This window comes from Exiguobacterium sp. EA-TM-5, assembly GCF_053878415.1.
Map to the genome: position 1 here is coordinate 2,214,854 of NZ_CM132670.1, position 55,625 is coordinate 2,270,478.

65 protein-coding genes, 1 pseudogene and 1 other annotated feature (2 of these 67 running past the window's edge) are annotated in these 55,625 nt (G+C 45.2%); of the genes and pseudogenes, 35 read left to right on the top strand and 31 right to left on the bottom strand.

Annotation, left to right across the window (positions count from 1 at the left end; all coding sequences use genetic code 11):
* The 4 genes from ACV3PA_RS11680 to ACV3PA_RS11695 all read left to right on the top strand — a co-directional run.
* A protein-coding gene (locus ACV3PA_RS11680) for a DUF7878 domain-containing protein (protein WP_456124851.1) crosses the window boundary here: on the top strand, nt 1-44 show its 3' end. 427 nt of this gene lie to the left of the window's left edge; the window shows 44 of its 471 coding nt (coding positions 428-471); the start codon falls outside the window, past its left edge; it ends in the stop codon at nt 42-44.
* Nucleotides 45-64: 20 nt separating this feature from the next.
* On the top strand, nt 65-595 hold the full coding sequence (locus ACV3PA_RS11685; protein WP_456124852.1) for a hypothetical protein: 531 nt from the start codon (nt 65-67) through the stop codon (nt 593-595).
* Between the two features lie 250 nt (nt 596-845).
* Complete coding sequence (locus ACV3PA_RS11690) at nt 846-1,184, top strand: hypothetical protein (RefSeq protein WP_456124853.1); 339 nt, start codon at nt 846-848, stop codon at nt 1,182-1,184.
* 37 nt (nt 1,185-1,221) lie between these two features.
* The gene (locus tag ACV3PA_RS11695) at nt 1,222-2,397 is read left to right on the top strand and encodes a hypothetical protein (RefSeq protein ID WP_456124854.1); all 1,176 of its coding nucleotides are present in this window, start codon (nt 1,222-1,224) and stop codon (nt 2,395-2,397) included.
* 598 nt (nt 2,398-2,995) lie between these two features.
* Here the strand turns inward: ACV3PA_RS11695 and ACV3PA_RS11700 are convergent.
* Complete coding sequence (locus ACV3PA_RS11700) at nt 2,996-4,093, bottom strand: oxidoreductase (protein ID WP_456124855.1); 1,098 nt, start codon at nt 4,091-4,093, stop codon at nt 2,996-2,998.
* A 120-nt stretch (nt 4,094-4,213) separates the two neighbouring features.
* Between ACV3PA_RS11700 and ACV3PA_RS11705 the strand changes: the two genes are divergently transcribed.
* From ACV3PA_RS11705 to ACV3PA_RS11730, 6 genes are all read left to right on the top strand, one after another.
* The gene (locus ACV3PA_RS11705; RefSeq protein WP_268025432.1) at nt 4,214-5,071 is read left to right on the top strand and encodes a LysR family transcriptional regulator; all 858 of its coding nucleotides are present in this window, start codon (nt 4,214-4,216) and stop codon (nt 5,069-5,071) included.
* A gap of 702 nt (nt 5,072-5,773) precedes the next feature.
* Nucleotides 5,774-6,652: an NmrA family NAD(P)-binding protein gene (locus tag ACV3PA_RS11710; RefSeq protein ID WP_456124856.1), complete on the top strand. Its 879-nt coding sequence runs from the start codon at nt 5,774-5,776 to the stop codon at nt 6,650-6,652.
* Nucleotides 6,639-6,932, top strand: a complete 294-nt coding sequence (locus ACV3PA_RS11715; protein WP_456124857.1) for a hypothetical protein — start codon at nt 6,639-6,641, stop codon at nt 6,930-6,932. The genes ACV3PA_RS11710 and ACV3PA_RS11715 overlap by 14 nt, the downstream gene beginning before the upstream one ends.
* 35 nt (nt 6,933-6,967) lie before the next feature.
* A complete protein-coding gene (locus tag ACV3PA_RS11720; protein WP_456124858.1) occupies nt 6,968-7,390 on the top strand; it encodes an RrF2 family transcriptional regulator in 423 nt (140 codons plus the stop codon).
* 66 nt (nt 7,391-7,456) lie between these two features.
* The gene (locus tag ACV3PA_RS11725; RefSeq protein WP_456124859.1) at nt 7,457-8,311 is read left to right on the top strand and encodes an NmrA family NAD(P)-binding protein; all 855 of its coding nucleotides are present in this window, start codon (nt 7,457-7,459) and stop codon (nt 8,309-8,311) included.
* Nucleotides 8,312-8,795: 484 nt separating this feature from the next.
* A complete protein-coding gene (locus ACV3PA_RS11730) occupies nt 8,796-9,920 on the top strand; it encodes a GGDEF domain-containing protein (RefSeq protein ID WP_456124860.1) in 1,125 nt (374 codons plus the stop codon).
* Between the two features lie 81 nt (nt 9,921-10,001).
* On the opposite strand, the gene ACV3PA_RS11735 is transcribed toward ACV3PA_RS11730, so the two are convergent.
* From ACV3PA_RS11735 to ACV3PA_RS11745, 3 genes are all read right to left on the bottom strand, one after another.
* Nucleotides 10,002-10,433, bottom strand: coding sequence for an RrF2 family transcriptional regulator (locus ACV3PA_RS11735; RefSeq protein ID WP_268025444.1), 432 nt, complete (start codon nt 10,431-10,433; stop codon nt 10,002-10,004).
* Between the two features lie 320 nt (nt 10,434-10,753).
* Nucleotides 10,754-13,345 carry a heavy metal translocating P-type ATPase gene (locus ACV3PA_RS11740; RefSeq protein ID WP_456124861.1) on the bottom strand — a complete coding sequence of 864 codons (2,592 nt, stop codon included), beginning with the start codon at nt 13,343-13,345 and terminating at the stop codon, nt 10,754-10,756.
* 3 nt (nt 13,346-13,348) lie between these two features.
* Nucleotides 13,349-13,681 (bottom strand): ArsR/SmtB family transcription factor, encoded by a 333-nt coding sequence (locus ACV3PA_RS11745; RefSeq protein WP_456124862.1) that lies wholly within the window; start codon nt 13,679-13,681, stop codon nt 13,349-13,351.
* A gap of 143 nt (nt 13,682-13,824) precedes the next feature.
* Between ACV3PA_RS11745 and ACV3PA_RS11750 the strand changes: the two genes are divergently transcribed.
* The gene (locus ACV3PA_RS11750; protein ID WP_456125969.1) at nt 13,825-14,277 is read left to right on the top strand and encodes a GNAT family N-acetyltransferase; all 453 of its coding nucleotides are present in this window, start codon (nt 13,825-13,827) and stop codon (nt 14,275-14,277) included.
* A gap of 176 nt (nt 14,278-14,453) precedes the next feature.
* A complete protein-coding gene (locus ACV3PA_RS11755) occupies nt 14,454-14,807 on the top strand; it encodes a hypothetical protein (protein ID WP_456124863.1) in 354 nt (117 codons plus the stop codon).
* 99 nt (nt 14,808-14,906) lie between these two features.
* Here ACV3PA_RS11755 and ACV3PA_RS11760 read toward each other — a convergent pair whose 3' ends face one another.
* Complete coding sequence (locus tag ACV3PA_RS11760) at nt 14,907-15,623, bottom strand: GntR family transcriptional regulator (RefSeq protein WP_456124864.1); 717 nt, start codon at nt 15,621-15,623, stop codon at nt 14,907-14,909.
* Nucleotides 15,624-15,796: 173 nt separating this feature from the next.
* On the opposite strand from ACV3PA_RS11760, the gene ACV3PA_RS11765 reads away from it, so the two are divergent.
* The 6 genes from ACV3PA_RS11765 to ACV3PA_RS11790 all read left to right on the top strand — a co-directional run bounded on the left by ACV3PA_RS11765 (nt 15,797) and on the right by ACV3PA_RS11790 (nt 20,565).
* Nucleotides 15,797-17,119, top strand: a complete 1,323-nt coding sequence (locus ACV3PA_RS11765; RefSeq protein ID WP_456124865.1) for a 6-phospho-beta-glucosidase — start codon at nt 15,797-15,799, stop codon at nt 17,117-17,119.
* Nucleotides 17,116-18,435 (top strand): PTS sugar transporter subunit IIC, encoded by a 1,320-nt coding sequence (locus ACV3PA_RS11770; protein WP_456124866.1) that lies wholly within the window; start codon nt 17,116-17,118, stop codon nt 18,433-18,435. Before ACV3PA_RS11765 ends, ACV3PA_RS11770 begins: the two co-directional genes overlap by 4 nt.
* Nucleotides 18,436-18,464: 29 nt before the next feature.
* Nucleotides 18,465-18,764: a PTS sugar transporter subunit IIA gene (locus tag ACV3PA_RS11775; RefSeq protein WP_456125970.1), complete on the top strand. Its 300-nt coding sequence runs from the start codon at nt 18,465-18,467 to the stop codon at nt 18,762-18,764.
* Nucleotides 18,761-19,063 (top strand): PTS sugar transporter subunit IIB, encoded by a 303-nt coding sequence (locus ACV3PA_RS11780; protein WP_456124867.1) that lies wholly within the window; start codon nt 18,761-18,763, stop codon nt 19,061-19,063. The genes ACV3PA_RS11775 and ACV3PA_RS11780 overlap by 4 nt, the downstream gene beginning before the upstream one ends.
* Nucleotides 19,056-19,748, top strand: a complete 693-nt coding sequence (gene chbG / locus ACV3PA_RS11785; protein ID WP_456124868.1) for a chitin disaccharide deacetylase — start codon at nt 19,056-19,058, stop codon at nt 19,746-19,748. The genes ACV3PA_RS11780 and chbG overlap by 8 nt, the downstream gene beginning before the upstream one ends.
* Nucleotides 19,749-20,238: 490 nt before the next feature.
* The gene (locus ACV3PA_RS11790; protein ID WP_456124869.1) at nt 20,239-20,565 is read left to right on the top strand and encodes a hypothetical protein; all 327 of its coding nucleotides are present in this window, start codon (nt 20,239-20,241) and stop codon (nt 20,563-20,565) included.
* 97 nt (nt 20,566-20,662) lie between these two features.
* Here the strand turns inward: ACV3PA_RS11790 and ACV3PA_RS11795 are convergent, their stop codons facing one another.
* From ACV3PA_RS11795 to ACV3PA_RS11805, 3 genes are all read right to left on the bottom strand, one after another.
* Entirely contained in the window at nt 20,663-20,923 is a 261-nt protein-coding gene (locus tag ACV3PA_RS11795; RefSeq protein WP_456124870.1) for a hypothetical protein, read from the bottom strand.
* Nucleotides 20,924-20,949: 26 nt separating this feature from the next.
* Entirely contained in the window at nt 20,950-21,711 is a 762-nt protein-coding gene (locus ACV3PA_RS11800; protein WP_456124871.1) for a hypothetical protein, read from the bottom strand.
* Between the two features lie 86 nt (nt 21,712-21,797).
* Nucleotides 21,798-22,715: an NAD(P)-dependent alcohol dehydrogenase gene (locus ACV3PA_RS11805; RefSeq protein ID WP_456124872.1), complete on the bottom strand. Its 918-nt coding sequence runs from the start codon at nt 22,713-22,715 to the stop codon at nt 21,798-21,800.
* Nucleotides 22,716-22,903: 188 nt separating this feature from the next.
* On the opposite strand from ACV3PA_RS11805, the gene ACV3PA_RS11810 reads away from it, so the two are divergent.
* From ACV3PA_RS11810 to ACV3PA_RS11820, 3 genes are all read left to right on the top strand, one after another.
* Nucleotides 22,904-23,203, top strand: coding sequence for a hypothetical protein (locus ACV3PA_RS11810; protein WP_456124873.1), 300 nt, complete (start codon nt 22,904-22,906; stop codon nt 23,201-23,203).
* A 240-nt stretch (nt 23,204-23,443) separates the two neighbouring features.
* Entirely contained in the window at nt 23,444-24,136 is a 693-nt protein-coding gene (locus ACV3PA_RS11815) for a hypothetical protein (RefSeq protein WP_456124874.1), read from the top strand.
* Nucleotides 24,137-24,254: 118 nt separating this feature from the next.
* Nucleotides 24,255-24,557 carry a hypothetical protein gene (locus ACV3PA_RS11820; RefSeq protein WP_456124875.1) on the top strand — a complete coding sequence of 101 codons (303 nt, stop codon included), beginning with the start codon at nt 24,255-24,257 and terminating at the stop codon, nt 24,555-24,557.
* A 58-nt stretch (nt 24,558-24,615) separates the two neighbouring features.
* On the opposite strand, the gene ACV3PA_RS11825 is transcribed toward ACV3PA_RS11820, so the two are convergent.
* Together ACV3PA_RS11825 and ACV3PA_RS11830 are read right to left on the bottom strand one after the other, a co-directional pair.
* Nucleotides 24,616-25,233 carry a hypothetical protein gene (locus ACV3PA_RS11825; RefSeq protein WP_456124876.1) on the bottom strand — a complete coding sequence of 206 codons (618 nt, stop codon included), beginning with the start codon at nt 25,231-25,233 and terminating at the stop codon, nt 24,616-24,618.
* A gap of 65 nt (nt 25,234-25,298) precedes the next feature.
* On the bottom strand, nt 25,299-25,628 hold the full coding sequence (locus ACV3PA_RS11830) for a winged helix-turn-helix transcriptional regulator (protein WP_023468096.1): 330 nt from the start codon (nt 25,626-25,628) through the stop codon (nt 25,299-25,301).
* A 312-nt stretch (nt 25,629-25,940) separates the two neighbouring features.
* Between ACV3PA_RS11830 and ACV3PA_RS11835 the strand changes: the two genes are divergently transcribed.
* The 4 genes and pseudogenes from ACV3PA_RS11835 to ACV3PA_RS11850 all read left to right on the top strand — a co-directional run bounded on the left by ACV3PA_RS11835 (nt 25,941) and on the right by ACV3PA_RS11850 (nt 30,709).
* Nucleotides 25,941-27,143, top strand: a complete 1,203-nt coding sequence (locus tag ACV3PA_RS11835) for an MFS transporter (protein WP_456124877.1) — start codon at nt 25,941-25,943, stop codon at nt 27,141-27,143.
* A gap of 5 nt (nt 27,144-27,148) precedes the next feature.
* The gene (locus ACV3PA_RS11840; protein WP_456125971.1) at nt 27,149-28,126 is read left to right on the top strand and encodes a TIGR03571 family LLM class oxidoreductase; all 978 of its coding nucleotides are present in this window, start codon (nt 27,149-27,151) and stop codon (nt 28,124-28,126) included.
* 207 nt (nt 28,127-28,333) lie between these two features.
* Nucleotides 28,334-29,239, top strand: coding sequence for a TerC family protein (locus ACV3PA_RS11845; protein WP_053453169.1), 906 nt, complete (start codon nt 28,334-28,336; stop codon nt 29,237-29,239).
* 143 nt (nt 29,240-29,382) lie between these two features.
* A pseudogene (locus ACV3PA_RS11850) lies at nt 29,383-30,709 on the top strand (IS3 family transposase).
* Nucleotides 30,710-30,783: 74 nt separating this feature from the next.
* On the opposite strand, the gene ACV3PA_RS11855 reads toward ACV3PA_RS11850, so the two are convergent.
* Together ACV3PA_RS11855 and ACV3PA_RS11860 are read right to left on the bottom strand one after the other, a co-directional pair.
* Nucleotides 30,784-31,263 carry a DUF4825 domain-containing protein gene (locus ACV3PA_RS11855; protein ID WP_456124878.1) on the bottom strand — a complete coding sequence of 160 codons (480 nt, stop codon included), beginning with the start codon at nt 31,261-31,263 and terminating at the stop codon, nt 30,784-30,786.
* Nucleotides 31,264-31,890: 627 nt separating this feature from the next.
* Complete coding sequence (locus tag ACV3PA_RS11860; protein ID WP_456124879.1) at nt 31,891-33,165, bottom strand: neutral/alkaline non-lysosomal ceramidase N-terminal domain-containing protein; 1,275 nt, start codon at nt 33,163-33,165, stop codon at nt 31,891-31,893.
* Between the two features lie 82 nt (nt 33,166-33,247).
* Here ACV3PA_RS11860 and ACV3PA_RS11865 point away from each other — a divergent pair, with 82 nt between their 5' ends.
* Entirely contained in the window at nt 33,248-33,511 is a 264-nt protein-coding gene (locus ACV3PA_RS11865) for a hypothetical protein (RefSeq protein WP_456125972.1), read from the top strand.
* Here the strand turns inward: ACV3PA_RS11865 and ACV3PA_RS11870 are convergent.
* Nucleotides 33,506-34,063, bottom strand: a complete 558-nt coding sequence (locus ACV3PA_RS11870; RefSeq protein WP_456124880.1) for a hypothetical protein — start codon at nt 34,061-34,063, stop codon at nt 33,506-33,508. The genes ACV3PA_RS11865 and ACV3PA_RS11870 overlap by 6 nt on opposite strands.
* Nucleotides 34,064-34,178: 115 nt before the next feature.
* Between ACV3PA_RS11870 and ACV3PA_RS11875 the strand changes: the two genes are divergently transcribed.
* The 3 genes from ACV3PA_RS11875 (at nt 34,179) to ACV3PA_RS11885 (ending at nt 36,025) form a co-directional block, all read left to right on the top strand.
* The gene (locus ACV3PA_RS11875; RefSeq protein WP_456124881.1) at nt 34,179-34,493 is read left to right on the top strand and encodes a DUF2834 domain-containing protein; all 315 of its coding nucleotides are present in this window, start codon (nt 34,179-34,181) and stop codon (nt 34,491-34,493) included.
* Nucleotides 34,494-34,620: 127 nt separating this feature from the next.
* Nucleotides 34,621-35,397 (top strand): phosphatidylserine decarboxylase, encoded by a 777-nt coding sequence (locus ACV3PA_RS11880; protein WP_456124882.1) that lies wholly within the window; start codon nt 34,621-34,623, stop codon nt 35,395-35,397.
* A 241-nt stretch (nt 35,398-35,638) separates the two neighbouring features.
* On the top strand, nt 35,639-36,025 hold the full coding sequence (locus ACV3PA_RS11885; protein WP_456124883.1) for a hypothetical protein: 387 nt from the start codon (nt 35,639-35,641) through the stop codon (nt 36,023-36,025).
* 72 nt (nt 36,026-36,097) lie between these two features.
* Here ACV3PA_RS11885 and sstT read toward each other — a convergent pair whose 3' ends face one another.
* From sstT to ACV3PA_RS11915, 6 genes are all read right to left on the bottom strand, one after another.
* A complete protein-coding gene (gene sstT / locus ACV3PA_RS11890) occupies nt 36,098-37,369 on the bottom strand; it encodes a serine/threonine transporter SstT (protein WP_456124884.1) in 1,272 nt (423 codons plus the stop codon).
* Between the two features lie 295 nt (nt 37,370-37,664).
* Nucleotides 37,665-38,909 carry an MFS transporter gene (locus tag ACV3PA_RS11895; protein ID WP_456124885.1) on the bottom strand — a complete coding sequence of 415 codons (1,245 nt, stop codon included), beginning with the start codon at nt 38,907-38,909 and terminating at the stop codon, nt 37,665-37,667.
* A gap of 337 nt (nt 38,910-39,246) precedes the next feature.
* Nucleotides 39,247-39,555 carry a hypothetical protein gene (locus tag ACV3PA_RS11900; RefSeq protein WP_456124886.1) on the bottom strand — a complete coding sequence of 103 codons (309 nt, stop codon included), beginning with the start codon at nt 39,553-39,555 and terminating at the stop codon, nt 39,247-39,249.
* 106 nt (nt 39,556-39,661) lie between these two features.
* Nucleotides 39,662-40,339 carry a hypothetical protein gene (locus ACV3PA_RS11905; RefSeq protein ID WP_456124887.1) on the bottom strand — a complete coding sequence of 226 codons (678 nt, stop codon included), beginning with the start codon at nt 40,337-40,339 and terminating at the stop codon, nt 39,662-39,664.
* Complete coding sequence (locus ACV3PA_RS11910) at nt 40,311-40,955, bottom strand: hypothetical protein (protein WP_456124888.1); 645 nt, start codon at nt 40,953-40,955, stop codon at nt 40,311-40,313. The genes ACV3PA_RS11905 and ACV3PA_RS11910 overlap by 29 nt, the downstream gene beginning before the upstream one ends.
* 44 nt (nt 40,956-40,999) lie before the next feature.
* Nucleotides 41,000-41,257, bottom strand: a complete 258-nt coding sequence (locus ACV3PA_RS11915) for a hypothetical protein (protein WP_456124889.1) — start codon at nt 41,255-41,257, stop codon at nt 41,000-41,002.
* Nucleotides 41,258-41,405: 148 nt separating this feature from the next.
* Here ACV3PA_RS11915 and ACV3PA_RS11920 point away from each other — a divergent pair, with 148 nt between their 5' ends.
* Nucleotides 41,406-41,687: a hypothetical protein gene (locus ACV3PA_RS11920; RefSeq protein WP_456124890.1), complete on the top strand. Its 282-nt coding sequence runs from the start codon at nt 41,406-41,408 to the stop codon at nt 41,685-41,687.
* A 140-nt stretch (nt 41,688-41,827) separates the two neighbouring features.
* Nucleotides 41,828-42,049: a hypothetical protein gene (locus tag ACV3PA_RS11925; RefSeq protein WP_456124891.1), complete on the top strand. Its 222-nt coding sequence runs from the start codon at nt 41,828-41,830 to the stop codon at nt 42,047-42,049.
* 44 nt (nt 42,050-42,093) lie between these two features.
* Here the strand turns inward: ACV3PA_RS11925 and ACV3PA_RS11930 are convergent, their stop codons facing one another.
* Nucleotides 42,094-42,765: a 5'-methylthioadenosine/S-adenosylhomocysteine nucleosidase family protein gene (locus tag ACV3PA_RS11930; protein ID WP_456124892.1), complete on the bottom strand. Its 672-nt coding sequence runs from the start codon at nt 42,763-42,765 to the stop codon at nt 42,094-42,096.
* 254 nt (nt 42,766-43,019) lie between these two features.
* Here ACV3PA_RS11930 and ACV3PA_RS11935 point away from each other — a divergent pair, with 254 nt between their 5' ends.
* Nucleotides 43,020-43,889 (top strand): helix-turn-helix transcriptional regulator, encoded by an 870-nt coding sequence (locus ACV3PA_RS11935; RefSeq protein ID WP_456124893.1) that lies wholly within the window; start codon nt 43,020-43,022, stop codon nt 43,887-43,889.
* Between the two features lie 63 nt (nt 43,890-43,952).
* On the opposite strand, the gene ACV3PA_RS11940 is transcribed toward ACV3PA_RS11935, so the two are convergent.
* The 8 genes from ACV3PA_RS11940 to ACV3PA_RS11975 all read right to left on the bottom strand — a co-directional run bounded on the left by ACV3PA_RS11940 (nt 43,953) and on the right by ACV3PA_RS11975 (nt 49,818).
* On the bottom strand, nt 43,953-44,756 hold the full coding sequence (locus tag ACV3PA_RS11940) for an ankyrin repeat domain-containing protein (RefSeq protein WP_456124894.1): 804 nt from the start codon (nt 44,754-44,756) through the stop codon (nt 43,953-43,955).
* A gap of 116 nt (nt 44,757-44,872) precedes the next feature.
* Entirely contained in the window at nt 44,873-45,454 is a 582-nt protein-coding gene (locus ACV3PA_RS11945; RefSeq protein ID WP_456124895.1) for an AAA family ATPase, read from the bottom strand.
* A 30-nt stretch (nt 45,455-45,484) separates the two neighbouring features.
* Nucleotides 45,485-46,267 carry an aminoglycoside phosphotransferase family protein gene (locus ACV3PA_RS11950; protein ID WP_456124896.1) on the bottom strand — a complete coding sequence of 261 codons (783 nt, stop codon included), beginning with the start codon at nt 46,265-46,267 and terminating at the stop codon, nt 45,485-45,487.
* 25 nt (nt 46,268-46,292) lie between these two features.
* A complete protein-coding gene (locus tag ACV3PA_RS11955) occupies nt 46,293-47,258 on the bottom strand; it encodes a LacI family DNA-binding transcriptional regulator (RefSeq protein ID WP_456124897.1) in 966 nt (321 codons plus the stop codon).
* Entirely contained in the window at nt 47,233-48,081 is an 849-nt protein-coding gene (locus ACV3PA_RS11960; RefSeq protein ID WP_456124898.1) for a Cof-type HAD-IIB family hydrolase, read from the bottom strand. Before ACV3PA_RS11960 ends, ACV3PA_RS11955 begins: the two co-directional genes overlap by 26 nt.
* A 113-nt stretch (nt 48,082-48,194) precedes the next feature.
* Nucleotides 48,195-48,671, bottom strand: a complete 477-nt coding sequence (locus ACV3PA_RS11965; protein WP_456124899.1) for an NUDIX hydrolase — start codon at nt 48,669-48,671, stop codon at nt 48,195-48,197.
* Nucleotides 48,672-48,690: 19 nt separating this feature from the next.
* Nucleotides 48,691-49,101, bottom strand: coding sequence for a hypothetical protein (locus ACV3PA_RS11970; protein WP_456124900.1), 411 nt, complete (start codon nt 49,099-49,101; stop codon nt 48,691-48,693).
* A gap of 30 nt (nt 49,102-49,131) precedes the next feature.
* Nucleotides 49,132-49,818: a VOC family protein gene (locus ACV3PA_RS11975; protein WP_456124901.1), complete on the bottom strand. Its 687-nt coding sequence runs from the start codon at nt 49,816-49,818 to the stop codon at nt 49,132-49,134.
* A 132-nt stretch (nt 49,819-49,950) separates the two neighbouring features.
* On the opposite strand from ACV3PA_RS11975, the gene ACV3PA_RS11980 reads away from it, so the two are divergent.
* Both ACV3PA_RS11980 and ACV3PA_RS11985 read left to right on the top strand, forming a co-directional pair.
* A complete protein-coding gene (locus ACV3PA_RS11980) occupies nt 49,951-50,607 on the top strand; it encodes a carbon-nitrogen hydrolase family protein (RefSeq protein ID WP_456124902.1) in 657 nt (218 codons plus the stop codon).
* A 59-nt stretch (nt 50,608-50,666) separates the two neighbouring features.
* Complete coding sequence (locus tag ACV3PA_RS11985) at nt 50,667-50,903, top strand: hypothetical protein (RefSeq protein WP_456124903.1); 237 nt, start codon at nt 50,667-50,669, stop codon at nt 50,901-50,903.
* Here the strand turns inward: ACV3PA_RS11985 and ACV3PA_RS11990 are convergent.
* From ACV3PA_RS11990 to ileS, 3 genes are read right to left on the bottom strand one after another with little or no spacing between them, the layout of a single operon-like run.
* On the bottom strand, nt 50,897-51,373 hold the full coding sequence (locus ACV3PA_RS11990; protein WP_456124904.1) for a GNAT family N-acetyltransferase: 477 nt from the start codon (nt 51,371-51,373) through the stop codon (nt 50,897-50,899). The two genes, ACV3PA_RS11985 and ACV3PA_RS11990, sit on opposite strands and share 7 nt — an antisense overlap.
* A gap of 16 nt (nt 51,374-51,389) precedes the next feature.
* Nucleotides 51,390-51,875, bottom strand: a complete 486-nt coding sequence (locus ACV3PA_RS11995; protein ID WP_456124905.1) for an SMI1/KNR4 family protein — start codon at nt 51,873-51,875, stop codon at nt 51,390-51,392.
* 10 nt (nt 51,876-51,885) lie between these two features.
* The gene (ileS, locus tag ACV3PA_RS12000) at nt 51,886-54,969 is read right to left on the bottom strand and encodes an isoleucine--tRNA ligase (protein WP_456124906.1); all 3,084 of its coding nucleotides are present in this window, start codon (nt 54,967-54,969) and stop codon (nt 51,886-51,888) included.
* Between the two features lie 56 nt (nt 54,970-55,025).
* Nucleotides 55,026-55,271: a binding site (T-box leader), on the bottom strand.
* Between the two features lie 83 nt (nt 55,272-55,354).
* Between ileS and ACV3PA_RS12005 the strand changes: the two genes are divergently transcribed.
* A protein-coding gene (locus ACV3PA_RS12005) for a GNAT family N-acetyltransferase (protein WP_456124907.1) crosses the window boundary here: on the top strand, nt 55,355-55,625 show its 5' portion. It continues 278 nt past the right edge of the window; only the first 271 of its 549 coding nucleotides appear in the window; its start codon is at nt 55,355-55,357; the stop codon falls past the right edge of the window.

Genomic DNA, 55,625 nt, shown 5'->3' on the forward strand with positions numbered 1-55,625 from the left:
ATGCCTTCATCCGTCACATTCCCTATTCGTCACCAAAACTCTAATAGAATCAGGAGACTTCTATATGCTTGATTTATCTCAGTTCCAGATTGAGTTTGATGTCAGGAAACCAACACCCTATTTTCAGTCAACACCAGAACGCCGTATCCGTTTTTTAATGGAGGATCTGACTGCCTCGCAGTTAAATGAAATTCTTCAGGAGATTTTTAAAGAAGACAAATCGATCCATCTTCTTTTTGTTGCTGCATACATCCATCATCATCGGCGCTACTTAACAAAGGCACAAGTAGGATCGTCAATCACGATTAGAAATTGGAAAGAGTATATCGCGCAAGAAGAAGCCGATCATACGGGTGTCGTCTATGCGCATGTGAAACATGTAAAGCTAGATGAAATGATCTCCTACTGCATAAAAGTCTATCGAGGGCACTCGCAAGCTTACATCGTCTTCTATGACTCAGATTTCCTATTGTATGTATCGACCGATGTAGTGGATATCATTGGCGATGCAATAGCGATTAAGTCACTCAAGGAAACATATGTTGAACTTTACGACCGACTATACGATGATTTCGATCATATGATTCGTTACTAATTGATATTTAGCTTCAAATCACATCACGATTATTGAAATAAAGGATAGAAGTTCAGGACTCTCTGAACTTCTATCCTTTTTGACGTTTTGAATCATGAGTCAATAATATCAGACCTCCATGAAACTCTATCGACCAGTAGAAGGGATTCAATTGTTTCTTGTGGAAAAATATTCTAGTAGTTATGTCGATCATTCTTGCTATGCTTATTGTTTGCAAAATCCGTTGACAAGTTAAAAGGAGGTCATCAAATTGGGACCAACCAATGACATGTGGGTGTGGGGATTGTGCTACGCTTTCTTTTTCATCACATTTATCAGTGCAACCTTCGTTGCAATCAAGCATCCATCCTTGAGAAAAGCATCGATTCGAGCGATTTTAGCAATACTTTTCATGTATGCATTATTCATTTGGAACTCCATGTATCGTCTCGACATTACAGAATTCAGACATTTTTACGAAGGATTGACGACACTGCGATCGTGGGCATGGATGTGTGTCTTCTTGTTCGCCTACACATTAAAGTGGTGGTATCTCGTGTTTCTTCAAACCCGTCGTCCGAGTCCCTCTCCACATGATGTACAGCAATGACTTACGTTTCCGAAAACTTTTGAAGGAGCTAACTGATATGAAATTACAGCGATTCGCATCCGTCTTTTGTCTCTCGACCGTCATTTGGACGACAGCGGGTTGTTCCATGATGGAAGAACAAGCGACACCTCTTGTAGCGCAAAAAAATGTCGCGTCACCTGAACAAGTAAACACTTCCACAAAAAAAGCAGCGACCGAAACCAAGAACCAACAACCCCTCGAATTAGAGAAGCAATCGGAACGCGTCACGTTAGGTCAAACGAAAACGTACGATCTCTCTTCTTTGCTGAGCAAACACCGTGTCTCGATCGATCCACAGTATTCTTATCAAAACCAGATCTTCTACTTTGATCTACAAGAAAACAAGAGCGTCATCTATACATACGATACGAAACGGCAACATAACAAAATCGTCCGTGCGACGAAGAATGAAATCCCGATGATGACTGGTACAGGTGAGTTTTTACTATGGGTCGAAACGGAACAGCCGACAAAGACCGGTGTGAAATGGTCGATTCGTCAACTGAAGATTACGACGAATCAGGTGAAGACGCTTGATGCCGGTGAAAGTCGCTTCGATACGTCACCGCCGCATATTGATGTCACGTCAACTCGTGCGTCCTGGATCACGCAGGAGGCGACTGAACAAAAAACGGTTTCCACGTTAAAGACCTATTCCTTAAAAACCGGAAAGATCACGCCACTCCAGTCCTTCATCTTAAAAATAGGAAAGACTCCAGATGGTCTATTCACGTACGAACACCGCGATAGCGATGACGGCGTGACCTTATACACGTCTCACTACAAAAACGGAAAGAACGTCCGAGTGCTTGAGACTTTGGACGGTGCGTATAAAAAAGAATTGTCCGGATTGATTGATTTCAGTCGTAGCGGCACCTATTTCGCTCTCGGCACAGAAGGCGACGCCATGTTCCAGCCAATCGGATTGGACAAAAAGACGTTGAACTATTCCGCTTCGAGTGCCCAGACGACGATCGACGGCATTCGTTTCCTCTCGAACACACAAGTCCTCTTCCGCGAAGGCATCAATCAATTGATGTACGCGGATTTAAAAGCAAAGACGGTCGCTCCTCTGACGGACTTTGAAGAGTTGGTATCCGTTCCCGTCTATCAAGATGGAAAGCTCTCCTATACGATTACAAATGGAAAAAACGTGACGTTACACGAAATAAACGCTTTTTCTTTTAAATAAGAAGCGATAGTTTGATTCATCAAAAAAGGGATCGGGTAATCCGGTACAGTATCCGGATTACCCAATCCCTTTCTCTATTCCTCTCATCTTCCTTACTCCGTTCGTTTTAAAAAAATCGATCAGAGCTTCGAACGTGTGTCTTGAAGCGTTTAGTGACATATCGAACTGATATCCATCCCCTAACTCTCCTTCTTAAATCGGATAGAACATTTGTGTTACATCGTTATTCGCCTCTAGTTGTTTTGTTAGATATTTGTCTTGCGGCTCGAAGTATGCCGTATTACCATGCATGATGAACACGGGAACAAACGATTGCGGTGAATTCGTCAACAAAGAGGGTTCTTCGACCGACCGCAGCTCTTTCCAATCAAGATTTCACATATATACCCAGCCGACACACTCGAATAAGAAACGTTTGAACGCCAATGATGATTTCTCAGTGACTCCCTTCAAGTCGTAGGAATTACATAATAAGTTTTCACCTTTGGTTGTCTCTCGTGGAACGATTTGGTCTATTTTTTTGGATGAAGACATACGCTTTTCCGTTTGTTTCAGTAGTATCAGATGGGTATCGTTTTATAATATTGTTAAATAATCATCACTCTATTTCAAAGTCTTTAATATCGGCAATGGGATGTAATATCGCCTCTTGATCGAATAGAGCCAATTCAATGTCATGCTGAACCTTTTTTATCCAATCATGATTCGCGAGTGCCCCCTTACCGATTGCTACTATGTCCGCGTCGCCAGACTCAATCATGTCTATGGCTCGATTGACTTGATCCAGTTGTCCATTCGCAATAATCGGTAGCTGACTATACTCTTTAGCAAGCGATACAAGAGAGGCTGTAGATCCTTCGAAAGCGGGTTGCCACGCTTCAAACTCAGTAATGTGAAGGTAATCTAATCCCGATACGCCTAACTGTTCAAAAATGATTTTAGCGTCCTCTTTTTTACCAGACCATTTGTACATATAATCGTTTACCTTCGACTGTGAGATTCTCATTCCGACGATAAAGTCTTCTGATGAAACAGCACTCTTTACCGCTTCAGCAATTTCAACTAAATAACGGACGCGATTCTCCGTGTTCCCACCATATTCATCGACTCGAACATTCGTATATTCTGTCAGAAATGAATCGAGTAAATATCCATTTGCACCGTGTAATTCGACACCATCAAATCCGATAGCCTTAGCACGTTTAGCTGCTTCGACAAAATTCTGTTTCACTCTCATCATCTCTTCATATTTCAGTTCTCGTGGAACGTTGAAGTGGCCTTCACCTAGATAAAATTTTAATTGTTCACCTTTAGGTTGAACGGATGATGGCGCTACCGTACCTTGAGTAAATCGATTCCCTTGTGACAGCGGACCCGTATGTTGCAACTGAATGACGATTTTGCCGCCTTCAGCATGAACAGCATCAACAACGTGCTTCCATTCATTCGCTTGTTCTTCAGAAGCAATACCAGGTTGATAGTGATAGGTTTGGCTATGCTCCATATCGATGTATGTCCCCTCCGTAAGAATCAAACCAAATCCACCCTTTGCAAAAGAACGATAATATCGGACCATTCTGTTCGTTACTAACCCCTCTTCTGTAGCGCTTATCCGAGTCATTGGAGCCATACCCACTTTATTTTTTAAAGATACTCCTTTAATTTTTGAAACATCAAACAACAAATCTTTATTCATTTCCTACTCCTCCTCCACTTTTCAATTGAAATTTAGTCTAACTTAGACGTATGATTTAGTAAAATTGAAAGTTTTGAAGATAACGTTCGATTTTATTGAATCATCTGGAGGAGATTATCAATGGAATTACGACAGCTACTCTCGTTCATCACTATCGTTGAGAAAGGAAGCTTCAATAAATCTGCGCAACATCTTGGATATTCACAATCATCAATTACTACTCATATAAAAGAACTAGAATCTGAATTAGGAAACCAGCTATTCGATCGATTAGGTAAAAAAGTGATGTTAACCCATTTCGGAACACAATTCTTCCCCTATGCCTCTCAAATGATTCAGTTATACAACGAATCATTAACAATCGACGAAGAGCCAAAAGGTCTGTTGACGATAGGAATTTCAGAATCATTAACAATCTGTCGTTTACCGCCACTTCTCATTGAGTTCAAGGAGAAGTACCCTAAAGTAAAACTGAAAATAAAGTCGTTAGAAAACTATGATGTCGCACAAGTTCTTCAATCTGGAGAAATTGATATTGCCTTACTTTTGGAACGAGAAGACTGGGGACATCCTAACTTAAAGATTGAAGAGCTAGTGAAGGAACAAATGATGTTTATTCGTCCTAACGACATGGCGCTACCCAAAACAGCTTTATATTCCGATCTAAGGTGTAGTTACAAGTCCGTTTTCGACGAGTATATTGAAATCACTCAAATGGAGATAGAAGAAAGTCTGGAGTTTCAAAGTATCGAGTCTATTAAACACTGTGTAAAGCATGGATTAGGCGTGTCATTAGTCCCGAAGTTTTCAGTCAAGGAGGAACTACAGAACGGTCTCTTTGAAGGAATTGAAGTAACACATGATCAGTCTTCAATCGCTACGTATCTAGCTATCCATAAAGATAAGTGGATCTCTGCAAGCATACGAGGAATGATGGAGTCCATCCAAGAACATGCAAAACGCTGGAACATGCAATAAAAATATTTACATCCCTGCAATGGAACAAATCAAAAAAGGTTCAAGCAAGCATCTTGTTTGGAGTGGATCGGACAAAAGAAAAGACTACTGAGAAAAAGCAGACACTAACCTAAGAAGTTGAATCGAGATTATTGCAAGAAATAGAAGGTTATCTTAGTAGACAAATAATCTATGAACGATAAACAACAAGCTATCCTGATTAGTGTCAAGATAGCTTGTTGTTTATCGCGAAGGTTTCCGAAAGACCCAATAGATTTCTTCAAGGTAGTTAAGAACTGGATAGAGAATCATCCCAATAAGAACTGTCCACGTCTCCTCAAGATAATGAAGTGATATAAAAAGGACAAGTAGAGAAGAAAATACGGCATCTAACTAGGAACGTATTACTTTGCAGATACGAAAAAAACGTTACATCGCTACTTTCAGGAGGTTTGGTATATGTCCTTACATATCGAACATCTTCAAAAGTTATATAAAATTTTTTATGTAAAAAAAGGATTTACCATTATTTATATTTGCCTATTAAGGATTTAAAATGAATAAATGGAAGCTATCATTATGTTTTCAGAAAGAATTCTCGTTTATCCGGTATTCGTTAGAGAGTTAGGGTATTATTTAACTAATATAAGTATTGTACTTACCAGTTTTACTTTCCGTCATCAGCGATGCCCCGTTCATCTAAGAGAGGAAAGGAACCTTCCCATGATTTTTATTTCGGACTTTTCTTCACCAATAGGTCAACTCATCAGCCAACGCATGCGCATGGAAGAACAACCCTTTTGCATCGGAGTATCCGATCCACAAGCCGTTTCCGAATTATATGGAGCGCATTTCGACTTCCGGCGTTTCGATGTCCAAGATGCCTCCACGTTCGTAGAAGCACTTGCCGGATGCGATCAAATCTTTCTCGAATTTCCTGCAAACGCAGACTTGGAAACATTCGAATATTTTATTCATTACCTCCGACAGACTGCTCTGCAACACATCGTATACCTCTCAGCCAAAGACGCGCTATCACTCCCGTTTACACCTCATCATCGCATTGAAGTCGTCATTCGTCAGACCGACATTCCCTATACGATCATACGCCCTAGCTACTACATGCAGCACTTAAACATGTTCATGCGAGATATGTTACGAGATCATGCGCATCTCTTTGCACCCGCTGGCATCGGTAAGACTAGCATGATTGATGCCCGTGACGTGGCAACTGTCGTGATGACCTGTCTAGAGAACCCGGCTACTCATCTCAATAAAATGTATACCATCAGCGGAGAAGAGGCCTACAATTTTTATGACATCGCTAGCCTTCTTGGGGAAGAACTCGAGACAGATATCATGTATACGAATCCATCGATCCAGTTTTTCCGTTCTTTTATGATCCAACATGGATGGACGAATGAGGAGACCAATGACATCATCAAACTGCATGTGCCGATCCTATTAGGTCTGGCCGATGAGACAGATAACCACTTCATGGAACTGATTGGCAATCATCCGATCACGCTTCGTCAATATATTAAAGACTATCTGTCCCACTGGGGAAACGAAGTGGAGGGCAAAGCGTATGATTACTCATGAACGGGCATTATTTGTCCAGAAATGTATCGTCGATTATTACCAACGTCTTGGCATTCGTTGTCAGGTGACGATTTTCACAGAGTATCCCTTGCAACTACTGCTCGACTTCGACTCAAGAAGAGATGAATTGATCACGCCGCAACGGCGAAGCCTTTCCTGTCGTTATATACGGGCACATCTCATCTCTGCTCTGATTACGTTTGATGACTCCTACACGCACGTCTATATGACGAAGGCACCCTTTTCCTCCATGACACGGTATTGCCTCCTAATTGTCTAATCTTTAAGTCATCGAAAATGAAAGGAGATGTCACCGTGAGACTGAAACTTGCTACGGAACATGGCTTACTAACCTTACTTTTTTTAGCACACACATCAAAATCGATGACGCGAAGAGGCGATTATGTGAAGACAAAGGACATCTCTTTTCAATGTGACATCTCTTACGAGCATCTCACGAAGACCATTTCAATTTTAAGAAAGGCAGGTCTCTTACAGACCCATGCTGGTCGGGAAGGAGGGGTTGAACTTCTTGCACTCAGTCAAACCATCCGCGTCGGAGAGGTCGTCGCGTTGTTCGAGCATCCTCTCGTCCACCCGACCACCCGTTATCAGTTGCATGCGTTAGATCAACTATGCGATGCTGCACTGATCTCGTTTTTTAATACGCTCAATCACACCACGATTCAACAATTAACGGACGATTTACCACCTCACTTTTTCTTTAGAACCTCATGATATGATTCGTCCGAAGCGCTTCTCATCGACCATCCATTCGTCAAGAGTATAGGAAGGACTTTATGTATGACAATTTTAGTAACCGGATTCACAGGAAATGTCGGTCTGGCTGTCGGTCATGCGATGATGAAGCAACATATCCCATTTCATGCCGCTGTAGTTGATCCAGCCACCGCTTCTGAGAAGTTCGGCAATGCCTTTCAATACCGTCATCTGGATTACTCCGATATCTCAACATTTGCTCCAGCGTTAGAAGGCATCGATCAACTTTTCTTGATGTATCCGTCGCAAGTATCAACACGAAAGTTTCATTTATTCTTGCGTTATTTGCGATTCACTTCAGTGCGGCACATTGTCTATCTTTCGTTCAAGGATGTTCCAATTTTTCCTCTGACACCTCATCACACGATTGAGAAAATCATTCAAGAGACGGGTATCCCCTTTACGATTATCCGTCCCGGATACTATATGCAGAACTTAAATTTATTCATGCGCGATGACATCCGATTTCATCAACAAGTCATCACTCCTGCTGGTCTCGGGAAGACGAGCATGATCGATATCCGAGATATCGCTACATTCGTCATCCATTGTCTGGAACACCCTGCTGCTCACTTCAATCGTGTGTATACGTTGCATGGTGAAGAGATGTTTGGCTTTCATGAAGTAGCGAGTCTGATGACCCTTTTACTGGGTAAAAGAATCTGCTACACGAATCCTTCGATCCCTTTCTTCCAGATGAAAATGATTCAAAAAGGATATCCTAAGAGTTACGTTAATGAAGTGATCATGTTGCACCTCCCGATCAGCCTTGGACTCACTAAGCGGACGAATCACCAGTTTCGAGAAGTGACAGGAACAGCACCGATTTCTCTTCGTCAATATATTATGGATTATCAAGCACATTGGGATAACGATTGAGACTTTAGCCAATCGAAAACCTACTTTAAACTTGTGTGTCAACATGATTTTCAGTGCCTTGAAAGATAGAATATTCGAAAGGACAGATGGTAATTCCTCTTTCACTTTCATTCGGACTACGTCCTTGTTGTTTAGAAGTGGGAGTATTCTCGCCTAATTTTGATAAAAAGTGATACCTTTTGAAAAAGATATCACTTTTTATCTGCGTCATGGATCACACTCAAACGATAAAACCGAAATCGGAACAATCAAAAAATAGATAGTGAAATATCGCTTGATATCGTATACTTAACGCTTAAACATATAAATTTTCTACATTGATTATGGAATTACTGCAGTATTTCATCTTGTCGTCTTTGAAGCTTACGATGCAACACTTCTTTTGTTTCTCATGCCTTTTGCCTACTCTAGTAAAGTTCGCTGTAATAATGCTCAACAAATGAGTCTTTCCTCATCAACGGTTCCTCACGAAAGGAATTTTCCGATGCTACATGCTATGGATCAATTCATCGTCAGCGTATCGTCCCTTCTGTTAATTCTAATTTCTAGTGCCTTTTTCTTTCACTGGTTCGGTTCAAGCAAACGTATCGCGCATGGCATGCGCCACCTTTTTCTTCTCGTCTGTTTCACGATGGCAGCAAGTGTCTGGCTCCTACTTAAAACCATTGACATTGAAGGGTTTCCTATTGATTTAACTTTCTTATTTTTAATGACCAGTCTGTATTATGGCGGATATCAAGTAGGTCTCATTACGCTATTCTGTTTGCAATTCAGTCAAGGTATCTATCTTTTTCAAACTACTGATATTTGGCATGTACTTGGTTATATCTTGACGTACGGTCTTATTTTTTATGGCATCGTGTTCTTAAAAAAAAGAATGATTGCTCAGTCCATCAGTTTTTTTGTGCTTCTTGCTACGAGTCTCCTCATACCGCTCCCTCTCATCTACTTCATGGAATCGACTTCTCATCTGAACGAAACGAACGCCATTCGGTTCATACTGATCAACTTTGTAGCAGGTAGCCTGATTCATGTGTGCCTTGAGATGATACGTGCGCAGTATGCGCGCTACCATCAAGCGTGCCAAGATGCTGGGATTGATACCTTGACTGGTCTGTATAATCGTCGAAAACTCGAGGAGTCGATTCGAGACTTGGTGAAGACACGCAATCCATTCTCCATCCTAATGCTCGATGTGGATCATTTCAAACGGATTAATGATACGCATGGACATGATCAAGGTGATGCCATTCTTCGTCAAATCAGTAGATTGCTGAGCGAACAGTGCCCTGCTCCGATCATTATTGGTCGTTATGGCGGTGAGGAGTTCATCATCATTTGTCCAGATACACAAATGTCCACATCATGCACTCTTGCGGAACGTGTGCGAGTAGCGAGTGAGAATCATGACTATCAAGTGGAAGGGACGCGATTGGTGGGTATTACCGTATCGATTGGCGTGGCATATCACGAACAAGACTTTACCGGAACAGAAAGCCTGCTCGACCTCATGCAGGATGCCGATCAAGCACTTTATGAAGCAAAACGAAGAGGAAGAAATCGTGTATGGTATCACACTGTGATTCGTGATAACGAGGAAGAAGGATGAGATAGGCAGCTACTCTCGCTCAAGATAACATGCACCATCCACACTACCTTGGTGGATAATGCATGTTGCGCCCAAATCGATTTACTTTTCCGTTCTTTTAGATTCCATCTGATTCACGAGATCTTCAAAGGAAGTTTGCTTCAGCGTATCCTGATAGTTTTGGCGAGCTCTGAGCAAAGGAGCCTCGATCACCGTGCGAACATCCGTTTGAAATCTGCCTCCATTCATTCTTTTTTCCTCATTTTGAAATAATTGAATGACTTCATTCAAAGAAATATCAGCGAGCGGTTTCCCGAGTACGATTCCACCACGTCGACCTCGAATGGTATGCAAGATATCCGATTTTCCTAGTAAATGAACGATCTTTATCAAATGATTTTTAGAAAACTCGCACTCTCTACTGATTTCCTCGACCGTTACGTATTTTGACTTATTTTGTCGAGATGACTTGGATTCCAGCCCAATGTAGACAATCGTACTGATACCATAATCCATCGCGACCGATAACCGCATGCGATCCACTCTCCCATTCATGTTCTTACCTTGTATTTCCAGTGTACACCTCTTTTATTAATCATGTAATGAATACGCATCTTTTTAGCGAGCGATCTCCAGATTCTGATGACTAGATCAGCTGAACAGAAAGAAAGGAAGGAAGGAACGTGTCCTTGACGCATCAAAGAAATCCGTTCATTCCGAATTCCATCTCTTTACGTATCTTAAAAGTGATACTTAATACGTTTACAACACTCAACAAAAACACCTTACTTTCACTACATCGCTCGAAAGTAAGGTGTTTTTCAATTTTATGAGTGATTAGAACGTATCTAGAGTCATATCTTACGTTGTTTGAGTAAACGGAGTGCGTTCAAGGTCACGAGTACGGCAGCGCCTGTATCGCTGAGAACTGCCATCCATAACGTTAACCATCCTGGGAAGACAAGCGACATCGCAACAACTTTAATCAAAATCGAGAACGCGATGTTTTGCTTGATGATCGTCAAGGTAGCTTTACTCAAATCAAACGTGTACGGAAGCTTTTTTAAATTGTCTGCCATTAAGACGATATCTGCCGTCTCAAGAGCCGTATCCGTTCCAGCTCCTCCCATTGCAATGCTCAAATCCGCCGTGACGAACGCTGGTGCGTCATTGATGCCGTCCCCGACCATTGCTGTCCAGAGCTGCTGTTTTTTCAAATGGTCAATGACATGAACTTTATCCTGCGGCAAGAGTTGCGAATGGACTTCATCGAGTGGAAGTGTTCGACTGACATGCGTAGCCGCCCCTTCATTGTCACCTGTCACCATGACGAGTCGTTTGATTCCCACTTTGTCCTTCAAACGATGCAACGCTTCGACGCTTTCTTCTCTAATCGCATCCGAAAGGCAGAACATTGCTAGTAGATGTGTCTCATCGGCAAGCCATACGACTGTATATCCTTGTTGCTCAAGCTTCAAGATGTCCACGTCTAGCGTATCGATATCATACCTCATCTCACTAAGCCACTTCGTTCCACCGATATGATACGTCGAGCGACCAAATTCGCCGGTCACACCGTTACCGACACGATTCATTATCGTATCTGCCTCGATCGGTGACACACCCTCTTTCGTCGCGAACGCTACGATTGCATTCGCTAAGGGGTGATTTGAATGCCGCTCAAGGGAACTCGCCATGCGTAACGCCTGATCTCCCTCACCGAAAAACACTTGAAATTCTTGCACGACCGGTTCGCCCTTTGTTAGTGTTCCCGTCTTGTCAAAAGCGACTACCTCGATTTTTCCAGCTTGCTCGAGGAAAACTCCTCCCTTGATCAAGACACCATTTCGAGCAGCATTTCCGATGGCAGTCACGATCGCGACGGGCGTTGAGATGACGAGCGCACAAGGACACGCGATGACGATTAACTCAAGTCCTTTGTAGAACCATTCTCCCCAACTACCTAGTTGAAGGACTGGCGGAATAATCATGATCAAGATTGCTCCCAAAAAGACGAATGGCGTATAGATTTTGGCAAAACGATCAATGAACGCTTCACTTGGCGCCTTATTGTCCTGCGCCTCCTCGACGAGTTCAATAATGCTTGCAAGTGTCGTTTCTTCATATGTCTTCTCGACGATCATGTCGAATGCGCCGTCTATATTCAGGGTTCCAGCGAATACTTGATCCCCTTCTCTTTTATCGATTGGAATCGACTCACCCGTGATCGGTGCTTGATTAATCGTCGTCCTTCCTTTGACGATCACGCCGTCTAGTGCCACCTGATCTCCTGGTCGAATCCGGAGTTTCTCTCCAGCACGTACTGTTTCAATTAGTCGACGAATGACACCCGATGACGTTATGACCAACGCTTCTTTAGGCGAAAGTTCGACCAATGTCCGGATGGAGTTCCGCGTCCGGGCAAGTGAATGGTTTTGAAGCAGGTTGCCGATCGCGAAGAGGAATAGAACCGTCGCCCCTTCCAACCACTCTCCGATAAGTGCTGCTCCGATTGCTGCGACACTCATCAAGACGTTCATATCAAGCGATCGAGCACGTAGACCATAATAAGCACTTCGGAACACCTTCCATCCACTCATCAATAAGGCAATGCCGTAGAATACATTCGGAAGATAGGAGACATCAACTAGTTGAAGCACGAGCCCTATGCCGATAAGCAGGCCAGACATCCCTATTGCGCTGCCATCAAACGATCGTTTCGCAGTCGTCTCAGATCTCTTACCTTTCACTTGTCCATCAAAGCCAATCTTATGCAACTCCTGTTGTACAGTTCTCGCATCTAGCTGATGTGCAATATCCATTTCCCCCCGCGAAAAGGAGACCGTGACAGTCTGTACGTCCGCAATATTTCGAAAATGTTGCTCGATCGTCTGCGCGCAACTGCTACAGTCCATTCCCGATACGGTGAACGTCTCCATCATAGATTTTTCTCGAACAGGAACAACTAATTGAAAGCCAAGCTTTTTGACTTCTATCTCCAGTTGACGCACATCAAGCTCCTCGTCACTCTCGATCTTCAATCGTCCGGCACCATAATTGACAGACACCTTTTGATAGTTCGGAATCGTGGTGAGTCCTTTTTCAAGCGTTGCAGCGCAGGATGGGCAATCCATTCCCTCGATACAATAGCTCGAAGTGGATGAGTACGTTCGCAACGTCTCAGCGTCAAGTGATGGCGTTTGATCGGCTGTTCGACTTAGCTTCGTACCACAACAACTATCTTCAGTCTTTTGAGGTTCTGTATCCGGTACGTTGCGTAATGCAGTTCCCGCCACTTCGGATGAAGCAGCGCTACAGCAACTCTCTTCCTTCTTTCCTGCAGGGTTGTCAATCGGTATAGTATTTGAACTACAGCAAGCCATGTTCTCTGAATGCGTCGTTTCGTTTTTCTTGGAGTCGTTACCATCACAACATGAACTCGCCATCGATCATTCCCCCTCGATATGATGCTCACAACAAGCGGATTCGCGTCCGATTTCGAACGTCAAATCCCCGAACAACCGTAAGAGATCCCGAACCGTTTCGTTTCGTAAAGAATAGTAGCTGAATTTCCCTTGTGTCCGCTTTTGGATTAAGCCACATCCTTTTAAACAAGCGAGGTGTTGCGAGATATTCGACTGATTTCCTTGCACCGCTGTAACGATTTCCGTGACCGTCTTTTCCCCTTCCGCTAAGCTTTCTAAGATTTGTAAGCGCGTTTTATTAGAGAAGCCGTGGACGACACGGACTTTCACATCGAGTGGATCGAGTAATTGTTCCAAAAGTGTTCACTCCTTTTCATATTCGGTATTGCTAATATGTTATTGTCATATTAGCATTTACTAATGTAAGCGTCAAAATTTATTGAGTTCTGTATGAAGTTCGACCATCATAAAACATAAAGAAGGAGTTTACAGGTATGAATATAAATATCCGTCAATTGTCCGTTCATGAGAAATCCCCAATGGAGCTCTTGCTAGTAGCGGACCCCTCTCCGAAAATAGTTGAGACCTATTTAAAAAGAGGTCATTGTTTCGTTGCTGAAAGAAATGATCAACTAATCGGTGTATATGTACTTCTTCCGACAAGACCGCAAACGATTGAAATCGTAAATATCTCAGTTGCTGAGATGCATCAAGGAAAAGGTGTCGGAAAATATCTTTTGCAACATGCTATTACCACAGCACAAACGATGGGATATGCGACCATCGAAATCGGTACAGGCAATTCAAGCATTGGTCAGTTGGCGCTTTACCAAAAATGTGGATTCCGAATCGTCGGAGTCGACATGAATTTCTTCTTGAAGCACTACGAAGCGGACATTATCGAAAACGGAATCCAGTGCACGGATATGATCCGGTTATCTCAAGATATATAAAAGTTTCCGTACCCTCCTTTGAATAGAATATCCCGATTGTTCACAATAGAAGTCGTATAGAACACTCTATTCAAATTTTTTGAACGGGCATAAACGATTCACCTCAAATATGATTGCCAAAAATGGATCTAAACCGCATAATATGAACATACGTTCTTATTACAAGGAGGTCCATCATGCAGCACCTTCAAAAAGAAATGACCCATCCTGCGTCGTTAAACACCATGAACCCACTTATTTGCCTTTTAATCGATTCATCTATCACTCTTCACCATGAGTCTTCCGTTCCTAATACCTATCAAACGGAAGTCATGTTATTCATTGCTTTACGGGAACGGACTCCTTTAGTCATGCGTCAAGCTCATCCATCCGGGAGTATATCTGAACTTGTCTACATAGAAGAAGTGGACTTCGAGAGTCGACAGCTGGCTCTCTATCATTTGAACGATTCGTCATTGACCTATCATCGTTATATTCAAGACGATTTGTTACATGACCATCACCCTCAGCTTTTACTCAGCATGATGTAAGTTGGAACAAACTCATGACGTCAAAAAAGGTTGAATCCATTTCGATGTGTGAATGGATTCAACCTTTTTTCGCTTTTCTCGGCAACAACGCTATTCAATTTAACGATACGAACGCTCAATCACGAAATTCGTCTTATCCCCACGGAAGTAGGAACGCGAATACTCGATGATCTGTCCCGCTTGATCCTCTGTCACCGTCTCGATATAGAAACATGGTGCATTGACTGGACAGTTCAGATGACTACTGATCGCTTCATCTGCTAGGACGATTTCGAGTGACTCCGTCGTTTTCGCCACCTGGATATCGAAGACTTTTGCTAACGTATCGAACAACGAATGCTCCGCTTGTTCCTTCGTGATTCCTGGAGCAATCGACCACGGGATGAATGAGATTTCATATTGTGTCGGTTCGCCGTCAGCATGACGAATCCGTTCAATCTTCTGGATTGGTGCTTGTTCCTCCACTGCAAAGACTTCCGTCAAGACATCGGTCGCTGAGACGACGGATAATTGGATCAGCGACACCTCGCCCCGCTTTCCTTGTACCGCCAACTGTGCAGCGTAGTTGTTTGGCGTATGTGACAAGGTCTGTCGCACTTTCTTGCCAGCGACGAACGTTCCACGCCCTTGCTGTCGGATCAAGTATCCTTCAAGCGTCAGCTGGTTCAATGCTCCCCGGACCGTCGTCCGACTGACATCGAACTCTTCACAGAGCACATACTCCGTCGGGAATTTCTTCCCTTCTTCGTAATATCCTCTCTTGATCCGCGACAGCAATTCTTCTTTGATTGCCGTCTGTAACGTCGATTGCGACATACCGCCACCTCTTCCTCAAATCCTTTGTGCCTTTATTGTGATACAGACATCATACAAATGCAAATACAAATCTTTATTTGTATTATTTGTATTTTTATATTGCTCTAAATTGTATTATTTGTTACATTTGTTACAACAAAAAGAAATCGCTTTCATGAGGAGGAATTAACAACATGCCACTCAAGGTCGTCATCATCGGTGGAGGCTCCAGCTATACACCGGAAATCATCGAAGGTTTCATTTTGCGTCACCATTCCTTTCCGGTCGACGAGGTCGTTCTCGTCGATATCGAGGACGGAAAAGAAAAGCTCGAAATTGTTGGTAAACTCGCACAACGTATGATTGACAAGTCTAACGTGAAGATCACACTTCGTTGGACGCTCGATCGAAGAGAAGCTCTTCGGGGAGCCGACTTCGTCTCGACACAAATCCGTGTCGGGGGTCTCTCGGCACGGGCGCTTGACGAGCGCATCCCACTCAAGCACGGCTTCATCGGTCAAGAAACGAATGGTGCTGGCGGTATGTTCAAGGCGTTCCGGACGATTCCCGTCTTACTCGAACTCGCAGACGAGATGGCGGAACTTTGTCCCGACGCCTGGTTGATCAATTTCACGAATCCAGCTGGCATCGTGACCGAGGCACTTTTAAAACATTCCAAGCATCAGAAAGTGATCGGTGTCTGCAACATCCCGTTCAACATGCGAAACTCTGTCGCTGAAATCCTACACGCCCCCGTTGAGCATGTCTCAATCGAATTCATCGGATTGAATCACTTCATCTTTGGTCGACATGTCACGGTGAATGGTATCGATCGGACGGAAGACGTTCTTACTGCCTTAAGTCATGGAAACGACTACTCGCCTGCGAATATCGTTGGACTCGGGTGGTCGGACTCATTCCTGAATTCAATCAAGCTGTTGCCAAACCCGTACCATCAATATTATTTCCAAACGCGTGACGTGCTCGCAAAAGATCGACAAGCTTACGAAGAGAACGGGACACGCGCTGAAGTCGTTCAAGAAGTCGAGCGCCGACTATTCGAACAATACCGAGACGAATCGCTCAACGTAAAACCGAAGGAACTTGAGCAACGCGGTGGAGCGTACTACTCGGATGCGGCGTGTAATTTGATGGACTCGCTTTATAACGACCGTGGTGATATCCAGACCGTCAATACGCTGAATCAAGGGACGATCCGTGACTTACCGGAAGATGCGGTCATCGAGGTCAATGCCGTGATCACAAAAGCCGGACCGCGACCGCTTTCGATCGGTAGCTTACCACTCCCCGTCCGTGGACTAATCACGAACTTGAAGACGTTCGAAGAACTGGTGATTCAAGCAGCCGTCTCCGGAAAGTACGAGGACGCCTATCTCGCTGCCCTTATGAATCCCTTGATCCAAGACGAAAAACGGATCGACGCCTTACTCGAAGAACTGTTCCGCGCGCATCATCCTTACTTACCCCAATTCCAACTTAAGGAGGTTCTCTCATGAACAAGTTCATTGAAATCGCTGGACGGATTGGTTCCCAGCGCCATCTCGTCGCCATCCGTGACGGCTTTGTCTCCGTCATACCGCTCATCATCGTCGGTTCACTCGCGATTCTAATCAATAATTTCCCTGCCATCCAGCTCGGTAGCTGGTCGCTCGATTTCGTCGGCTCGATGAATGCTGCTTTTGGTGAAGGTAGTTGGCAACGGCTCGGCGGCAACATTTGGAATGCGTCCTTCGCGATTCTCGGCTTACTGGTCGCCTTCTCGATTGCCTATAACTTGGCACCGTCCTACGATATCGACGGTCTCGCCGCCGGTATCCTATCGATCGCTTCTTACGTCATGCTCGTTCCGGTCACGAAGGACTGGGGACTCAGCTTCGCTTGGCTCGGCGCACAAGGCTTATTCGTCGCCATCATCGTCTCGCTCCTCGTGACGGAAGCTTTCCGCCTTCTCATCCATACGAAGCTGACAATCAGGATGCCGGAGGGTGTGCCCGGTGGTGTCACCCGATCGTTCCAAGCATTGATTCCTTCGATGATCATCTTGACGGTCGTTGCTGCGATCCAGTTGTTCATCCAAGTGAAACTCGAGCTCAGCATCTTTGAGGTTATCTTTAAGGCAATCCAACAACCGCTTCAAGGTTTCGGTGATTCGCTCGCTGCTGGTCTGATCATCGCCCTGTTGAACCATGTCTTGTGGTTCTTTGGTCTACACGGTACGAACATCATCGGTTCGGTCATCGAGCCGATTTACTTACCACTGATTGAACAGAACTTAGCTGCCTTCCAAGCTGGTGCTTCCGCCTATGACGTGCCATATACAGTAACGAAACCGTTCCTCGATGCGTTCGTCTTCATGGGTGGCTCCGGTACGACATTGTCACTGCTACTTGCGATCTTCATCGTCGTAAGAAAACAACGCAATCATCCTTATCATCAAGTTGCTAAGCTATCAGCACCCGCCGGTCTGTTCAATATCAACGAACCGGTCATCTTCGGCATGCCGATCGTCCTCAATCCAGTCATGCTGATTCCGTTCATCCTCGCACCGGTCGTCTTGACGGTAGTTTCGTATGTCGCACTATCGACCGGGATGGTTCCAAAGACAGTCGCCATCGTTCCATGGACGACACCACCGATCATTAGCGGATATCTCGTCACCGGTGGTAGCATCCGCGGCGTTCTGCTTCAGGTGTTTAACTTGACGCTCGCGACGTTGATCTATATCCCGTTCGTCGTAGCAGGAGCACGCGCCATGACTGCCGAAATCAATCGAAATAAAGACAGCATCCACGAAGGAGAGAAAATCAGTTGAAGACAGAATCAATCCAACAATTATCGTTCATGATCATCCTACATGCCGGAAATGCACGCTCAAGTGCGTTTGAAGCGCTTTCCGCTGCTAAACGCAGTGACGATGCACTCGTAAAGGAAAAGCTCGAAGAAGCTGAAACCTCGTTCCTTGAGGCACACAAGCTCCAGACAGAACTGTTACAAGAAGAAGCACGAGGAACCAGCAACGAGATGAGCGTCCTACTCGTCCACGCTCAAGATCATCTGATGACAGCGATGACGGTCAAGGAACTGGCGACTGAGATGATCGACATGATCACTAAAATTAACCGACTGGAGGAAACGAAATGAACATCTTACTCGTCTGCTCAGCAGGCATGTCCACTTCGATCTTAGTAGAAAAAATGCGTATGGAAGCCGTAGCACGAGGTCTTGATGCAACAATCGAAGCGGTACCCGAATCGCGACTAAAGCAACATACGACGATGGACGTCATCTTGATCGGTCCTCAAGTCCGCTACCTCGAGAACAAAATCCGCGCAGCAGTTAACGTTCCGGTTGCTGTGATCGACAATATGGCATACGGATTGATGAAGGGAGATCAAGTGCTTGATCAGGCACTCTCCCTGACCGGCACGGCGCATGCGTAAAACACGTGTGATCATCAATGCCGATGATTTTGGTCTGACGACGGGTATCAACCAAGGCATCATTGAGAGTCATCTCAACGGTCCAGTCAATTCGACGACGATGATGATGAACGGACATGCGGTCGATGACGCTGTCCGACTTTCTCAACAATACTCGGACCTTCATGTCGGCGTACATCTCGTGCTCTCTTGGGGAAAACCGCTCGCGTCGACAAGTCAGTCGCTAACGAAGACGGACGGAACGTTTCGTTTCACGAGTCGTTATGTTGACGAACAACCACCAGCTCCTAACGATGTCTATCTGGAATGGAAAGCCCAGATTGAAGCTTTCCTTGCAACTGGTCTACCGCTTCACCATTTAGACAGCCATCATCATATCCATGGCTGGTCAGCAATCGACTCCGTCATCGTTGAGCTCGCTAATGAATATCAAACGATGTTTCGTGCTACAGAGAACGAGAACCATCAGGATCTCTGGCTGACGAAACGCTTCAATGATCGGTTTTATGGAGAGGGCGTCTCGTTTGCGACCCTTGATTCGATTACACCCGGTTCATCCATCGAGGTCATGGTTCATCCTGCTAACATGGACACTTTACTTCCAAACGTCACCTCTTATGTGAAGCAGCGATTCATTGAGAAAGATCTATTAACGCGCTACAGTTCCCCTGATTGGTGGTCATAAAAACAACATCCCTACTCTCTTGACGAAACGAGAAGTAGGGATGTTGTCATTTCTTTCATGAAACATCGTGCTAAGAAATCGCATTATAATTTGGAATTAATTTTACATACATCTATTTTAATGACATAATAATGGTAATACTTTCATGAGGAGGAGATTCCTTTGAAAAAACAACTTGCTTATGCTGGTTCTTTTGCGCTCTCAGCTATCGCTATCATCGCCGTTCTTAAATTAGTTGGAGTCGATATCTAAAATCATTCCTTCAATCGTCATAGAAAGAGAGGACTTATTATGAACAAATCAGTGAAGTATCAATTTGCTTTTGGTGGTTCGACAGTTCTCGCCATGCTGATCATGTATGGTATTTTAAAATTAATCGGTGTTGATTTTTAATTGGATGATTCAAGCGCTGTTATGATGTATCGTCTTCTGATCATCCGTAACAGCTTTTTTCTTGATTCATTGAGATGGAACGATCGGAAGTGATGAATTGAAAAAAATCGGAATCAATGTTTTGATTGTCTTCCTCGTACTAGGTGGACTGCTGTTTTATTTAGACGTCCGTTACGATGAACGATTCGAGCAGCATGTCAGTGCACAAGTCGAAACCTACGTCGAAAACAAGTATGGTCCAGCTCGCGTCGTCTCGTTCCACCCTGCTTACGACGACAAACACCGCGATAAAGAAAAACGCTATAAGATTGCCGTAAAAGTCCGTGGTCTAGGGCTCCAAAAAGAGGAGTACTTGCTGTATCGTCTTCGAGACGACCGAGTCGTTGAGATGGGCACGACGACTAGTTTGCCGAAGCGAAACTAGAGTTCGCGATAATAACTTGTTTTACACTACATAACATGCAAGGTCAGAAGATTCCTTTGTTACACAGAATCAGCTGACCTTTTTATTTAATCCATTTTTAAGGCTCCGAAATACCGTATGCCAGTAACAGCAAATAGGACATCATACACAACGTAATGAGATGGGTACTGACGAATAGCCATCTGAGTAAGCGATGCTTTGCTTTGTACCCTGTGTACACACCTACTAACGGAATGACAAACAGAAGTAAGAGATAGGTAGGTCCAATGCCTCTTAGACTGACTCCGCTCTTCATCACAAAAAATAAGAGACAAAAACCGATGAATGCAGTTAACGAAAGCACACTATAACGACTCATAAGCCCTCCTCCACTACAAGCAAAGCTTAGCGACTTATCGTTTGAAGATTAAAGTATTCCGATAGCGGCACCATCCGCCCCTGTTCATCCCAGTTTCGGTATGCTTCAAAAACGCGTAATATGTCACCGTCATATCGTTCCTCGATGAGGTAGTGGATTGCGAGAAAACTCCGCCAATAATCAAACATGATACTCGATAGACTACCTGCATATGATGCACTGCCAAATTGATCAATCGATCGATTTCCATACTCTTCTTGAAAAAGCTCAACGAGTTCCGTCTCGATTGCCGTGATCTGCTTGAATGCTTCGTCCGACAACAAGTGTTTTCTTGGAAGATACTCACACATTCCCTCTTCAAACCAGATTCCGTCTTCCCGTTCATCGTCAAACTCATCAACGAACAAGTCTATGTGATGGGTCAGTTCATGACCAGCAATCGTCAAGACGTGGTCTTCAGCAAGCGTCTCATAGAACGCTCGGATGTGCGGTACATTCTTTCCGTCGAGTTGCGACAAAAATAATGTCCGCCATTCTACGACGTCTGGCGAGATGTAAATCAAGTCCTTGTTCGTAAATGCCGGAATTGGAATGTCGGAAAATACCGTCGTCGCGAGTTCCGCTGACGTCCAGACGATTCCTTTCGGTTCATCGATCAGTTGATACTTCTCGCGTAAGACGGTTTGATACTCGTCCAATCGTGCACGAAAGCGATCCGTGACCGCTTCATATTTGGCATAGTTCGTTTTTGTCTCAAACGCAAACAGTTGCTTCATGATTTCAATCATCCCCCATCCTTAAAAATACACGATTTTATTTTAACATATTTTGGATGTTCAATTAAAAAACCACCTGTATCAGGTGGTTGGATGGATTACTCATCTGTTATTGAAATGACGACGTTCCCGAACTTTTGTCCGGAGTCCACGTAGCGATGGGCTTCGACGATTTCATCGAGCGGATAGATGCGGTCGATCACCGGTTTGAACTGTCCTGCTTCATACAGTTCATTTAAATAGCGTAGATCTTCTTTCCGTTCTTTAGCGACACCTTGCCCCGCGACGGATGCAAAGGCACCGTTTTGTTTGACGTGTCGTTTCGCTTGCGTCTTATTGATCTTCCCAGATGCATCGAAAACGGCATCAAATTTGAGCAACAAGCCGTCGTAACCGTCCTTCGTATAATCGATGACATGATCGGCACCGAGTTCTTTGACTCGCTCCAGATTTCGTCCACTACAGACTGCGGTCACTTGAAGCCCTTTTGCTTTGGCGATCTGAACGGCAGCCGTTCCGACAGCGCCCGACGCACCGTAAATCAAGATCGTCTTCATCTGATCGATTTGGAGTTTCCGGAAAAAATGGAGCGACGTCGTACCACCGAACGGGAGACAAACGGCTTCCGCGTAAGACGCATGCTGCGAGATTTTAGACAAGCAACGCTTCTCAGATACACAGGCGTATTCCGCGTATCCACCGAAGCCAAAACCGGTTAAGGCATGGACACGGTCGCCAACTTTAAACTGCTTGACGTCCTGACCGATTTCGACGACTTCCCCGGCAAGAACGACGCCAAGAATCGGTTGTCGCGGTCGCTTGAAACCGACAGCCAGACGCATCGGAAGTTTCCCTAACAGCGGAACATCAAGCGATCGCATGCGACGATCTCCGGAATGGACGGCAGATGCATACACTTTGATGAGCAAATCGGACGATTTCGGAACTGGACGTGGTACCTCTTTGATGTGCAAGACGTCCGGTGGTCCGTAACGGGTACAAATCGCTGCTTTCATTGCAATTCCTCCTTTTATCGACATGATGGTATTACCTTAATCATACGTCGATACTCCTCTGAATCCTTGTTAATCTAGAGAAAGAAAGTTTTTTTGATTTGAATCAATCGGTTTCATAAATGGTAAAATTTATATAATAATACGATTTCATCCAACCCTATTAACTGACGAAAGTGGGTGCCTAGTTCATGCAGACACATCGTTGGCTTTTCGCTTTGATTCTATTGTTTAGCATGACGCTCGGTGCCTGTACAAAAGAGAACGATGCAAGCGTCGTCGAACAGATTGTCGGTAACACGCTGTTCGTTGCTCCAAGTGTACAAAAACCGGACGAGCAATATGCATTGACGGAAATTCGTATTACGCGGGATACGATTATATATGGAAAAACGGATAACATGGCTGCTATTCAAACGGGTGATACGATTCAAGTGACATTTGCAGCGGACTCGATTGTTGCGACAGAGCTCCGTCGAACGAAAGATTAGGAAAGAGAGGTTATCCATGATAGTCCAAGTACTTCGTCATTTACGCAATATTTGCATTATTACTACTGCGATTTTCGGTTCATCCTTTTTTTCAAAGAAGTTATGGTGATTAAATCATCGGTTTGTTTTTCATAGGAATGATTGGCGCGATTGGTTTTTGCATTACCGTAGGACTACTCTGGTATCTCAAACGAAAAGAAACGCACGGTTTTTAATAAGCTCATCAAAGGAGACACGATCATGATGGTACGTACTAAAAAATCATATCTCACCCAGTTAAAAGTACTCTTCATTATTATGGTTATCCTAGCTATGATTAGTTCCGTTTTCACACCTCATTCTGTCGATGCAGCGACAAAGGAATATACGTCGTACAAAAAACTAAAACTCGGTATGACCGCGACAGACGTCGCAAAGTCGCTCTACGGAAAATCATATAAGAAATACATAAAGAAAGAACATGGCGTCATGACCCTCGCACAACAAGCCGCCTGGCGTGAAATCGAGGACGATCATACTTTATATGCTTTTGCCCTTTATCCTTATGATGCAAAAGACGATAATTGGTTCTCACATCGGATGCATCTGATTTTCAAGACAAAACAAGAAGGTCACACGTTATATCTTGCGGAAAAGGAATACACCCCTAAAACGCCTTCGAAAAAGCGCCTCTTGCCAGGAAAGAAATTTAAACCAGGCATGACGATAGCTGAATTCGATCGAATTCTTTCTGGTAAAGGGCTAGGTGTCATGACGCATCATCATGAAGAAAATTACTCTAAAATCGGAAAAATCTATGTTGAAGGTACAGTCGAGTATCCAGAAAAACAGACATCGCTCCTCTACTCGTATCGAAATCCTACGGGTGATGAATGGACAATCGTTGAATTTAAATATGATTTTGATCAAAAGAAATACATCGCTCAAAAATAATACGTTTATAAAGTATCCCTCTTCAGAAGGATATTTTTTTACTTTTTATTAAAATTAATTGAATCTTTTTACAGCACAATTCGTAAAAATCTGTATACACGAAAGGAGCTCGACACACATGTTTGATTTGTTATTGGCCGTTGGTGTTTGTCTCGTTGGCTATTGGTTTTACTTTGTCTTCTTACTCGGTTTCAAGCAAGGGAACATCGTCATGACGTTTAACGAACGGTTCATCCATCATGAAGATCATATTCAAGCTGTTAAGCGAAGATTAAAGGATGACGGTCGTCACTTCGAGTATCTTGGAGATCGAAAATTCATCGTCGATGGTAAACCGTATCTGTTCATGGAACGGACGGTTCCGGGAGATTTTGGTCCCCTTCAGCAGACGATTCTAAAAGGTCAACGCAAAGCGTTCTAACCAAAACACCGCTCCTTCTGTACATGACAGAGGGAGCGGTGCTTGTTTCATTCAAGTATTATTCAGGTGTATGTGCATACAGTTCATCGATGACGTGTCGAATCGCTGGCAATGAATGCTCTAAATCAATCCATACCTTAAAGTAATATTCGAAAAAGACACCCTGGTTTCGCATCCGCTCTAATGTATTGATGGGATCTCCCTCGGTGACCCAGTCTAGATTCTCAAAATTTGTATAACTATCCGTAAATGACACGCCCTCTTCGCAAATGCCTGACTCTAAATAATCATTCGAACAAGTCTCATTTTGCAAATCGATTTGTCGATAAAAATCACGAAGCCCTTCATTAGGACGATTGACATGGAACCACTCACCCGTATGATAATTCTCCTGGTAATACCATTCCCACAAGATGACCCATTTCCAGACCAACCCATCGATTAGATAATGACCAATGGCCCGGTCCATCCGGCAAAAGTTAAACCGAAACGTCCGTTCACCGAAGTTCGTCTTCAGATCAAGAACGACTCTCATATCGTTGGTTTCCGGTGGATGGCCGAAAAATAAGATGCCATGCTCGAATCCTTGGGCAAATTCCTCTATTGATTGCCGTCTACCTGCTTTATCCTCGAAACTGACTGTAATCGAATCGAACTGAGCGATTGGCTGTTTCATCTTTCTACCCCACCCTACGTATGTACTCAAAAAAGTGAGTCTCGACCGAGACTCACTTTTATTCGTTATGACGAGACGACTTCTCCGCCTGTCAAATCAATATGTCCTTCGCCCCACGCACACATCGCGTCAAGAATCGGCTTCAATGACCAGCCGTATTCCGATAACGAGTAAACGACTTTCGGTGGGACTTGTTCAAAGACCGTCCGAATGATGACGCCGTCTTCTTCTAACTCGCGCAATTGTTGTGTCAGCATCTTTTGCGTGATCGTCGGCATCAGCTTGCGGAGCTCACTTGTCCGACGCTCGCCTTTAATCAAATGACACATGATGACAACCTTCCACTTGCCACCGATGACTTCAAGTGTTGCTTCGACCGGGATATTGTATGGCATGTTCGACCTATCCTTTCATGATTCCATTGAGATGATAGGCACTTTTTGGTGCCTATCGTACTTGAAAGTGCGTACTTCCCAATCGGATTAACTGGCTATATGATAGCAATTGTCAACGGAAAGTACAACCTCCTTTTAGACCTTGTATCTCGAAGGAGGGGTAGGGTACTTTTTAGTGCCTATCGCACTTTAAAGTACGTACTTCCCGAAATGAAACACCCCCGTTATGCTGGGGTCATGTCAATCGGATCACGTTCGGTCGGGCCCACCGGATACGATCCCTACTGAAATCATTTTTTAGGAGGAATCCCCATGAATCAATTGAACCCACAGGTCCAGGAGGAACAAGTCCCACGAAACGGCGGACTTGCCCTACTTGCCTTAGCAATTAGCGCCTTTGGGATCGGTACGACGGAGTTCGTTCCTGTCGGACTGCTCGCAGCAATCGCTGGTGACTTAAATATTGGTATTACACTCGCTGGTCTCATCATCTCTGGTTACGCGATCGGCGTCGCCGTCGGTGCGCCACTCTTGACGGCACTGACGAACCGGATGAATCGAAAAACGTTACTGATGGCACTGATGGTCGTCTTCATCGCCGGTAACCTTGTCTCCGCCATCTCACCGACGTTTGAATTGTTGATCGTTGCTCGTTTCATCACTGCCTTCTCGCACGGCGTCTTCTTCTCGATCGGTGCGACGATTGCCGTCCAGCTCGTACCCGAGCATAAAAAGGCCAGCGCGATCGCTTTGATGTTCACAGGTCTGACGGTCGCGACCGTCACAGGTGTCCCTCTCGGCACATTCATTGGTCAATCGTTCGGCTGGCGTGCGACGTTCTTCGCTGTTGCCGCACTCGGAATCATTGCGATCATCGCAAGCTTCTTCTTGATTCCAAAAGACTTGAAACAATCACCACCTGCTAAGTTCTCCGACATGTTTAAACTGTTGACGAACGGACGCTTGATGCTTGGCTTCTTGATCACTGCCCTCGGTTATGGTGGGACGTTCGTTGCTTTTACGTACTTGACACCGATCATGCAGGACGTCACGAAAATCAGCCCGAGCATGATCAGTATCATTCTACTCGTCTACGGAATCGCTGTTGCGATCGGGAACACGGTCGGCGGAAAACTCGCGAACGGTAATCCGATCAAAGCGTTGTTCTATATGTTCATTCTCCATGCGATCGTCATGATCGCGCTGTCGTTCATGATTCCATTTAAGGTCGCAGGCATCATCGGTATCATCTTAATGGGACTTCTTGCCTTTATGAACGTCCCTGGACTCCAGCTCTATATCGTCCAGTTGGCTGAAAAATATGTTCCGGCAGCAGTCGATGTCGCCTCTGCCCTGAATATTGCAGCCTTCAACATCGGAATCGCACTCGGAGCAACAATCGGTGGTCTCGTCGCCGATACGATCGGTCTCGTCCACACGCCATGGGTCGGAGGCATCATGGTCATTCTTGCCGTCATCTTGACAGGTGTCTCACGTCGTCTTGAGCGGCAGTAAGGAGGATTTCTATGTTCAACGATCACACAAGTTATCAGCGGATGTACCGAGAGGGCGAGCTTACGCTCGGTCTCCACGTCCCGCTTGAGAATTTCAAGATGCGAACACCGACGCTCGATAAACAAGTCGAACTCGCGCAAAAAGCAGAGGACTACGGATTTACGACACTTTGGTTACGTGACGTCTTACTGAAGGATCCTTATTTCCTCGATCCTGCTGTCGGACAGATTCACGACATGCTGATTTACGGTACGCATCTTCTTAGTCAGACGAAGCAGATCGCACTCGGAACATCAGCCCTTGTCCTGCCGCTTCGCCATCCGTTACGCTCCGCGAAGGAAGTTGCGACGATTAATGCGCTGTTCCCGGAACGTTTAATCCTCGGCGTCTCGTCCGGTGACCGGCAAGCAGACTTTCATGGACTCGGTATCGATCACCCGAGCCGTGGTGCTCAGTTCAAGGAAGCACTCCAGGTGATGGAGCAAGCCTTATATGAAGACTATCCGCAAATCGATTCGACGTATGGAGAAGTCCGTGGTGCGACGCTTGTCCCACGACCAAAAAAGAGAATCCCGACGATGATCACTGGTTTTGCGCAGCAAAACATGGACTGGCTCGCGAAAAACGGTGACGGTTGGATGTATTATCCGCAAGGACCGTTTGAACAAGCGCGTGCCATCGAACAATGGCGTGCTGCCAGTCAAGAAGCCGGTAACACAACGTTCCGCCCGTTTTCGATGCCGATGCATCTCGATCTGTCCGCAGATCCGAATGAAGAAGCGACGCCAATTCGACTCGGTTTCCGGATCGGTCGCAATCGATTGATCGAGTTGCTCGCATTGTACCGTGAGCTTGGCGTCAACCATCTGTTCTTCGCTTTGTTCGACGGTGAACGCTCAGCGGAAGACGTGATTGACGAACTCGGAACGTATGTCGTACCACACTTCCCTCCGTTATCAGAAAGCCTCAACAATCACCTTTAATCGAAAATAAAAATCATGAAACTCAGTCTCCTTTTGGAACTGGGTTTCATGTCGTTTGATCGCACACTGAATTGCGTACATTCAGCCATTTTCGGGGAATGGTTTTTAATCAATTGCACATTCCGAACATTTAACACTTTACTTTTGAGTTCTCATGACCTTATAATAAATTCAAGATAACAATTACCTTTAAAGGAGGAAGCGCTGTTGACACTACTCATTGCTTTTCTAGCCATCGTTTTCATCATGCTCGCCCTTGACCTTGGAGTCTTCCATCGTAAGGCACATGAAGTTTCGCTTCGGGAGGCCTGGACGTGGACGTTCGTCTGGATCGCGATCGCCGTCGCCTTCGGCGGTTGGCTCTACTTCGATCAAGGTAGCGCTGCTGCTGTCGAATATACGAGCGTCTACTTCATCGAGAAGGCTCTCGCAATCGATAACGTCTTCGTCTTCTCACTCGTCTTTGCGTACTTCGCGATTCCACTGAAGTACCAGCACAAAGTTTTATTCTGGGGTATTCTCGGTGCGATCTTCTTCCGCGTCATCTTCATTGTCGCTGGTGTCTCGTTGCTTGAGAACTTCGCTTGGGTGTACTACATTTTCGGCGCATTCCTCGTCTACACGGGTTGGATGATGTACAAGAACATCGGTCAAGAGACGTCGCTCGAAGAGAATAAAACGATTCGTTGGTTAGAGAAACGTTTACCGATCACACAAGACATCTCGTCTGGTAAGTTCGCGAAACGGATTGATGGGAAGTTGTTCTTCACGCCACTCTTGATTGCCCTACTCTTCATCGAAGTATCGGATATCGTCTTCGCCGTCGACTCGGTCGCAGCAAGCTTCGCGTACTCGCGTGACCCGTTCATCATCTTCTATGCGAACATCATGGCAATTCTTGGACTCCGTAGCCTCTACTTCGTCCTCGCGAACTTGATTGATCGCTTCTACTACTTGAAACACGGTCTTAGCTTCATGCTCGTCTTCATCGGAGCGAAGATGATCCTAGGTGACGTCTACAAGATGCCAATCTGGATGTCGCTCGGTACGATCGTCCTCGTCATCCTGATCAGTGTCTTCTACAGCTTCTACAAGACAAAGCCAGGAAAATAATCAATAGTATAAAAAGTGGAAGTGATGAAAATTGAACTGAACCCCGAATGATAAACACTTATAAAAAAGTGTATCATTCGGGGTTTTTCGTGTGCATACGAATCGCTATAATGAACCTATTCATTCAGACGGGAGAAACAACCATGAGTAAAATCACCTTCACTATGACTCAAATCAACCAGCTCGAAGAAAATCCGAACGTCGCTTCCGTATCAGAACGTTCAATCCAGTACACGGCCGAGTTCAAGGTCAAAGCTGTACGTGAGAATATGGAAGGAAAAGGACCTCAACAAATCTTCACGGAGGCTGGATTCGACCTGACGGTGATCGGGAAACGAAAAGCGCATTCCGCGTTGATTCGCTGGCGCCAAACGTTCCGAAAAGACGGAGATGAGGGTCTCCGGAACGACAAACGTGGAAAGGCTCTGGGAGGCGGACGCCCGAAGACAGACGAGTCGATGGAGAGACGGTTGGCGAAGGCAGAGGCACGGATCAAATACCTGACGGCAGAGAACGAGCTCTTAAAAAAGCTAGAGCAGTTAGAGGGGCAGGCGAAACGTACGAACTGACACCAGCAGAGAAATATCAGGCCATCAACACCGTCATCCGCATCGCACAGATTAAGAATCTCGTCTGCCCACTATGTGAGATTGCCGGAGTGAGCTGCAGTGGCTATTACGCTTGGTTGAACCGTGCCGAGGCGGATTCCCTTCGGGAAGAGCATGATTATTTAGATGCGACACTCCTCAAGAAAATCCATGATAGCCACAAAGGCAAAGTCGGTTATCGGGGGCTGTACATGGAGGTGTTCGCTACCCTCGGTTTCCCGATCAACCATAAACGGATTCTTCGGCTGATGCGCAAATATAACATCGTGACCAAAATCCGGAGGATGAACCCTTATCGCAAGCTCTCTCGGGCGACGCACGAGCACCGCGTCGTGCCGAACCGATTGAACCGCGAGTTCCGGCAGAGCGAGCCCGGGAAGGTATTCGTGACCGATATCACCTACCTCCCTATCGCCTCCGGCGAGAACGTCTATCTGTCTTGTGTGAAGGACGTCGCCACACGCGAGATCGTGGCACACCAATTGTCCACGAGTCTTCACATGGACCTCGTCTTTCAGACGATGAAAAAGCTCGAAGAGCATCTCCAAGAGAAGCGACATCCCGAGGCGATGATTCATTCGGACCAAGGCTTCCACTATACCCATCCGAGCTACCAGCGACTCATTGGCGACCTCGGACTGGTTCAGTCCATGTCCCGTCGGGGCAACTGTCTCGACAACGCACCGATCGAATCGTTCTTCGGTCATTTGAAGGACTATGTCACAACCGTTCGTGCGAATCAATCGAGGAGGTCCGAGAGATGGTCGGGGACTACATCAGCTATTACAACTGCGAGCGCGGTCAATGGAACCTAAAAAAGATGACCCCGAAACAATATCGGGACCATCTGATCGCAGCGTAGAAAACTTGGTCTTTTTATTAAACTGTCCATTTTACGGGGCTCAGTTCAAATTCATCTACTTCCACTTTTTCTTTTCAATTCAGCAATTCTTTTACTTTTCGTTCATCTTCGATATATGTCTTCGTAAACCCCTTTAGCGCTTTCTCATTATCATACGTCGTAAAGTCTTTTCCATACCAATCGCGCAGCTGTTGTTTCGTAAAGTGATACGAAACATCCTCGATCGTCATGTTGACTTGGTCGACATTCGGAATCAGCGTGAACAGTACCGTCGCATTATAGATTGCTGTTCGATTGCTTTTTTGTTCGACTTTTCCTTCTTCATAACCGGCATATCGTAACGTCAGTTGATATGGCTTTTCTTTCGTCGCAAGTTCCATTTTCTTTAACTGACCGCCGTGTGGTAGTTGTTGGACGATATTTCGTACGCTACTGTTGTCGCCCAGATATGTACCTTGTTGCTTAAATAAATCGGTTTGCGTTGCTGCTGTTCCGCAACCACCGAGTATTAGCATGCCGCTTGCTAATACGATTGCACCAACTGTCTTTTTCATGTTTATTTCCCCCAATACATTGACTCGTTCATCCTAATAAACGAATCAAACAAAGAAAAGTTTCAAAATAAAGGAAATCAATGCCTTAGTGAACTCGATGATTTTTGTTTTAAGTAGAGTAGGCTGTACCCAATACCTACACCTGCAGCAGTTAATAGCTTTATAAAAATAAAACGAGTGAACCCTTCAACAGCGTACCCTTTTATTTTTTGAGTCAAAGTTGCTTCCGGAATCCAATCAATTGTATATCCGATGCTAAAGGATAAAAGCAAACTGAGGAATAAATAAGTGATGACAAAACTAAGAATAAATCTTTTGATAATCACAATACTCCCCTCTTTTCGGATGGGATAAAATCACTATTCGTTCGTATAATGATTAAATCAAAAAAAAAATATAGAAAACAACAAGTTAATTCCCTATATATTGTTAATTACTATGTTACTCTATTATTATTCGAAATTTCGAAAATTCAGCTGTCTCTATTTATGGAGGTCTATGATGTTACATCTATCTGCCAACCTACTCATTACGCTTCTCTTATTCGCCCTACTGACATGGGGGTTTGTTGTTGTATTTCGCCGATTCATCAAAAAAATTAAATCGTAATCACGACAACCCGACCTTTCAAACGAGAGAATCCGGGTTGTTGTTCGTTTCATAGAGTTGTAAGATACGATCTACGATTTCGTTCGCAGTTTCCGGTATCGGCGGCATCCAAAGTCCCGTCACCGGACCGTAAACGACAGGATTGATCGCCACTTCGTATCCGCCATACGGATGTTCTTCCACTGTCGGTAAGTAGCCGAGATATCCATTCGTATATCCTCCGAAAAACGCGAGTTCCGTTTGACGGATCTGCTGGATTTGTAATGCTGTCTCACAAAACGGCTCCATCGGGATACCCGAGAACGAGCCCTCGTTTAACTCGAATAACTGAATCTCAATCGGAATCGTGAATGACGTTCCTGATTGTTTCTTTACGTACGCCAACCAACGTGCTGCACTGACTCCCCACGTCTGTTCAGCGTAACTTGCCATCTGCTGTAACGCATCGACGTCTGGAACTTTTGATAAGCGCATCGGATGAATAACAGACTCAATCCGGTGATGTGTTAACGGTTGATACGACACGTCTGAAATCGTCGTTAAGACGTGACCACTCAGCGTAAACGCCATCTTCATTAGACTTTCCATGTCACCGCGATATTTTGCGTTGATGTTCCCCGTCGCCCCTTGGACGATCACGACGGGACAGCCGAGTGTCTGTTCGAGTATCGTTCGAGCGACGCCCGGATAATCACCGGATAAGACGACACTGTCTGATTTTAAGACGTTCGGATGCGCTGTACAGAAAACGAAGGCTCCGACGAGACACGCATCATCGGCACGACGAACCAACAGCGTCCCGATTCGATCGTCCGTCACGCCAAGTGGATCCGTTCCCATCACTGCTTGCCCCTCTCTCTTTTCCCGTCGATTTATGCCGAGTTTTCCCTGCGTGACACCCCATCCGATCTCGACTGGTTGCATCGCTTCACTTGCTTTAACGGCTGTCGTAATCGCTTGTTGTGTCAAAATCGTTTTATAAGCGACGATCAACGCTTCATCCCCTGCTGTCGCCGGTCCAGAATGCGTATGGGTGTAGACGACTGTCACCTGTTCCTTCGCTACATTCAGACGATTTGCGATCCCTTCACGAATGACATCCGTATCAGCAACGAGCATGCCGATGTTATCGATGCTGACGAAGATTGACGTCGTCTGCTTGCTTTCAAAGATGCTCGCTGTAACATAAAGCGAATCGTGTATGCTTGCGACACCTACTTCTCGGTGATAGCCGATAAACGGTGCGCCGAGTGGCGGATTAATCAACTCTTTTTGAATTCCAAAACGGCTCATGACTGATTCTCCTTCTTGAACAATCGTATTCTTCTTCCATATACTAACATTAACTATATTAGAGGAGGATATGAAGATGTCGATTCGTTGGAAGGAAGAGATGCTTCAGTTCGAGACGATACGTGAAGCCGAAGTCTGGGCAGACTCAATTGCGAATGAGATGCATGGTCGTTCGATTACTGGTTATGGTACACCAGACTTTAAGGTTGCTACGATCCTTGCCTTTTATTTAGCACAAGTTCCTGAATTTCGAGTTCATACCGCGATTGTTCCACTTGATGCAGAGATGTTCTATCAAGTAGAGATGTTTTATCAAGTCTGGATTGAAATCGAAGATGATTTATAAAATTCGTGCTCTTTCATGTAGATCAATCATCGCTTCAACTGCCGCGTCCATCCGCTCCTCTAAGCCAATCTTATTCAAGACGACGAGTCCTTCCGTGAAGACAAATAGTAACGCCGTTTGCTTAGCAACGTCTTCGTCTTCTGCTGGCACATAGATCTGTTTGATCCAGTCGTCGAATGATTCTCCGATCGTCCGCGTGATGGACGTATATGGCTCACCCTGACTCGTTGCGAGATGGGTGATCTCGAACCAGAGATTCAAATACGGTTTAATCCGTGGCTCATCGATTGCTTGTCGCAAGAAACGGACGAATGCCGTGAACTCGAGCTTAAGATTCGGTTGTTGCAACAGTTCGATCAGCTCTTGGCTGATCGCGGTCAACACTGCTGTCTCGATGTCCTGTTTATCCTTGAAGTAATGCATCAGCATCCGGTCACTTGTGCCGGCAGCGGTCGCCATCTTCTTCAGACTCATCTCCTTGATGCTTGATGCTAACGTCGCTTGCGCGATGTGATGCGTATAATCTTGTCGTTTTTGTTCAAACTTATCCACTTTCGATCGTCTCCCTTCTTTTTTATCATACACCATTCAAGAGGATTGACGAAAAAATGTAGTATATGCTACATTAAATTGTAGTAAGAATTACATTTATTAAGGAGGAACACCAATGACAACTTCAAATGCTTCTTCGTTCGTGGACGTTATTCCTAAACCGTTGATCGCCCTCATTACGATTGTCTTTGCGATTTTAACTGCTTTTTCGATTCTTGACTTTGGTGTGCTTGGTATCTTCGTCGAAGCGACACAAAACACGGCAACGCTTCAAATTTTTGTCGACCTCATTCTCTGTGCGCTCTTCATCATCGTCTGGCTACGCCATGATACACGACGTACGGGACGAAATTTTCCACTTTGGGCAATTATCACGCTTGCGGTTGGTGCGTTCGGACCATTGCTGTATCTACTGACACGAAAATCATGATTCTCCCACACGTGTTGCGTCAGCGGCACGTGTTTTTCTTAAGACAAACTTAAGAAAACAACTACGTCCATAACAAGAACTCGACTGTATCATGAGGATTAGATTACACATAAAGGAGTTTGACCTCATGAAGAAAGCCATCTTTGATACAATCGTCCAATTAAACGCTAGACCAGCAGTCGCCAATGCCTTGAAACGGTTTTCGATGAGTCGTTTCAGTAAACCATTGATCCGACCATTCATCCGCACATATCAAATTCAAACGGATCAAGCGCTTAAGCCCGTCGATTCGTTCAACTCTTTACACGACTGTTTCGTACGCGAACTACGCCCCGAAATGCGACCGATCGCATCAGCATCAGATGCCTTCGTCAGTCCGAGCGACGCTGTGCTCTCAATCGTTCCGGCGTTAACGGAAGATAGTCGTTTTACGATCAAAGGACAAGACTATACTGTTGCCGAATTGATCGGATCGACCGAGCGCGCGCAGGATTATGCGAACGGTGTTGCCTTGATTTTCTATTTAAGTCCAACCGATTATCATCGTGTACACTCCCCGATCACTGGCGAAATCACGAATAGTTATACGCTCGGACGAGAATCGGCACCTGTCAATGACATGGGACTTCGTTTCAGTAAACGTCCATTGACGCGGAATTATCGTCGCGTCACGCGCTTGCAAGTCGACCATCGCTCGATCGAACATGTCATGGTCGGCGCACTGAACGTCAATACAATCGTTCAGACACATCAAGGACGACTGCTAGAGCGTGGAGAAGAGTTCGGCTACTTCTCGTTTGGTTCGACCGTTATTCTCGTCTTGCCGCCAGACACCGTTGAACTGTCACTAGGCATCGAGCGCAGCGTGCAGATGGGTGAACAAATCGGACGCTGGTTACCCTGAATCATTCCAAAATAGAGCCTCATTTCTCAATATTGAAAGTTTTTCATTTGTAGAAATACCCTCATTTCGTGATTGAAATGAGGGTATTTGGTATGTATTGATCACAAAATATTAATAATGTGCGGATTCGATTGGAGGATAAATAAGGTGTATTCATTTATTAACTTACGTTCTATTCATAAAAATGAAATAATACATCATAAGAGATAGAGATATACAAAAATGGAAAAGAGGTTATGTCATGAAAAAAGTCGTTTTATTATGCGCTTTCTCGATTATATCTGTATGGATGTTAGGTGCTTGTAGTAATGAAAGTGACATGCAAGGCACTAGTGAAAAACCAACGGCATCAGAAGTATTGGGAGAAGATTCTACTGCCGACATTTTTCAATTCAATGATACGATCTACAAATCAAATGTAGAATGGGCAGAGAAAACAGAAGTCACTCAGAATAAAAAAGTTGGAGAAATTAAAAGAATGAATTCTGATAAAGACGATTTTAATAATGGGACTGCTACGAAACTCTCTAAGGGCACGATCATATATTCTACTAAAGAAAGAAAAGAAATTCTTTTAGTAAGTTTCAAAGGGAAATTAAAAAAATATGTTGCTTTAGGAGAAGGTTAAACGGTCTATAAGAAAAGGCATCCTCAGCTAGGATGCCTTTTCTTATTTTGATCATGATGATTGTAAAGCTGATCAACCGTTGACGACTTTTTCCGTCACTTCTTCGTTCATTGACTGACGATTGATGGAGAGCGTTTCGCCCTGTTTAAGTCGTTTTCGATATTCGGCTGTCGCAGTGAACAAGACATCTGTCGACGAGTTCAGTGCCGTCTCAAACGAATCTTGTAATACACTGACTAGAACACCAGCTGCTACGACTTGCATCGCGATATCATTCGGAATCCCGAACAAGCTACACGCAAGAGGAATCAAGAGGAGCGAACCGCCAGCGACACCAGAAGCCCCACACGCACAGATAGCTGCGAGGACACTTAAGATGATGGCTGTCGGAAGATCGACAGGAATACCGAGCGTGTTGACAGCAGCAAGCGTCAAGACTGAAATCGTGATGGCTGCACCCGCCATGTTGATCGTGGCACCTAACGGGATTGAGATACCATACGTCTCTTTATCAAGTCCAAGTTTCTTAGACAGCTCCATGTTGACCGGGATATTCGCAGCCGAACTTCGTGTAAAGAAGGCTGTGATTCCACTTTCACGTAAACATTTAAAGACGAGCGGATATGGATTTTGACGAACGTTGATGAACACAATGAGTGGATTAACAATGAGTGCGACGACAAGCATCGTGCCAATCAATACTAATAATAAATTCCCGTAATCGAGTAACGAAGAAAGACCGTTTTCCGTAACCGAACCGATGACGATTCCCATGATACCAAGAGGTGCTAATTTGATGACCCATCCGACCATCTTCGCAATGGCGTCGGAGAAGTTCGAGATGAACGTCTTTGTCGTATCGGAAGCATTCTTTAAAGCGAGTCCTAATACGATCGCCCAAGTCAAAATGCCGATGTAGTTCGCTTGAATGAGCGCATTGACTGGATTATCAACCATGTTCAAGACGAGTTTCTGAAGAACTTCAACCGTATTCCCCGGAGCAGCTAGTTGTTCTGCACCTTCCGTCAATCGAATGTTCACTGGGAACAGGAAACTGACGATGACCGCAATGGCTCCCGCTAGGAATGTCCCGAGCAGATATAAGAAAATGATTGACTTCATGTTCGTTTGCTGGCCTTTTTTATGCTGTACGATCGAAGCCATGACAAGGAAAAAGACCAAGATCGGCGCGACTGCCTTCAGGGAGGAAATAAACAGAGTCCCAAAAATGGTCAAGGATTTCGCCGCTTCAGGAATCGTGAGGGCTAAAATAATTCCTACAACTAAGCCGATCGCGATTTGTTTCACTAAACTGATTTGGTTCCACATCTTCAACAATTTCATACATTCCCCTCCAGGCTTTCAAAAAATAAAGTATTTAGAATTCGAAAAACGATGACTTCTCTCTTCTACTCATATGGATGAATAGTCTAGTCATTCACTTTTCTAAAAATTCTCGCAGTTTGTTGTGTTCTATTTTTGCATAAATCGCGTGAAATAAAAACTAGTTTTTTGCAAGAAGTAAGATTCCTTTTCCTGGATGTTAAAAGAGTATACGAATGCAATCGATTGCATAATTACAAAAAAGTAACAAACGACTCATGCCGTCTCCTACTTCATTATGTAAACTAAGTTGTTTTTATAGACGTTGATTAATCTTTATTTTCTCTTCAGCAGTAGTCTCGAACCTCGTGCTGACAGGTACCGTTAACGCTCTAAGTAACGGGTGAAGTAAGAAATAGCAGAAAAAGCCAAAGTAGCCGATGCCAGAGATTAATAAGATCGTCGTACTAGATATCCATTCACCGAACACACCACCCGCGAAATAACCAAGTGGACTTAAGGAACCTAACAATGAAGAGACGAACGAAAAACCTGTTCCTAAATAGTCCGGCGGAAGATTGACTTGAATGAGTGTATACAAATAAATACTGTTCACCCCAATACCGATCCAAGCGATTCCAAATAAGACGATTGATAACAGACCAGCATCTATTAAAAACGAACTAATCCAAAATAGTCCGGATAAGAGTGCAGCAATCGGCATGACACGATTAAGGGCAAACGTCTCCAAACGACTTGAAATCAAAGTCCCAATCATCGTTCCGAGTGAAATCGCTGCTAACCAAAATCCATACTCCGCTGATGTCTCAGAAATGATCGGTAACACCGCAAGTCCCATCGTCGCGAGAAAATTCATCCCGATGATGCCGTATACGATTGCCAAGAGCTTTTTTTGCTTTTGGACGACATAGAACCCTTCCTTGAAGTCATGCTTATACTGTTTCCAAAAGTTTTGCCTAGAAATAGGTTGTTCCTTGTTCGAAGGTGGTACTTTGAGTGCGAGCAAAAATAAGAATCCGATGCCTAGTAATACGACACTATTCGCAGCGAATACGATACCGACGCCGACAAACAAAATCACGATGCCTGCTAACGCATCGGCAATTAAATCGAGCGTTTGATAAGAAAAGGCAAACACCGAATTGACCTTCGTCAACTGATCTTTTGAGGCCAGTCGTTCGATGAGCGTATTTTCGGTAGGATACGAGATTTCCGCTAGTGTTAACGCTAAAAACAGCATGACGAACAGTAACGGAATCCAGAGCGTTTCGTTAAAATAGAGTAAGGTGATGAATCCGACCAAAATTGCTTGTCCGACGCCTGAGAAAAACAGGATCTTCTTTTTCGAATAGCGATCGATGATCGGACCATACAAAAATTGAATCGTTACCGGTAACACAGCAATCGTACTCGTTAATCCGACCAGGAATGGCGAATTCGTCGTTGTCTTGACGAACCAAACGATGGCAACCATATAAAAGCTGTCTGATATGTTCATCAAAATTCTGCCAAGCAATAAAGTGGTTAATTGTTTATTCAAGCGACTTCCTCCCTACTAATAGTTAAATTTAATTGAACTTTAGTGTAGAGTAAAGGACTGGAAGAAAAATGTAAAGCATTAAGTTCAATTTAATTTAACTTAATATACAAAAAAAGCGCTTCTCGTAAATAGAGTCTTACGAAGAAGCACGTTTACTAATATGTAGATGATGTCCTAGCGTCACACATAAAAATGATTACCTTTTTAATCTGTTCCGATTCAACACAATATCGCCTCTAATCCTTCTATCATCCGCTTGAATTTCGAATGATTATCGATTCGATTAGTAAAATTCTGAAATCAGCTACTGAAACGGTTCATAATGAAATTCTACTCCTCAAGAGATCGTTGATTTTTTACGTTTGACGATCAAAAGTACGATCACGAACAGAAACTCAAGAATCGTAAAAATACCGACGAAAAAATAGACGACTAACACCTGACTGATACCATCGACTGCGATCGTGTAAAACCAAAGTAATGAAATACCAATCGTATACAGAAGATTAACGATCGTTCCACTAATCAGACTGGCTTTCAAGCTTTTCTTACTCCGCGCCTGACTCACGATGATGATGATGGCACCGATTGCCCAGACGATTAATATGAGTTCAAGGATAGATTTGTCGTTCCATTGGACATCCATGATTTATTCCCCTTTTCAGTAGACTGACTAATTGAACAAGATTAATACCTATATTTTACAGCAACATAAACTCTTCCAGTCTCCCTAAATTTAGGTGAATAAGTTTTTAAAAATCCATGTCAGAATAGTCCTTTATTTTCCTAACCCGAACACTTTCGTCCTGACCGACGTAATCAGTTTCTTTCAAACGGTGCTGCACAACGAGTAGAACCAACACAATCGCTGATAGCACACAAATCGTCGCGTAGTACGGTTGCACGACGCGCTCGAACTCTAAAGCCGATAGCACTTGTAAGATCGTCAATCCAGCTAACATCCCGTGGAAATATCTCTGATAATTGCGCGGGATTCCAGCTTGCCCAAACGTCTCATACCAGACGAATAAGCCGAGTCCGAATGCGAGTCCGTTTAGGATCGACGATGGGAGGAGAAATAGAAGGATTCCAAGAGCAAGCATTAACCAGGCGTACCGAATAGCAGGCTTAAAAAAAGCGGGATCGAGTTTCGGTTCTTCATCGATGACATGTGCTGCTTTCTCTTCTTCAGTCAACGGTCGAAAACCGACTGCTCCCTTCTCTTCCGCTAACTCGAGCATCCTCTTTTTCATTCCAAAATAAAACGGGAATTGTTCTTTGATGACCTCCCCTTCATCCGTTTGACCATCCGCTTGTTCTTGCACAGATACTTGATACAGCGTACGCCCCATCCGGTAGCTGACCCAGTACTCGGTCGTTTGTCCATTATTGCGTTTAAGTTCAATCACCTTCGCTTGTTGATTCGTCATGATACGTGATTCCTTTCGTTGCTAGTTCTTTTAATTGTTCTGTCGCATACAGCAGGAGAATGAATCCTGAAACCAGACAGACGGTTCCGTTAATCGAGAGATTGATCGATGATAAATAGTTTTTCGATGAGCCGGCTAACGCGAACATGAAAAGAGCTCCTGACCATCGATAAAAGCGAGCATGTGCTGATTTTTCTTCAAGATAAATCGGCCAAAAAAATATCAGAACAGCGAACGTCACATAGCCTGGAATTGGCAAGACAATTGTTAGTGTCAGTAATCCGCTCAGTAGGGTAAACAGCGCGCTTAGAATACGTAATTTTATGAACCGTCGTTCTGAACGAAAATCCATCGCTTTTGATAGATTTATCGATGCGCGCACATACCCATCGTCTAGTTTCTCACGTACCCATGCTTTCTTCTGTCGATACGCGAGAAAGGAATTCTTGAATACGATCCGCTTCGTCGCCGACTCTTCGTTTCTTTCCATCATATCCTCGCTATCGATCGCCTGTTCTTTACGGGCAACCCCTTCCCGGCAGAACAAGGTGCGACCTTCTTGGTAGAAGACAATATGATACACACGATCGTCGACTTGTTTTAGTAATTGAATCATGATCTGAGCTCCTCTTTACTTTGCTATATCGCTTCTTTTGAGACTTACCATGCTGCACTGACACCGTATAGAATGAACAATCCACCTAATACACAGATGTAACCGTAATGTCTGACGGTCAATGAACAAAATAGGATGACGCCAATTGACAGGATGATACCTAGTAGGAATGAGTCACTATTGTCAACATTATCCGCATGTCCCGCTAAAGGTGTCTTATTCGCATGCTTTGAGCGGATGAAATAGATGCCTAACGTCAACAAAAAGAATCCGACACCAAGACCAAGGAGTGGCAATATCATTAAAACACCCTCCAATATATGACATTATATTATTAGAATCCATTTATGTATTATATACTTATTCAGTACGATATTTTCCTTTATTAAGTTTCATCCACTAATTTTTTCTACGTCGCAATATATAAAGAAAAGTCCTGGAGGGATGGGGATGCAAAAAGATGAAGATAGACTACCTTTTTACTTAAAGCGAATCCCCTTTTTTATTATTTCTTACTTTTTTGCACCTTTAGCGTACATCTTACTTTTCATCAAATGGCGTACGTTAGATTCTTCCGTGCGAGATGCACGACTGATTGTTGCATCATTATTTTTACTACTCTTCATCGTTGATTTTTTTCCGGCTGGTCTATATCAAAACATCGTACTTGCTATCGCCCTCACAGTTGGTTTGTTCATTACCTTCATTGGATTAGGTGGTGGCACAAAATAGTCGGTTAGCTGTACATCCGGATATACAAACATCGTTTTGTTCCGAATCCCATCAATCCATTCCACCTTCTATATATATCCATTTTACCTGCTCATTATTTGATATACTAAACAAACTATTTACGAGAAAGGATGATAAGAATGTGGAAGGCTCTCTTATTTTCTTCCGTCTGGATCGGTATCACGATTCCCCTTGTGTTAGCTATCATCTTTACGGCTTTCAAGTCATTACTTGCTTTTGATACGAGTGGTATCCTCATGTTGATCATGATGGCGATTGGTTCAATCCTTGATCTCTATGTGGCAATTCGCATTTGGACGTGGATTGAACATAAGCTGTACAAACGAAAGCATTACATGTAAAAACGCAGATTGTTCGTTCAATGATGAACGAGACATCTGCGTTTTTATAAAAATCGTGCCAAATAAACAGAAAAAATTTTAGTCATGACTTTCGGCGTGTTTTCGATATAAATCCGCATCTGCTCGAGGTTTGCCTCGACGGCGTCTTCTTCTTTCTCTTCCGTCGGAAAGTCAGAAATGCCTTTGATGATGATACATTCGACTTCGTTTTTCTGGCAGACGTATGCGATAGCCCCTGCTTCCGTATCAGCAATCGTCAGCCCGTTATCCCGCAACTCGACGTAATCTCGCCACATGACGACAGCGCGGTCTGCCGTTCCGATCGTTCCTGTATGAAAATCGTTGCCGTACGTTGACACGTCAAGATCGACGACGAACGAAGGTTTGATGAGTGGTTCAATCTCTTTGACCGTGCAATCATATTGAACGGCTCGATTCGGAACGATGATATCGAGTACATCATGTAGTGGATCGATACCGGCACACGTTCCAGCAACGATGACCTTCGTCAATGAAAAGCGGAGGATCATATATTGATTGGCTCCGATGCCATTTACTTTTCGAACGCCTGTGCTGTAAAACAGAAGTGTCTTCCCATTTATCTCACGCGTGAAGTATTCACCATACGGATAAGTGATTCTTTCTTCAGGCGAGACATGAAAATATGCCTGTGTCGCGTCGAACTCCCATCTGGTGGCGATGCTGATTCCGATCATGTCGTATTCCTCCTTTAAGTTCTACTGCCCAATGTATGTTTTATTTTACGATAATTTATTCTGTTTTAAACTGGTTTTTCCCAGAAGATAGCAATTATTATCAAAAAACGTTTTTCATTCATGCCTATAATAAGGAGGTAAACAAAACAGAAAAGGAGTCCTGCCGATGATTCTCGATTTATTGACGTACATTGTAGCCGAACTATTGCATAGTCTCATGTATACATCGTCCACAAAACGCTCGGAGCAAATCAATGACTGCCATTAATGTCATCATCAAAGATATCGAAGCGCATCTATTCGATGAGTGGTTACTCGAACAACTCGCAGAGCGCCATTACTACTCCACGTTTCATTTCGGACGACTCTTCAAACGACAAGTCGGTCAGACGCTCGGGGAATATGTCCGTTTACGCCGTTTGTCAGTCAGCGCCACTCTTTTAAGAGATGGTGTCGACTTGCTCGAAGTTGCATTGATGTGCGGGTATCAATCGCAAGAAGCATATACGCGGGCGTTCAAAGGGTTATATCATTTACCTCCACGAAAATATGTAAAGCTGATGGAACTAATGACGAATAAGGAGATGATTCAAATGAAAGAACAGCATGTTGAAGGTTGGTTTTTAAGCGGCAGTCATGCCGGATCCTATACACTTAGCACCGATTCAGACATCGTGCATCAAGGACGGAGCTCCGGAAAAATCAGATGCACGACTGACACTGAAGAAGCCGGGATGTTCGGTACGATGATGCAAAGCATACAAGCGACCTCTTATCGAGAGAAACGAATCATGGTCGCAGGCTTTTTGCGAACGGAAGCAGTCGGTCAAGCGGCCATCTGGTTCCGTGTCGATGACATCCACGGCGAACCGTTACAGTTCGATAACATAACGAATCGTGGATTGAACGGTGACCAAGACTGGACGTATTGTGCCTGCGTCCTTGACGTTCCCCTTGAAGCAGCATCACTTCACTTCGGTGTATTACTTGAAGGAGCCGGTACGGTTTGGGCGGATTCGTTCACCTGTCACGAAGTCCGATTATCCACTCCATCCACGAATCAATTACATCAGGAGGTTCTCCCGTTACATCCGACCAATCTATCGTTCGAAATGACGATGTGAGAGGAAGACGAAAAAATCCAACACGTGAGAACCCTTTACAGTTCTTCGGTGTTGGATTCTATATTATTCTCTTTCTCTTGCATCAATCTCTTTTTGTCTTAAGATCTCAGCGATCTGATGATGTTCATTCTCGATGGCAATATCACGCGCGGAATGTCCTTCAGCGTCACGGTGAAGTGGATCTGCTCCATAAGAGAGCAACATTCGGACAATACGTTCGTATCCGTTCTCACTTGCTAGCGTCAATACAGTCGCTCCCGCTTCTGAAGGGTGACTCGTCTCACTATCCGCACCAGCTTTGAGTAATGCCTTAACGGCTTTCGGATGGTTATTTTCAACTGCTAAATACAGTGGTGTGACGCCCTCTGATCCCTCTGCCTCGATATCGGCTCCCGCTTCCAGCAAGAGTGTAACTTTTTTTGCTTTCCCTGCCTGAGCGGCAACGTGTAGAGGCGTTAGTCCCTCACCCTCTTCAGTTCGTTCGTGTAACAATTCGATATCTTGAACCAATTTGCGTAGGATTTTTTTATTACCCGGCCGACCTGCGATGAGATGCAGTGCTGTAAATCCATCCCCTGTTAAATCTAGATAGGCGCCCCGCTCCATCAACAACAAGGCGATTTCTGATTTTCGATCATACAACGCGATGTGTAGTGGTGTCATCCCGTCCTGATTGGGTAGATTGATGTCTGCTCCGTGATCGAGCAATAATGTAACGATTGTCATATGCCCTTCCTGGATCGCCCAGTGGAGTGCTGCGAATCCCTCTTCATCCCATTCGTTCAAGTCATCCCCACGTTCGATACAACGCATGACCTGTTTCTTTTTCCCTAAATAGGCTGCATCTTGAATGGATCGCTTCCCCATATCGGTTCGCCCCTTTATCAACTCTGTCGTTACTGTTCATTTTACAACAATCTGCTTCGAGAAAGCGAAAAAACCATCTTGAACAGTTCCAAGATGGTGACTCCCGTGTATGTGACTCATTTTTCTAATGCAAGCAGTCGAATCGCCGTTTGTCGGACTTGCTCCGGCGTTTTATCCGTCGTATCGATCATATGTACCGGAAACCGTTCATACCATTTTTCTTCGAATACAAAAAGCGGTTGGTGCTGCTCAAAGGAGTGACGCTTTCTTGACTGATCAGCATCGCGTCGCCCTCGTAAGACGTTGTCTGGTGCTTTTAGATAAAGAATCTGATTAGACCGGCACGTTCTTAATGCCTCGAGTTCCATCTGCAAGCGTGATGCAATGTCCCAGTCGTGACCGTGTACTTGTGGATAATGCAGCGTATAGAATTCAAGATCTTCCGGACCACGATCCAGCAATATGAGTCCTTCAGAGAAGTTTTGAAAACGATCAAGTTTTGCTTGAATGAACAAGCGTTGATTTTCGACAAATCCATCCTCGGTTTGAATGTCTAATCCGAGTTCCTGTCGTTTTTGAACGATTGAATAGGGATTTTCATAATAAATATGAAGATCAGGATAAGTAGTTTCCAATGCTCGCACGAGCGTCGTTTTTCCAGATGCCATGGCACCTTGAATCGAGATGATCGTTCTCATGAAATGACGTTCCTCCTAGCTATTCTTACGTTACGTATTAAAAAAATAGGAACTGATATCTGGATGATGCACAAGTTGATATAACTGATCCCGCTCTGCGTCTTGAACTTGTTCAAGCGTCCGCAGGATGGCCATCAGTCGTAACCAGTTCGAGAGGTTCAACAGTGGAAACGATGTCGATTCTTGATAGCGTTCAAGGTATTCGCGACAGACATACCGCCGTACCTCATCCGGAACTGCTGTTCCACCCGCCGTCCGTAATAAGAGCAACGTACGCGCCACATCGGCAACAGGCGGACCCATCGTCGCATCATGCCAATCAATGACGATGAATTTCTCATCCGCTGTCACGAGGATGTTCTGAAAATGAAAGTCTCCGTGCAGTAACCCTTTATTTTGCGGAACGTAAAGTATTTCTAGTAATTGTTCCGCTTTCCGGCGCAAATCAGATGATAAATAACATATTTTTGAATACATGACGTCATGCCAATCAGGTGCTAACCGCGATTGTTGCCGATGAATCAGTTGATGTAGCGTCGCAAAAGCGTCTAGAAAATCTGTCATTCGACTAGGTTCAATTAGGTCTAATAATTCACTGCCGTCGATGCGCTGCATCTCGATGAACGGGGAGTCTTCTAATTCAATAGCGAAGACGTTTGGTGTCGGGATGACCGTCCTTTCTAGTTCTTCGAGCATGCGAAATTCTTGAGTGATCCGTTGCTTTTCAATCGATGCTTGAAAGTACTTGCGGACTCGTGCGTCAGAGATCTTTATTACAGTAGCAGTAGAACCTGCTTTTGCGTTAGTCATCAATATATACCTCCCATCTCTTGTTTCGTTATGTCGTTTGTCGAATTATCAAAGATGGTTCCAGTAAAGAAAAAGTACCTTCACTATGTTTCATCGCGTCATTCAATAACTGTTCTGCTGCCAGTCTGCCAAGCATGACAACCGGTTGTCGAATCGTCGTTATTTCAAGCGCTCTGGCAATCGGTACATCATCAAACCCTGTGATAGCGATGTCCTCTGGAACTCGAACCCTATGTTGCCGAAATTGATGGATGAGACCTGCTGCGACTTCATCGTTCCCAACGATCATTGCGTCTGGTAAGTCTGCCGTTAGAAGTTGACCCGCTAATTCTTGTCCGTCCTCGAAAGAATAGCAGCGATCAGCGTACCACTCATTTTTATGACTAAGAGTAGACGTCTTAAGATATTGATCGAACGTCTCCCGTCTGACTCGTCCCACTCCGCTATCTGGATTTCCAATGCAAAGTCCAACTGTTCTGGCGCCTCGTTCTTCGACATGTTGTACCAACATCGTCATCGCTTTCTCGTGATCAAAATAGATCGATGGCACGATATCCTGATGATCTTCGCAGGCAACGACCGGTCCGAACGAACGCATCGTCTCAAGTAACTGTGGCTGACTGATTGCTCCGATGATTAGCCCGTCAATCCGCTTATCGCGCAGTTGTTGAATACTTGCTTCTTCTCTTACTGGATCGTTTTCCGTCTGGATGACAAGCAGTGTATGATTTTGTTCCGTACAGACCTGACCGATTCCATCAATTAATTGATGAAAAAACGGATGACCCACCCGCGGAACAAGAACTCCGATCGTATGTGTCTTACCTCGTGACAGGTTGATCGCATTTCCGTTCGGACTATAGTTCATTCGCTCCATCACGTCTAAGATTGTACGTCGTTTCTCTTTTGATACGTGCGGATGACCGTTCAAGACACGGGATACCGTCGACTTCGAGACACCCGCTTGTTTAGCGATATCCGAGATGTTCGCCATGCTGTTCCTCCTTGTTCCGTTCCCATTGTTCTAGGTCGTTCAATGCCTCAGCTACACCATCCTCATCATGGTCACTCGTGATGAATGTCGCTCTTTTTTTGACAGACGCTTCAGCGTTCTTCATCGCGATTGATGTTCCCGCCACTTCGAACATCGGTAAATCATTTTGATTGTCACCGATCGCAACGACGTCCTTAAGTGCAATCCCATATACTCTCGTGATGTCTTGAACAGCGCTCCCTTTCGTTACTCCACTCGCCATGACTTCTAGGTTGAACGCACCCGAACGTGTCACAGAAAACGACTGCACCTGAAGGAGTTGCTGTTCGAGATGCGCTAATTGCAATTGATCAGCTGAGACGAACATGAATTTGATGATATCGAGTTGATCGACGGTGATAACGTCGACTGTCTCAACTCCCTGTTGTGTCACTTGTGCTTGAATTGCTTCTTGAAATACACTTCCTCCCCCTTGAAGTCCAGCAAGCGAATATCGAGGTAACAAGATTCGATCCTGTAGATAAATATGTATGAATACGTTTGTGGAACGTACTACCTCCCAAATCGTTCGACTACTGGAACGATCTAAAAAGTGCCGCTTGGGAATTCCGATCTTGATCTCTGCTCCATTCGCACCAATGACCGGACAATCGAGTTCATGTTGGTCGAGTATTCGTTGCGCATCAAAGGCGGCTCGTCCAGTGACGATGACGACGACATCTCCTTGGTTTTGACGTCTCTTAATCGCTGTCCGATTTGCCTCTGAAATCTGACGTTTCTTATTCAATAACGTTCCATCTAAATCAATCGCAAACCATCGCATCGCGTTTCCTCCTTTTACTGTCTCCTTGATGCTACTGTCTGGAACGCGTCCCAGCGCAACAAAAAATCTTGAATGACAGGCTCATTCAAGATTTTCGATTCGTACCAGTTGCTTCAGATGGAAACGTGATGCGCTATTGCTTGCTGTTTTTCGACATACTCCATCAAAATTGGCTGTTCCGGTAGATTTAGGTTTTCCGGTAACTGATCCATGGCGAAGAAGCGTAACTCCGCGACTTCTAGTGGATCCCGAACGACTTCTCCTGTATAGGCGGTACAGAGGAAAGCTGAGATGACGTTATAGACCTCGTCTCCGTGCGGATACTTGTAGTAAAAAGCGTCACCGGAATAAACGTTCAACAATTCGAGTTGCTCTGCTTCAAGTCCCGTCTCTTCTTTTAACTCTCGTTTCGCTGTTTCAGCAAGCGTCTCCCCGATCTCGAGCGCGCCACCAGCGAGTCCCCAACATCCGTTATCTTGCCGCCGTTGTAACAAGACCTCTTGTTTGTCGTTGACGACGATGACGCATGCTCCGGCCATGACGAGTGGTCGTGTCCCGACCAGTTTGCGTAATTCTGTGATATATCCCAAAGCATTCAGTCCTTTTCCATTAGATTACCCTTGTTCTCACACGGACCCGTTTGATTCCCGTCAATAGAAGACACAACAAGATGATGCCTGAAACAAAGAGTACATATGTATGAATCGTAAAGAGTGAACGGAGACCGATCACTGCCGAATTCTGCTGCATCTCAATCCAAGTGCTTAACATAATCCCGCTAATTGCAAGTACGATCAGCACTCCGACCTGTCGACGTGTCAGCGAGACATACCTCAAGACACGCATGCCTTCCCGGACGACGAACGGTAGGAAAACGAGGAGTGCTACGACTGGTAACACGACCGGGTCACCACCTTGTTGAATCGGCATTGACCGTGTCAAATAACCGAATAGAAAAAAGAAGCCACACACGAACAACAATAATCCGAACGCGATACTCGCATTTGAGGCTTTGTTCATCCTACTTCCCTCACTTTTCAAAATAGTTGATTACGAAGAGACTGCCCTTTGGTGCCATACACCATTTGCGTCAAGCCGAACACGGTGTCGTCCATCGAGTTCCATCTCGATTGGACTGACTTTCGCTGTCTTCGGTGAGAACAACCATGTCCGCCCTTCTGGAACGAGCAAGATATGCGTTCCATCCGCGACCGGACCGAGGAAGTTAAGTGATGCGCCGTTAAGTGGACGCTCCCGGCGCTCGAGGACACCGATGTCCGCCAATTGTTCACCAACAGCAAGCACATCTTTCACTGTCAGACTCATCTCACCGATTCCGAGGATATCGGATACATCAAACGTTTGACCTTCTTTCGTCGGATTGATTTGATGCCGCGCAATCAGTTCGAGCACGTTCTCATCTGGATCATAAAAGTAGCAGGAATGTGAGTCCGTGAAGTCAAAATAAATCTCATCCTGTCCGTCTTCAATCAAGAGCGGTGTCCGCGCTTCAAGCCACGCTTTTCCTTCTTGAAAGACGTTCTCTGGAATGTTGAACGCCATATGGTATTGCGTATCAACATCGTCTGTCTGCCGATACGTCAGCTGATCCGTGCCGATTTGCATCGTAAAGGACTCGTCTGTTTCCGAAACGAGCGGAAACCCGATCTGATGTATGTAAAAATCCTTCATCGCCTGTAGATGAGGTGTTACAAGAGTGGTTTTTGAAATGTTCATGCTGTTGACCTTCCTTCACTTACAGTAAAATTTATCAAAAAGCGATATGCTTTATTTTACCACTAATGGTAAAATCATGACGAATGGAAAGTCTGATTTTTCAGATATATTTATGCATGAGAGGATGTTTTGATGAAATTATTAATTGCTCAACCGAAACGCGAGACCGGACTCGCACAATTTGAACGCGAAGTTGCCGCTTATCCTGAAGTCGATCTGATTGTCTATCCGGAAGGATACTGCACGATCGCAGAACTCGATCGCGTGCAACACCTTGCGAAACAGTTCAAGACAGCCGTCGTCCTCGGTTATAAAGATGCGACGAATCTCGATCGTGCCGTCATCATCGATGCGACCGGGACGATTCTCCTTGATCGCGCGAAGACACCTGAAGCTGGACCTCTTTATACACCATCAACAGCAAACGATGGTGCGTTACGTTACGGGTACCTCCTCTGTCGCGAAATCTTCTTAGGAAACGATGGACTGCGCGAAGAATCCGGACTTGATCTCATCTTCAATCCGATTGGTGTCGGCATGTTTAGTGAAGAACAGTATGCCGAGTGGTCTTGTGAAGCGCGTATCATTAGTCAGGCGCAACAAGCGCTCATGATCGGGACGAGTCATGCCGATGGTTCGTACCGTAACTGTGGTTTTTCAATTCCGATTGCGTTCGTCTATGACGAGACCGGTGAGCCGTTACTGCTGTCTCATAACGATACGCGGACACGCTTGTTTGATACGCTCACGCGACTCGTCGAAGTCGTCGGAACACCGTCTTTATCGTAAACAAACACACGCTTCTTCCGGTCAGAAGAAGCGTGTTATCTCATTCAGGAGGTGCTCAAATGTCCCAAACAGATCGTGCATCATTCTTTTGGAACCGGTATTTTTATATTTTCTTCCCCTTGTTCATCTTCGGCGTCAGCCATGAATCGTATTTGGTCGATAACCCGTTAGCTAGCTTAGAAGACATCGGTGAATTCGTCTTATTCTTTGGTCTCTATCTGTTTCACTTTGCCGTCCTTACCGCTCTTTTAACGAATCTGTGGTGGTTCTTCCTTCCGACAAAACGAGCTCACTGAGACACGGATTTTTGATAGGAAACAAGTGTCGCTCGATCATTGAGCGGTTGGGTGACACCCGTCAATCGGTAACCCATCTTCTCATAGAAATAACAATTGCGCGTCTCTTCACGAATCGTCCGCAGTTCCCATGTCGCAGCATTCGGATATGCTGCTTCAACGAGCTGTAATGCGCGTTGTGCGATCCCTTCACCTTGACGGGCTGGATCTAAGAACATCGGACTGATTGCGTAGCGACTCGGCGCTTTCTCAACGACACAAATTCCGCCGACGACGACAGCGTCGACGATGATTTGATGGAACGTACTGCCTGGATGCGTAATCCGGTGGATGACACGATCAATAGATTCGTTCGCCGGATTCGTTGCATGATCTTGGTATCGTTCGAGCGTCTCTGAAAATGCCTTGAGTTGAATCGTATGAAGTTTTGTAGCGTCTTCACGTGACGCTGCCTTTAATTGAATGTCCAATAACGCTCTTCCTCTCTTAACGGAACCAATCCCAAAATTGTGTACCTTGCGCGACAATCAAGTAATCAAGCCATCGGTCGAAGCCGAACGGCATCGCGTCTTCTTCCCACTCCTCGAAATTAAGAAATTCCCCACTCCAGATCCGATTTCCTGCTGGACGATTCATCTCGTAGACGATCCACTCCCCGTCTGGTCCTACGCCGATCGCTAAGAAGTTTTCGGGACATTCCCAAATTTCGCTATACGTCAGGCAATCTTCGATTGAAAAGAGTTCGAATCCATCGTTGTACGATAACGTTTCGTGCTGAAAGAGCTTCGCGCCGTTGTGTTGACGCAAGAACATCTTGTAATCGTCTGTCGTCCAGTCGGGTAACAGCGCGAGCTGTTCGTCCGTTGCTCCGGGATGGAAGATAAAGCGTTCCTGGGCAACGTATCCTTCTTCTTTTTGGACCTCTAACAAATCGTCGACGAGTCGACCTTTTAATGTCTCTAATGCAATCATGATCTTCTCCTTAACAAAATTCTTTCGTTGGTACGAACGAGACAGCCACTTCATGACTGCCTAATCGGATATTTCCTTTACCCTCTAACGCTTCTAGTCGGACAGAGGACAGGGCAAGGTGTTTAAATAATAAAGACTCAAACGACTCGACGATCGGTCGGAACGTTTCGTCGATCGCCAACACGAGGTCAACCCGCGCATCACGTGATAAATCATGCGCCTTCCGTTCAGACTGGATATAGCGGACGAGTTCTCGCATCCAGCGTTCTTGCTCCAGTGCTTCCGTGATTCGGGTATCGAGCGTCACGGTGATTCCACCTTCTGTCGCGGCAGCAAAACCTGTCTTAACGATCGGCTCGACGATGACATCGGTCAGACTTACGTCTACTTCATGTCCTAGTGCTGTCTGATACGATACACTGCCCGTTTCTAGCAAGTTCATCGTCTCCTGCTCTGACAGTTGCTGCAACCATTGATGGATCGCATTCGCCTGTTGCGCAAATTTTGCTCCGGCTTCGCGGAAGTTCAGTTTAAGGCGGAACTGTGTCGTCTCACCAGTCGTTGATAAGAACTGTACGTCTTTTACATTCAGCTCTTCTTTGATGAGTGCCACATAGTCCGACCACGAGAAGGTATCGCTCGATTGGACAGTCAGACTAGCAAGCGGTTGTTTGACCTTTAAGGCATGTGTATTTCGCACTTGTCGTCCTAGCTCAACGACAGTGACGACCTGTGTCATTTCGTATTCCAGAGTAGGTTGGATCAACGTCAAATCAGCCACCGGATAATCCGCTAAGTGTACACTCATTCCCGTCAACCGCTTGTAGAGATCATCGGCAAGATATGGCGTGAATGGTGCGAGCAATCGCGCTGTCGTCGTAAGGGCAACGTGCAGCGTCGTGTACGCGGCTTGTTTCTCTTCCGTCCATTCAGCTTGCCAGAACCGCTCCCGTGAACGACGGATGTACCAATTGCTGATCTCATCGACGAGTTGCGCGAGACTCCGCGTTGCTTGTGTCAGTTGATAATCGTCCATCGCAACCGTCACGTCGTAAGTCGTCTGATGGACACGTGAGAGGAGCCATTCGTCTAGACGCGTGTGTTTTTGTGGACGCGAACTATCAAATCCATCCAGCTCAGCATACGTTAGATAGAACTGGACGGCGTGATCCAGCGTATCGACTAGTTTTGATTTCGCTTCCTGAACGATCCGTTCGGCAAACCGTTTCGCACTCCATGGACTACTATCGACGAGTAGTGCCCAGCGCAGGCTATCAGCACCGTAAGCATCGATCAAGGCAACTGGATCAAGCGCATTGCCACGACTCTTCGACATCTTCTGTCCGTTCTCATCGAGGACATGACCGAGCGCGATGACCCGTTTATAAGCTGATTGTCCGGTAAAGAGCGTTGAGATTGCCTGCAGACTATAGAACCAGCCGCGTGTCTGATCAATCCCTTCGATAACGACATCCGCCGGGTATCGGTTGAGCGTCTGCGTCCGCGACGGATAATGTTGTTGTGCAAACGGCATTGCTCCGCTATCAAACCAGACATCAATCACTTCTGGTGTCCGGTGCATCTTGCCTTGACACGTCGGACACGAGACCGCTAATGCATCAACGTACGGTTTATGCAACTCGACCGACCCTGTCGATCCTGTCGTCCGGCGTAATAAATCCGCTTTATTTTTCGGAACAAACGTTGTATCGCACGTGTCACACTCCCAGACGTTCAGTGGTGTCCCCCAGTAGCGATTACGACTGATGTTCCAGTCGACGAGTTGCTCAAGGAACTTCCCGAATCGCCCTTCCTTGACGTGATCGGGATACCACGTCACAGACGCGTTGTTCGCAAGAAGCTGTTCCTTAACAGCCGTCGTCTCGATGAACCAGTTATCTTGTGCGTAATAAAGTAATGGTGCATCGCATCGCCAACAATGCGGATAGCTGTGCGTATAGCGTTCCTTCGCAAATAAACGCCCCCGCTCAGCGAGCAGTTGGATGATGGCGACGTCCGATTCTTTGACGAATCGTCCAGCAAGTGGCGGAACATCTACCGTATAACAACCAGCAGCATCAACGACGTTAACGAACGATAGTCCATTTTCCCGGACGACTCGGTAATCGTCTTCCCCGTATGCCGGAGCAATATGGACAAGTCCGGTTCCGCTCGTCGCTTGGACGAAGGATGCGCCAACGACCGTGTGACCGTTCTCTGGTGTCACGAAATCAAACGGTGGTTCATACCGCAAGCCGACGAGTTCCGCGCCGAGCTGTTCGGATACGATCTCAACAGATTCTGAGAACAGTTCAGCGACCAACGCCTTTGCGACGATGAAACGTTTCCCTTCAAACGCTACTGTGACGTAGGTCAATTCCGGATGGACGGCAACCGCGACGTTCGCTGGTAACGTCCATGGTGTTGTCGTCCAAGCGAGCAAATATGTCTCCTCTGTGCCGACGACGGGTAGTTGAACCGTCGCTGATAAGTCCGTTACGTCCTGGTAGCCTTGTGCGACTTCATGCGAACTGAGCGACGTCTGACAGCTCGGACAATAAGGTGACACGCGGTGGCCTTTCGTCAACCAGCCTTTGTCATGGATCGTCCCGAGGATATGCCAGACGCTCTCGATGTAATCGTCCTCCATCGTCACGTAAGGATCATCCATGTCGACCCAGTAGCCGAGTTTTTCTGTAAAGGAGCGCCACTGTGTTTCGTAGGAAAAGACGCTTTCCTTACAGCGTCCGATGAATGCTTCGACACCGTAGTCTTCGATCGCTTGTTTTCCGGAGATCCCGAGTTGTTTCTCGACACCGAGTTCGACCGGTAGTCCATGTGTATCCCAGCCAGCTTTTCGTTCAACCCGGAATCCTTGCATCGTCTTGTAGCGGGCGACCGCATCCTTGACGGTTCGTCCGAGTGCATGCCCAACGTGTGGTAACCCGTTCGCGGTCGGTGGACCTTCGTAGAATACGAATTCCGCTTCCGTGCGTTGCTCAATCGATCGTGCGAAGACTTGGTCTTGCTTCCAGTTGTTTCGAACACGCTCCTCGCGTTGTTGTACGGTTTCTGCTTGGTTTTGTGACGTCATCTCTTGTTCGCTCCTTTGTCGGTAACTAAGAGAATACAAAAAAGTCCGCCCCCTTTGACAGGGACGGACTTCACCGCGATACCACCCATATTCCGCCGAGAATACGTGTTCTCGACAGCACTTAGTTGCGCACTAGCATGCGCATTCCATGTAACGGTGGACACCCGGTCACACTTACTGAATGGTTCAGTGTGACTTCTCAGAGAGGATCTTCATGATTGATCTGGCTCCCGGTTCTCAGCAACCCCGGTTTTCTGTAAGACAGAGGGACAATCCCTACTTTTTCTCGTCAACGAAATGATATGCTCTTGTTGTGGAGAATCTTACCATACGCCTTAATTGCAACACAATATTTTTTTACATTTTATTGCAAAGGAGTTTTTATATGTTACTTACTTTCCCAACGCTTAAAACGAACCGTCTCGTCTTACGCGAAGTGTTAGCAAAAGATGCAGCGAGCGTCTTCGACTATTTATCAGACGAACAGGTCGTCAAACAGATGGGACTTGCTCCGTTCCAATCGGAAGCAGACGCGCTCGAAGAGATTGACTGGTACGTTTCGATTCGTCGTGACGGTACGGGCATCCGTTTCGGGATCGCGTTACCAGAAGACAACGTCATCATCGGGAGCTGCGGTTTCTTGAATCATTCCGAAC

What these genes read in the sequence shown, in the direction of transcription:
- ACV3PA_RS11970 (WP_456124900.1), bottom strand. Translation starts at nt 49,101, where the DNA reads ATGAACAAAGCCTCAAATGCGAGTATCGCGTTCGGATTATTGTTGTTC.
- ACV3PA_RS11715 (WP_456124857.1), top strand. Translation starts at nt 6,639, where the DNA reads ATGATTACTCATGAACGGGCATTATTTGTCCAGAAATGTATCGTCGAT.
- ACV3PA_RS11880 (WP_456124882.1), top strand. Translation starts at nt 34,621, where the DNA reads ATGAAGAAAGCCATCTTTGATACAATCGTCCAATTAAACGCTAGACCA.
- ACV3PA_RS11780 (WP_456124867.1), top strand. Translation starts at nt 18,761, where the DNA reads ATGAACATCTTACTCGTCTGCTCAGCAGGCATGTCCACTTCGATCTTA.
- ACV3PA_RS11960 (WP_456124898.1), bottom strand. Translation starts at nt 48,081, where the DNA reads ATGCGATGGTTTGCGATTGATTTAGATGGAACGTTATTGAATAAGAAA.
- ACV3PA_RS11925 (WP_456124891.1), top strand. Translation starts at nt 41,828, where the DNA reads ATGTGGAAGGCTCTCTTATTTTCTTCCGTCTGGATCGGTATCACGATT.
- ACV3PA_RS11905 (WP_456124887.1), bottom strand. Translation starts at nt 40,339, where the DNA reads ATGACGAATCAACAAGCGAAGGTGATTGAACTTAAACGCAATAATGGA.
- ACV3PA_RS11810 (WP_456124873.1), top strand. Translation starts at nt 22,904, where the DNA reads ATGCAGACACATCGTTGGCTTTTCGCTTTGATTCTATTGTTTAGCATG.
- ACV3PA_RS11795 (WP_456124870.1), bottom strand. Translation starts at nt 20,923, where the DNA reads ATGAGTCGTTATAGTGTGCTTTCGTTAACTGCATTCATCGGTTTTTGT.
- ACV3PA_RS11820 (WP_456124875.1), top strand. Translation starts at nt 24,255, where the DNA reads ATGTTTGATTTGTTATTGGCCGTTGGTGTTTGTCTCGTTGGCTATTGG.
- ACV3PA_RS11695 (WP_456124854.1), top strand. Translation starts at nt 1,222, where the DNA reads ATGAAATTACAGCGATTCGCATCCGTCTTTTGTCTCTCGACCGTCATT.
- ACV3PA_RS11915 (WP_456124889.1), bottom strand. Translation starts at nt 41,257, where the DNA reads ATGATATTGCCACTCCTTGGTCTTGGTGTCGGATTCTTTTTGTTGACG.
- ACV3PA_RS11755 (WP_456124863.1), top strand. Translation starts at nt 14,454, where the DNA reads ATGCAGCACCTTCAAAAAGAAATGACCCATCCTGCGTCGTTAAACACC.
- ACV3PA_RS11730 (WP_456124860.1), top strand. Translation starts at nt 8,796, where the DNA reads ATGCTACATGCTATGGATCAATTCATCGTCAGCGTATCGTCCCTTCTG.
- ACV3PA_RS11835 (WP_456124877.1), top strand. Translation starts at nt 25,941, where the DNA reads ATGAATCAATTGAACCCACAGGTCCAGGAGGAACAAGTCCCACGAAAC.
- ACV3PA_RS11930 (WP_456124892.1), bottom strand. Translation starts at nt 42,765, where the DNA reads ATGATCGGAATCAGCATCGCCACCAGATGGGAGTTCGACGCGACACAG.
- ACV3PA_RS11860 (WP_456124879.1), bottom strand. Translation starts at nt 33,165, where the DNA reads ATGAGCCGTTTTGGAATTCAAAAAGAGTTGATTAATCCGCCACTCGGC.
- ACV3PA_RS11920 (WP_456124890.1), top strand. Translation starts at nt 41,406, where the DNA reads ATGCAAAAAGATGAAGATAGACTACCTTTTTACTTAAAGCGAATCCCC.
- ACV3PA_RS11735 (WP_268025444.1), bottom strand. Translation starts at nt 10,433, where the DNA reads ATGCGGTTATCGGTCGCGATGGATTATGGTATCAGTACGATTGTCTAC.
- ACV3PA_RS11700 (WP_456124855.1), bottom strand. Translation starts at nt 4,093, where the DNA reads ATGAATAAAGATTTGTTGTTTGATGTTTCAAAAATTAAAGGAGTATCT.
- chbG (WP_456124868.1), top strand. Translation starts at nt 19,056, where the DNA reads ATGCGTAAAACACGTGTGATCATCAATGCCGATGATTTTGGTCTGACG.
- ACV3PA_RS11855 (WP_456124878.1), bottom strand. Translation starts at nt 31,263, where the DNA reads ATGAAAAAGACAGTTGGTGCAATCGTATTAGCAAGCGGCATGCTAATA.
- ACV3PA_RS11875 (WP_456124881.1), top strand. Translation starts at nt 34,179, where the DNA reads ATGACAACTTCAAATGCTTCTTCGTTCGTGGACGTTATTCCTAAACCG.
- ACV3PA_RS11725 (WP_456124859.1), top strand. Translation starts at nt 7,457, where the DNA reads ATGACAATTTTAGTAACCGGATTCACAGGAAATGTCGGTCTGGCTGTC.
- ACV3PA_RS11995 (WP_456124905.1), bottom strand. Translation starts at nt 51,875, where the DNA reads ATGATTGCATTAGAGACATTAAAAGGTCGACTCGTCGACGATTTGTTA.
- ACV3PA_RS11775 (WP_456125970.1), top strand. Translation starts at nt 18,465, where the DNA reads ATGATCATCCTACATGCCGGAAATGCACGCTCAAGTGCGTTTGAAGCG.
- ACV3PA_RS11815 (WP_456124874.1), top strand. Translation starts at nt 23,444, where the DNA reads ATGATGGTACGTACTAAAAAATCATATCTCACCCAGTTAAAAGTACTC.
- ACV3PA_RS11770 (WP_456124866.1), top strand. Translation starts at nt 17,116, where the DNA reads ATGAACAAGTTCATTGAAATCGCTGGACGGATTGGTTCCCAGCGCCAT.
- ACV3PA_RS11685 (WP_456124852.1), top strand. Translation starts at nt 65, where the DNA reads ATGCTTGATTTATCTCAGTTCCAGATTGAGTTTGATGTCAGGAAACCA.
- ACV3PA_RS11980 (WP_456124902.1), top strand. Translation starts at nt 49,951, where the DNA reads ATGAAATTATTAATTGCTCAACCGAAACGCGAGACCGGACTCGCACAA.
- ACV3PA_RS11825 (WP_456124876.1), bottom strand. Translation starts at nt 25,233, where the DNA reads ATGAAACAGCCAATCGCTCAGTTCGATTCGATTACAGTCAGTTTCGAG.
- ACV3PA_RS11800 (WP_456124871.1), bottom strand. Translation starts at nt 21,711, where the DNA reads ATGATTGAAATCATGAAGCAACTGTTTGCGTTTGAGACAAAAACGAAC.
- ACV3PA_RS11885 (WP_456124883.1), top strand. Translation starts at nt 35,639, where the DNA reads ATGAAAAAAGTCGTTTTATTATGCGCTTTCTCGATTATATCTGTATGG.
- ACV3PA_RS11900 (WP_456124886.1), bottom strand. Translation starts at nt 39,555, where the DNA reads ATGGATGTCCAATGGAACGACAAATCTATCCTTGAACTCATATTAATC.
- ACV3PA_RS11805 (WP_456124872.1), bottom strand. Translation starts at nt 22,715, where the DNA reads ATGAAAGCAGCGATTTGTACCCGTTACGGACCACCGGACGTCTTGCAC.
- ACV3PA_RS11975 (WP_456124901.1), bottom strand. Translation starts at nt 49,818, where the DNA reads ATGAACATTTCAAAAACCACTCTTGTAACACCTCATCTACAGGCGATG.
- ACV3PA_RS11710 (WP_456124856.1), top strand. Translation starts at nt 5,774, where the DNA reads ATGATTTTTATTTCGGACTTTTCTTCACCAATAGGTCAACTCATCAGC.
- ACV3PA_RS11830 (WP_023468096.1), bottom strand. Translation starts at nt 25,628, where the DNA reads ATGCCATACAATATCCCGGTCGAAGCAACACTTGAAGTCATCGGTGGC.
- ileS (WP_456124906.1), bottom strand. Translation starts at nt 54,969, where the DNA reads ATGACGTCACAAAACCAAGCAGAAACCGTACAACAACGCGAGGAGCGT.
- ACV3PA_RS11760 (WP_456124864.1), bottom strand. Translation starts at nt 15,623, where the DNA reads ATGTCGCAATCGACGTTACAGACGGCAATCAAAGAAGAATTGCTGTCG.
- ACV3PA_RS11910 (WP_456124888.1), bottom strand. Translation starts at nt 40,955, where the DNA reads ATGATTCAATTACTAAAACAAGTCGACGATCGTGTGTATCATATTGTC.
- ACV3PA_RS11945 (WP_456124895.1), bottom strand. Translation starts at nt 45,454, where the DNA reads ATGAGAACGATCATCTCGATTCAAGGTGCCATGGCATCTGGAAAAACG.
- ACV3PA_RS11740 (WP_456124861.1), bottom strand. Translation starts at nt 13,345, where the DNA reads ATGGCGAGTTCATGTTGTGATGGTAACGACTCCAAGAAAAACGAAACG.
- ACV3PA_RS11705 (WP_268025432.1), top strand. Translation starts at nt 4,214, where the DNA reads ATGGAATTACGACAGCTACTCTCGTTCATCACTATCGTTGAGAAAGGA.
- ACV3PA_RS11935 (WP_456124893.1), top strand. Translation starts at nt 43,020, where the DNA reads ATGACTGCCATTAATGTCATCATCAAAGATATCGAAGCGCATCTATTC.
- ACV3PA_RS11955 (WP_456124897.1), bottom strand. Translation starts at nt 47,258, where the DNA reads ATGGCGAACATCTCGGATATCGCTAAACAAGCGGGTGTCTCGAAGTCG.
- sstT (WP_456124884.1), bottom strand. Translation starts at nt 37,369, where the DNA reads ATGAAATTGTTGAAGATGTGGAACCAAATCAGTTTAGTGAAACAAATC.
- ACV3PA_RS11765 (WP_456124865.1), top strand. Translation starts at nt 15,797, where the DNA reads ATGCCACTCAAGGTCGTCATCATCGGTGGAGGCTCCAGCTATACACCG.
- ACV3PA_RS11985 (WP_456124903.1), top strand. Translation starts at nt 50,667, where the DNA reads ATGTCCCAAACAGATCGTGCATCATTCTTTTGGAACCGGTATTTTTAT.
- ACV3PA_RS11940 (WP_456124894.1), bottom strand. Translation starts at nt 44,756, where the DNA reads ATGGGGAAGCGATCCATTCAAGATGCAGCCTATTTAGGGAAAAAGAAA.